The organism is Mycobacterium sp. SMC-14 (genome assembly GCF_046250075.1).
GTDB lineage: Bacteria > Actinomycetota > Actinomycetes > Mycobacteriales > Mycobacteriaceae > Mycobacterium.
The window spans coordinates 3018358-3073845 of record NZ_CP176429.1 but is presented as its reverse complement, the minus strand read 5'-3'; the positions used below and the strand labels follow the sequence as shown (position 1 = coordinate 3073845).

General features: G+C 66.7%; 59 protein-coding genes and 2 tRNA genes (2 of these 61 cut by a window edge). 28 read left to right on the top strand and 33 right to left on the bottom strand.

What is annotated here, in order from left to right; translation table 11 throughout:
* From gatA to ACKY0W_RS14510, 3 genes are all read left to right on the top strand, one after another.
* Window positions 1-262, top strand: the 3' portion of a protein-coding gene (gene gatA, locus ACKY0W_RS14520) for an Asp-tRNA(Asn)/Glu-tRNA(Gln) amidotransferase subunit GatA (RefSeq protein WP_409434633.1). Its footprint begins 1220 nt before the window's first position; 262 of the gene's 1482 nt are visible here — the last part of the coding sequence; its start codon lies off the left edge, out of view; it ends in the stop codon at window positions 260-262.
* Window positions 263-374: 112 nt separating this feature from the next.
* Complete coding sequence (locus ACKY0W_RS14515) at window positions 375-1406, top strand: ATP-dependent 6-phosphofructokinase (protein WP_406757435.1); 1032 nt, start codon at window positions 375-377, stop codon at window positions 1404-1406.
* Between the two features lie 92 nt (window positions 1407-1498).
* Entirely contained in the window at window positions 1499-1846 is a 348-nt protein-coding gene (locus tag ACKY0W_RS14510) for a hypothetical protein (protein WP_409434632.1), read from the top strand.
* Between the two features lie 31 nt (window positions 1847-1877).
* Here ACKY0W_RS14510 and ACKY0W_RS14505 read toward each other — a convergent pair whose 3' ends face one another.
* Entirely contained in the window at window positions 1878-2264 is a 387-nt protein-coding gene (locus ACKY0W_RS14505) for a DUF2237 family protein (RefSeq protein ID WP_409434631.1), read from the bottom strand.
* Window positions 2265-2301: 37 nt separating this feature from the next.
* Between ACKY0W_RS14505 and tenA the strand changes: the two genes are divergently transcribed.
* A complete protein-coding gene (gene tenA, locus ACKY0W_RS14500) occupies window positions 2302-2970 on the top strand; it encodes a thiaminase II (protein WP_409434630.1) in 669 nt (222 codons plus the stop codon).
* Window positions 2971-3008: 38 nt separating this feature from the next.
* Entirely contained in the window at window positions 3009-4514 is a 1506-nt protein-coding gene (gatB, locus tag ACKY0W_RS14495) for an Asp-tRNA(Asn)/Glu-tRNA(Gln) amidotransferase subunit GatB (RefSeq protein WP_409434629.1), read from the top strand.
* 368 nt (window positions 4515-4882) lie between these two features.
* Here the strand turns inward: gatB and gjpA are convergent, their stop codons facing one another.
* A complete protein-coding gene (gene gjpA / locus ACKY0W_RS14490) occupies window positions 4883-5917 on the bottom strand; it encodes an outer membrane porin GjpA (RefSeq protein ID WP_409434628.1) in 1035 nt (344 codons plus the stop codon).
* A gap of 334 nt (window positions 5918-6251) precedes the next feature.
* A complete protein-coding gene (locus ACKY0W_RS14485) occupies window positions 6252-7373 on the bottom strand; it encodes a PQQ-dependent sugar dehydrogenase (RefSeq protein WP_024443383.1) in 1122 nt (373 codons plus the stop codon).
* Window positions 7374-7506: 133 nt separating this feature from the next.
* On the opposite strand from ACKY0W_RS14485, the gene ACKY0W_RS14480 reads away from it, so the two are divergent.
* Window positions 7507-8325, top strand: a complete 819-nt coding sequence (locus ACKY0W_RS14480; RefSeq protein WP_406782124.1) for a DoxX family membrane protein — start codon at window positions 7507-7509, stop codon at window positions 8323-8325.
* A gap of 4 nt (window positions 8326-8329) precedes the next feature.
* Here the strand turns inward: ACKY0W_RS14480 and ACKY0W_RS14475 are convergent, their stop codons facing one another.
* Window positions 8330-8668 (bottom strand): PH domain-containing protein, encoded by a 339-nt coding sequence (locus ACKY0W_RS14475; protein WP_409437792.1) that lies wholly within the window; start codon window positions 8666-8668, stop codon window positions 8330-8332.
* A 158-nt stretch (window positions 8669-8826) separates the two neighbouring features.
* On the opposite strand from ACKY0W_RS14475, the gene ACKY0W_RS14470 reads away from it, so the two are divergent.
* The 5 genes from ACKY0W_RS14470 (at window position 8827) to ilvC (ending at window position 13966) form a co-directional block, all read left to right on the top strand.
* Window positions 8827-9477: a TetR/AcrR family transcriptional regulator gene (locus ACKY0W_RS14470; protein WP_409434627.1), complete on the top strand. Its 651-nt coding sequence runs from the start codon at window positions 8827-8829 to the stop codon at window positions 9475-9477.
* Window positions 9474-10328, top strand: coding sequence for a metal-dependent hydrolase (locus tag ACKY0W_RS14465; RefSeq protein WP_409434626.1), 855 nt, complete (start codon window positions 9474-9476; stop codon window positions 10326-10328). Before ACKY0W_RS14470 ends, ACKY0W_RS14465 begins: the two co-directional genes overlap by 4 nt.
* A gap of 201 nt (window positions 10329-10529) precedes the next feature.
* Window positions 10530-12398, top strand: coding sequence for an acetolactate synthase large subunit (locus ACKY0W_RS14460; RefSeq protein WP_406757425.1), 1869 nt, complete (start codon window positions 10530-10532; stop codon window positions 12396-12398).
* On the top strand, window positions 12398-12910 hold the full coding sequence (gene ilvN, locus ACKY0W_RS14455; protein WP_406757424.1) for an acetolactate synthase small subunit: 513 nt from the start codon (window positions 12398-12400) through the stop codon (window positions 12908-12910). The genes ACKY0W_RS14460 and ilvN overlap by 1 nt, the downstream gene beginning before the upstream one ends.
* 54 nt (window positions 12911-12964) lie before the next feature.
* Window positions 12965-13966, top strand: coding sequence for a ketol-acid reductoisomerase (gene ilvC, locus ACKY0W_RS14450; RefSeq protein WP_409437791.1), 1002 nt, complete (start codon window positions 12965-12967; stop codon window positions 13964-13966).
* A gap of 117 nt (window positions 13967-14083) precedes the next feature.
* Here ilvC and ACKY0W_RS14445 read toward each other — a convergent pair whose 3' ends face one another.
* Both ACKY0W_RS14445 and ACKY0W_RS14440 read right to left on the bottom strand, forming a co-directional pair.
* On the bottom strand, window positions 14084-14707 hold the full coding sequence (locus tag ACKY0W_RS14445) for a hypothetical protein (protein WP_409434625.1): 624 nt from the start codon (window positions 14705-14707) through the stop codon (window positions 14084-14086).
* A gap of 185 nt (window positions 14708-14892) precedes the next feature.
* Window positions 14893-16326: a phytoene desaturase family protein gene (locus ACKY0W_RS14440; protein WP_409434624.1), complete on the bottom strand. Its 1434-nt coding sequence runs from the start codon at window positions 16324-16326 to the stop codon at window positions 14893-14895.
* A gap of 300 nt (window positions 16327-16626) precedes the next feature.
* Here ACKY0W_RS14440 and serA point away from each other — a divergent pair, with 300 nt between their 5' ends.
* Both serA and ACKY0W_RS14430 read left to right on the top strand, forming a co-directional pair.
* Window positions 16627-18213, top strand: a complete 1587-nt coding sequence (serA, locus tag ACKY0W_RS14435; RefSeq protein WP_409434623.1) for a phosphoglycerate dehydrogenase — start codon at window positions 16627-16629, stop codon at window positions 18211-18213.
* 2 nt (window positions 18214-18215) lie between these two features.
* Window positions 18216-19226 carry a 3-isopropylmalate dehydrogenase gene (locus ACKY0W_RS14430; protein WP_409437790.1) on the top strand — a complete coding sequence of 337 codons (1011 nt, stop codon included), beginning with the start codon at window positions 18216-18218 and terminating at the stop codon, window positions 19224-19226.
* A 39-nt stretch (window positions 19227-19265) separates the two neighbouring features.
* Here the strand turns inward: ACKY0W_RS14430 and ACKY0W_RS14425 are convergent, their stop codons facing one another.
* Genes ACKY0W_RS14425 through ACKY0W_RS14375 form a run of 11 tightly spaced genes read right to left on the bottom strand, consistent with a single transcriptional unit; the run spans window position 19266 to window position 28104 of the window.
* A complete protein-coding gene (locus ACKY0W_RS14425; protein WP_409434622.1) occupies window positions 19266-19961 on the bottom strand; it encodes a 3-oxoacid CoA-transferase subunit B in 696 nt (231 codons plus the stop codon).
* Window positions 19958-20626: a 3-oxoacid CoA-transferase subunit A gene (locus ACKY0W_RS14420; protein WP_409434621.1), complete on the bottom strand. Its 669-nt coding sequence runs from the start codon at window positions 20624-20626 to the stop codon at window positions 19958-19960. Before ACKY0W_RS14420 ends, ACKY0W_RS14425 begins: the two co-directional genes overlap by 4 nt.
* Complete coding sequence (gene pcaC / locus ACKY0W_RS14415; RefSeq protein WP_409434620.1) at window positions 20623-21783, bottom strand: 4-carboxymuconolactone decarboxylase; 1161 nt, start codon at window positions 21781-21783, stop codon at window positions 20623-20625. Before pcaC ends, ACKY0W_RS14420 begins: the two co-directional genes overlap by 4 nt.
* Window positions 21780-22979 (bottom strand): lyase family protein, encoded by a 1200-nt coding sequence (locus tag ACKY0W_RS14410; RefSeq protein WP_409434619.1) that lies wholly within the window; start codon window positions 22977-22979, stop codon window positions 21780-21782. Before ACKY0W_RS14410 ends, pcaC begins: the two co-directional genes overlap by 4 nt.
* On the bottom strand, window positions 22976-23524 hold the full coding sequence (gene pcaG, locus ACKY0W_RS14405) for a protocatechuate 3,4-dioxygenase subunit alpha (protein WP_409434618.1): 549 nt from the start codon (window positions 23522-23524) through the stop codon (window positions 22976-22978). Before pcaG ends, ACKY0W_RS14410 begins: the two co-directional genes overlap by 4 nt.
* Window positions 23517-24266, bottom strand: a complete 750-nt coding sequence (pcaH, locus tag ACKY0W_RS14400) for a protocatechuate 3,4-dioxygenase subunit beta (RefSeq protein WP_409434617.1) — start codon at window positions 24264-24266, stop codon at window positions 23517-23519. Before pcaH ends, pcaG begins: the two co-directional genes overlap by 8 nt.
* The gene (locus tag ACKY0W_RS14395; protein ID WP_409434616.1) at window positions 24266-24991 is read right to left on the bottom strand and encodes a class II aldolase/adducin family protein; all 726 of its coding nucleotides are present in this window, start codon (window positions 24989-24991) and stop codon (window positions 24266-24268) included. Before ACKY0W_RS14395 ends, pcaH begins: the two co-directional genes overlap by 1 nt.
* A complete protein-coding gene (gene hcaB / locus ACKY0W_RS14390; RefSeq protein WP_409434615.1) occupies window positions 24988-25788 on the bottom strand; it encodes a 3-(cis-5,6-dihydroxycyclohexa-1,3-dien-1-yl)propanoate dehydrogenase in 801 nt (266 codons plus the stop codon). The genes ACKY0W_RS14395 and hcaB overlap by 4 nt, the downstream gene beginning before the upstream one ends.
* Window positions 25785-26024 (bottom strand): dihydrodiol dehydrogenase, encoded by a 240-nt coding sequence (locus ACKY0W_RS14385; RefSeq protein WP_406782208.1) that lies wholly within the window; start codon window positions 26022-26024, stop codon window positions 25785-25787. The genes hcaB and ACKY0W_RS14385 overlap by 4 nt, the downstream gene beginning before the upstream one ends.
* 17 nt (window positions 26025-26041) lie before the next feature.
* Window positions 26042-26668 carry a 3-phenylpropionate/cinnamic acid dioxygenase subunit beta gene (locus ACKY0W_RS14380; RefSeq protein WP_409434614.1) on the bottom strand — a complete coding sequence of 209 codons (627 nt, stop codon included), beginning with the start codon at window positions 26666-26668 and terminating at the stop codon, window positions 26042-26044.
* Complete coding sequence (locus ACKY0W_RS14375) at window positions 26665-28104, bottom strand: Rieske 2Fe-2S domain-containing protein (protein ID WP_409437789.1); 1440 nt, start codon at window positions 28102-28104, stop codon at window positions 26665-26667. The genes ACKY0W_RS14380 and ACKY0W_RS14375 overlap by 4 nt, the downstream gene beginning before the upstream one ends.
* Before the next feature lie 122 nt (window positions 28105-28226).
* On the opposite strand from ACKY0W_RS14375, the gene ACKY0W_RS14370 reads away from it, so the two are divergent.
* Window positions 28227-29045: an IclR family transcriptional regulator gene (locus tag ACKY0W_RS14370; protein WP_409434613.1), complete on the top strand. Its 819-nt coding sequence runs from the start codon at window positions 28227-28229 to the stop codon at window positions 29043-29045.
* Between the two features lie 3 nt (window positions 29046-29048).
* On the opposite strand, the gene ACKY0W_RS14365 is transcribed toward ACKY0W_RS14370, so the two are convergent.
* Genes ACKY0W_RS14365 through ACKY0W_RS14355 form a run of 3 tightly spaced genes read right to left on the bottom strand, consistent with a single transcriptional unit; the run spans window position 29049 to window position 31224 of the window.
* Window positions 29049-29741 (bottom strand): GntR family transcriptional regulator, encoded by a 693-nt coding sequence (locus ACKY0W_RS14365; protein WP_409434612.1) that lies wholly within the window; start codon window positions 29739-29741, stop codon window positions 29049-29051.
* Window positions 29738-30460 (bottom strand): maleate cis-trans isomerase, encoded by a 723-nt coding sequence (locus ACKY0W_RS14360; protein WP_409434611.1) that lies wholly within the window; start codon window positions 30458-30460, stop codon window positions 29738-29740. Before ACKY0W_RS14360 ends, ACKY0W_RS14365 begins: the two co-directional genes overlap by 4 nt.
* Entirely contained in the window at window positions 30457-31224 is a 768-nt protein-coding gene (locus ACKY0W_RS14355) for an Asp/Glu/hydantoin racemase (protein ID WP_409434610.1), read from the bottom strand. The genes ACKY0W_RS14360 and ACKY0W_RS14355 overlap by 4 nt, the downstream gene beginning before the upstream one ends.
* Window positions 31225-31305: 81 nt before the next feature.
* On the opposite strand from ACKY0W_RS14355, the gene ACKY0W_RS14350 reads away from it, so the two are divergent.
* Both ACKY0W_RS14350 and ACKY0W_RS14345 read left to right on the top strand, forming a co-directional pair.
* Window positions 31306-32271: a D-2-hydroxyacid dehydrogenase gene (locus ACKY0W_RS14350; protein WP_409434609.1), complete on the top strand. Its 966-nt coding sequence runs from the start codon at window positions 31306-31308 to the stop codon at window positions 32269-32271.
* A gap of 13 nt (window positions 32272-32284) precedes the next feature.
* The gene (locus ACKY0W_RS14345) at window positions 32285-33655 is read left to right on the top strand and encodes an amidase (RefSeq protein WP_409434608.1); all 1371 of its coding nucleotides are present in this window, start codon (window positions 32285-32287) and stop codon (window positions 33653-33655) included.
* An 88-nt stretch (window positions 33656-33743) separates the two neighbouring features.
* Here ACKY0W_RS14345 and ACKY0W_RS14340 read toward each other — a convergent pair whose 3' ends face one another.
* From ACKY0W_RS14340 to ACKY0W_RS14315, 6 genes are all read right to left on the bottom strand, one after another.
* Complete coding sequence (locus ACKY0W_RS14340) at window positions 33744-34235, bottom strand: DUF3830 family protein (protein WP_409434607.1); 492 nt, start codon at window positions 34233-34235, stop codon at window positions 33744-33746.
* A 27-nt stretch (window positions 34236-34262) separates the two neighbouring features.
* Window positions 34263-35171 (bottom strand): ectoine hydroxylase, encoded by a 909-nt coding sequence (gene thpD / locus ACKY0W_RS14335; protein ID WP_409434606.1) that lies wholly within the window; start codon window positions 35169-35171, stop codon window positions 34263-34265.
* Window positions 35168-35575 carry an ectoine synthase gene (locus ACKY0W_RS14330; RefSeq protein WP_406757401.1) on the bottom strand — a complete coding sequence of 136 codons (408 nt, stop codon included), beginning with the start codon at window positions 35573-35575 and terminating at the stop codon, window positions 35168-35170. Before ACKY0W_RS14330 ends, thpD begins: the two co-directional genes overlap by 4 nt.
* Window positions 35572-36849 (bottom strand): diaminobutyrate--2-oxoglutarate transaminase, encoded by a 1278-nt coding sequence (gene ectB, locus ACKY0W_RS14325; protein WP_409434605.1) that lies wholly within the window; start codon window positions 36847-36849, stop codon window positions 35572-35574. The genes ACKY0W_RS14330 and ectB overlap by 4 nt, the downstream gene beginning before the upstream one ends.
* A 188-nt stretch (window positions 36850-37037) precedes the next feature.
* Window positions 37038-37547, bottom strand: a complete 510-nt coding sequence (gene ectA / locus ACKY0W_RS14320; protein WP_409434604.1) for a diaminobutyrate acetyltransferase — start codon at window positions 37545-37547, stop codon at window positions 37038-37040.
* Window positions 37548-37579: 32 nt separating this feature from the next.
* A complete protein-coding gene (locus tag ACKY0W_RS14315; protein ID WP_409434603.1) occupies window positions 37580-38830 on the bottom strand; it encodes an MFS transporter in 1251 nt (416 codons plus the stop codon).
* 110 nt (window positions 38831-38940) lie between these two features.
* Between ACKY0W_RS14315 and ACKY0W_RS14310 the strand changes: the two genes are divergently transcribed.
* The 4 genes from ACKY0W_RS14310 to ACKY0W_RS14295 all read left to right on the top strand — a co-directional run bounded on the left by ACKY0W_RS14310 (window position 38941) and on the right by ACKY0W_RS14295 (window position 41515).
* On the top strand, window positions 38941-39729 hold the full coding sequence (locus tag ACKY0W_RS14310; RefSeq protein WP_409434602.1) for a fumarylacetoacetate hydrolase family protein: 789 nt from the start codon (window positions 38941-38943) through the stop codon (window positions 39727-39729).
* Complete coding sequence (gltX, locus tag ACKY0W_RS14305) at window positions 39726-41198, top strand: glutamate--tRNA ligase (protein ID WP_409434601.1); 1473 nt, start codon at window positions 39726-39728, stop codon at window positions 41196-41198. The genes ACKY0W_RS14310 and gltX overlap by 4 nt, the downstream gene beginning before the upstream one ends.
* A gap of 99 nt (window positions 41199-41297) precedes the next feature.
* Window positions 41298-41369 (top strand) — tRNA-Gln (locus ACKY0W_RS14300).
* Between the two features lie 73 nt (window positions 41370-41442).
* Window positions 41443-41515: transfer RNA gene (locus tag ACKY0W_RS14295), tRNA-Glu, on the top strand.
* Between the two features lie 54 nt (window positions 41516-41569).
* Here ACKY0W_RS14295 and ACKY0W_RS14290 read toward each other — a convergent pair.
* Both ACKY0W_RS14290 and ACKY0W_RS14285 read right to left on the bottom strand, forming a co-directional pair.
* A complete protein-coding gene (locus ACKY0W_RS14290; RefSeq protein ID WP_409434600.1) occupies window positions 41570-42070 on the bottom strand; it encodes a pyridoxamine 5'-phosphate oxidase family protein in 501 nt (166 codons plus the stop codon).
* A 41-nt stretch (window positions 42071-42111) separates the two neighbouring features.
* Complete coding sequence (locus ACKY0W_RS14285) at window positions 42112-42813, bottom strand: IclR family transcriptional regulator (RefSeq protein ID WP_409434599.1); 702 nt, start codon at window positions 42811-42813, stop codon at window positions 42112-42114.
* 54 nt (window positions 42814-42867) lie between these two features.
* Between ACKY0W_RS14285 and leuC the strand changes: the two genes are divergently transcribed.
* The 3 genes from leuC (at window position 42868) to ACKY0W_RS14270 (ending at window position 45809) form a co-directional block, all read left to right on the top strand.
* On the top strand, window positions 42868-44286 hold the full coding sequence (leuC, locus tag ACKY0W_RS14280) for a 3-isopropylmalate dehydratase large subunit (protein WP_409437788.1): 1419 nt from the start codon (window positions 42868-42870) through the stop codon (window positions 44284-44286).
* 30 nt (window positions 44287-44316) lie between these two features.
* A complete protein-coding gene (gene leuD / locus ACKY0W_RS14275; protein WP_409434598.1) occupies window positions 44317-44913 on the top strand; it encodes a 3-isopropylmalate dehydratase small subunit in 597 nt (198 codons plus the stop codon).
* Between the two features lie 188 nt (window positions 44914-45101).
* On the top strand, window positions 45102-45809 hold the full coding sequence (locus ACKY0W_RS14270; RefSeq protein WP_409434597.1) for an HU family DNA-binding protein: 708 nt from the start codon (window positions 45102-45104) through the stop codon (window positions 45807-45809).
* Window positions 45810-45857: 48 nt separating this feature from the next.
* Here the strand turns inward: ACKY0W_RS14270 and ACKY0W_RS14265 are convergent, their stop codons facing one another.
* From ACKY0W_RS14265 to cofC, 3 genes are read right to left on the bottom strand one after another with little or no spacing between them, the layout of a single operon-like run.
* The gene (locus tag ACKY0W_RS14265; RefSeq protein WP_409434596.1) at window positions 45858-46790 is read right to left on the bottom strand and encodes an NUDIX hydrolase; all 933 of its coding nucleotides are present in this window, start codon (window positions 46788-46790) and stop codon (window positions 45858-45860) included.
* Between the two features lie 53 nt (window positions 46791-46843).
* Complete coding sequence (locus tag ACKY0W_RS14260) at window positions 46844-49051, bottom strand: RNA degradosome polyphosphate kinase (RefSeq protein WP_409434595.1); 2208 nt, start codon at window positions 49049-49051, stop codon at window positions 46844-46846.
* Window positions 49041-49721, bottom strand: coding sequence for a 2-phospho-L-lactate guanylyltransferase (gene cofC, locus ACKY0W_RS14255; RefSeq protein WP_409434594.1), 681 nt, complete (start codon window positions 49719-49721; stop codon window positions 49041-49043). The genes ACKY0W_RS14260 and cofC overlap by 11 nt, the downstream gene beginning before the upstream one ends.
* Before the next feature lie 184 nt (window positions 49722-49905).
* Here cofC and ACKY0W_RS14250 point away from each other — a divergent pair, with 184 nt between their 5' ends.
* Both ACKY0W_RS14250 and ACKY0W_RS14245 read left to right on the top strand, forming a co-directional pair.
* Window positions 49906-50934 carry an NAD(P)H-dependent glycerol-3-phosphate dehydrogenase gene (locus tag ACKY0W_RS14250; RefSeq protein ID WP_409434593.1) on the top strand — a complete coding sequence of 343 codons (1029 nt, stop codon included), beginning with the start codon at window positions 49906-49908 and terminating at the stop codon, window positions 50932-50934.
* 23 nt (window positions 50935-50957) lie between these two features.
* Window positions 50958-52070 (top strand): D-alanine--D-alanine ligase family protein, encoded by a 1113-nt coding sequence (locus tag ACKY0W_RS14245; RefSeq protein ID WP_409434592.1) that lies wholly within the window; start codon window positions 50958-50960, stop codon window positions 52068-52070.
* A gap of 105 nt (window positions 52071-52175) precedes the next feature.
* Here the strand turns inward: ACKY0W_RS14245 and ACKY0W_RS14240 are convergent, their stop codons facing one another.
* Window positions 52176-52721 carry a DUF3515 domain-containing protein gene (locus ACKY0W_RS14240; protein WP_409434591.1) on the bottom strand — a complete coding sequence of 182 codons (546 nt, stop codon included), beginning with the start codon at window positions 52719-52721 and terminating at the stop codon, window positions 52176-52178.
* A gap of 39 nt (window positions 52722-52760) precedes the next feature.
* On the opposite strand from ACKY0W_RS14240, the gene ACKY0W_RS14235 reads away from it, so the two are divergent.
* Both ACKY0W_RS14235 and ACKY0W_RS14230 read left to right on the top strand, forming a co-directional pair.
* On the top strand, window positions 52761-53738 hold the full coding sequence (locus ACKY0W_RS14235) for a thiamine-phosphate kinase (RefSeq protein ID WP_409434590.1): 978 nt from the start codon (window positions 52761-52763) through the stop codon (window positions 53736-53738).
* A gap of 6 nt (window positions 53739-53744) precedes the next feature.
* Window positions 53745-54425, top strand: coding sequence for a uracil-DNA glycosylase (locus ACKY0W_RS14230; RefSeq protein WP_409434589.1), 681 nt, complete (start codon window positions 53745-53747; stop codon window positions 54423-54425).
* Between the two features lie 75 nt (window positions 54426-54500).
* Here ACKY0W_RS14230 and rpmB read toward each other — a convergent pair whose 3' ends face one another.
* Window positions 54501-54692: a 50S ribosomal protein L28 gene (gene rpmB / locus ACKY0W_RS14225; protein ID WP_024443272.1), complete on the bottom strand. Its 192-nt coding sequence runs from the start codon at window positions 54690-54692 to the stop codon at window positions 54501-54503.
* Between the two features lie 193 nt (window positions 54693-54885).
* On the opposite strand from rpmB, the gene ACKY0W_RS14220 reads away from it, so the two are divergent.
* Window positions 54886-55488: the 5' end (the start) of a DAK2 domain-containing protein gene (locus tag ACKY0W_RS14220; RefSeq protein WP_409434588.1), read on the top strand. Its footprint extends 1056 nt past the window's final position; 603 of the gene's 1659 nt are visible here — the first part of the coding sequence; the start codon lies at window positions 54886-54888; its stop codon lies beyond the right edge, outside the window.

Sequence of the window (55488 nt, the reverse complement as noted above, 5' to 3'; positions counted from 1 at the left end):
GATCTCGCCGACGACGCCCACCACCGCGTTCCGGTTGGGGGAGAAGGTCGACGACCCGCTGGCGATGTACCTGTTCGACCTGTGCACGCTGCCGCTGAACCTGGCCGGGCACTGCGGCATGTCGGTGCCGTCCGGGCTCTCCGGCGACGACGGGCTGCCGGTGGGTCTGCAGATCATGGCGCCGGCGCTGGCCGATGACCGGCTCTACCGGGTGGGCGCGGCCTACGAAGCCGCCCGCGGGGAGCTGGCGAGCGCGCTGTAACCCGCCGAGCCTGGGGGCACCTCCCGCTTGCGGGGGAGCGTTGGCGCGGAAAGTTCGAGTGGAGCTCGCGCTAACGACAGTCTCGGGGTGAGCGACCCGGCAAGATGGGGTCATGCGGATCGGAGTGCTCACCGGAGGCGGCGACTGTCCCGGATTGAACGCGGTGATCAGGGCGGTGGTGCGCACCTGCGACTCCCGCTATGGTTCCACGGTCGTCGGATTCCAAGACGGCTGGCGCGGCCTGCTGGAGAACCGGCGCGTCCAGTTGGCCAATGACGACCGCAACGACCGGCTGCTGGCCAAGGGCGGCACCATGCTCGGCACCGCCCGGGTGAACCCGGACAAGCTGCGCGCGGGCCTGGATCAGGTGAAGCAGACCCTCGACGACAACGGCATCGACGTGCTCATCCCGATCGGCGGAGAGGGCACGTTGACTGCGGCGCACTGGTTGTCGCAGGAGAACGTCCCGGTGGTCGGTGTGCCCAAGACCATCGACAATGACATCGACTGCACCGATGTCACTTTCGGCCATGACACCGCTCTGCAGGTCGCCACCGACGCCATCGACCGGCTGCACTCCACCGCCGAATCTCACCAGCGGGTCATGCTGGTCGAGGTGATGGGTCGCCACGCCGGCTGGATCGCGCTCAGCGCCGGCCTGGCCAGCGGTGCGCACATGACCCTGATACCCGAGCAGCCCTTCGACGTCGAAGAGGTGTGCCGGCTGGTCAAACAGCGCTTCCAACATGGATCGTCGCACTTCATCTGCGTCGTCGCCGAAGGGGCCAAACCCGCTGCCGGCTCCATGGAGTTACGGGCCGGTGGTGTCGACGAGTTCGGCCATGAGCGGTTCACCGGTGTCGCCGCCCAGCTGGCCGTGGAGATCGAACGGCGCGTCAAGAAGGAAGTCCGCACCACCGTGCTGGGTCACGTCCAGCGGGGTGGCACCCCGACCGCCTACGACCGGGTGCTCGCGACCCGATTCGGGGTCAACGCCGCCGACGCCGCCCACGCCGGCGAATACGGAATGATGGTGTCGCTGCGCGGTCAGGAGATCGGCAGGGTGGCATTGGCCGATGCGGTCCGACAGCTCAAAGTGGTTCCGCAGAGCCGCTACGACGACGCTGCGGCGTTCTTCGGATAGCTCGCGCGTGGCGTGACAACGCCGCGAAATGGCCTCACAATGGTGAGGTTGTGCTTCGTGTTGCCCGATGGACGAAGGCTAGGGGGTGGGGTATGGGAAAGATGGCGTTGTCTGCCGCGGTGCTGTGCGGTCTGCCGATGGGACTGGTGCCGTGTATACCGGCCCACGCCAGCGGCGACCAGATCGGCGACTACGTCACCGATCACGGTGGCGATGTGTGCGCCTTCATCAACGACCAGCCGAATCTGGCGGGAGTCAAGCACGCGGTCAGTCACATCCTGGCGACCAGTGGCATGCCCGCGGACCAGACGGGGCGACTGCTGGCCGGATCAGTCATAGCCGACTGCCCCGAGGACGGCCCGCTGGTCGAGGAATTCGTCTGGTACGAAAGGCATCGGGAGCAGAGCAACTCCGGCGTCGGCGTAACGCTGGGGCCTTGATCGCCGGATTGCCGGCGAACGCCGGTAGCGGTCAGAGGTCGCTCGGGTCGTCGGGCACGTCGACGGCGTAGTCCGCCAGCACCTCCAGGGCGACCACTTCCAGCGTGCGTTCATGGGTGGCAGCCAGCACCACGGGCGCGGCGCAGCCGTCGCGGTGGGCCCGCAGCCAGTTCAGCGCGGTGACGCACCAGCGATCGCCGGGCGTCAGTCCCGGGAACCGGTAGGCCGGCATCGGTGTGGACAGATCGTTGCCGATCGAGCGCTGGTGTTCCAGGAATTCTCCGGTGACGACGGCGCAAATCGTGTGCAGGCCAATGTCCTCGGGCCCTGATGAGCAACAGCCGTCGCGGTAGAAGCCGGTCATGGGGTCGCTGCCGCACGGCTCCAGTGGGCCGCCCAGTACGTTGCGGTCGGGCATGGAGGTCAGTCTAGGGCGGTGTCACCTACGGTGAGGTATGACCGAGCGGAACCGTGAACGACTGTGGGCTCACATCGATGGCATCTATCGGCAGATCTGCGAGCACCCGTTCGTCACCGGGTTGACCAAGGGCTCTTTGGGACGCAACCAGTTTCGCTACTACCTTGTGCAGGACGCGCACTACCTGCGCGGCTATGCCCGGGCACTGGCCGGCTGCGCGGCCAAGGCGCCGATCGAGTCGGAGTTGACGATGTTCGCCGAACACGCCGGCGCGGCGATCACCGCCGAAGCCGAATTGCATGCCGGGCTGCTGGGGGATCTGGGGCTCGATGTCGAAGCTGCCGCGGCAGTGCCGGTCGCCCCGACGACCCAGGCCTACGTCAGCTATCTGCTGGCGGTCACCGCATCCGGCTCCTACGCCGAAGCCGTCGCCGCCGTGCTGCCCTGCTATTGGATCTACGCCAGGGTGGGGGAGCACCTGCAGCGCCACGGCTCACCGGAGCCACTGTTCCAGCGCTGGATCGACACCTATGCGGGCCACGAATACCAGGCGGTGGTCGAGGCGGTGCTTGCCGTCGCCGACCGCATCGGTGCACATCTGCCGGCGGCGGAGTGGGAGCTGATGCGCCGGCATTTCCACACCGCCGCGCGCTATGAGTGGATGTTCTTCGACGCCGCCTATCGGATGCAGGACTGGCCGGTGTGACCAAGCCGGACTGAGAGGGTCACCTAGACTTTGCTCCTATGACCGCTGCTGTCGCTGAACTGCTCGACTACGACGACGTCATCGCCCGCTTCGACCCGGTGCTGGGCCTGGAAGTGCACGTCGAGCTGTCCACGGCCACCAAGATGTTCTGCGGATGCTCGACTGAGTTCGGTGCCGAACCCAACTCCCAGGTGTGCCCGGTGTGTCTTGGCCTGCCTGGTTCGCTGCCGGTGCTCAACGCGACCGCGGTCGAATCGGCGATCCGGATCGGGCTGGCGCTGAACTGTGAGATCGCCTCCTGGTGCCGGTTCGCGCGCAAGAACTACTTCTATCCCGACCAGCCGAAGAACTACCAGATCTCCCAGTACGACGAGCCGATCGCATTCAACGGCTACCTGGATGTGCCGCTGGAGGACGGGTCGGTGTGGCGAGTGGATATCGAACGTGCCCACATGGAGGAAGACACCGGCAAGCTCACTCACATCGGTGGTGAGAGCGGTCGGATCGGGGACGCCACCGAATCCCTGGTCGACTACAACCGAGCCGGCGTGCCGCTGATCGAGATCGTCACCAAACCGATCACCGGCGCCGGTGACCGGGCACCGCAGATCGCCCGGGCGTATGTGACCGCGCTGCGGGATCTGCTGCGGGCGTTGGACGTTTCCGACGTGCGGATGGACCAGGGGTCGATGCGCTGCGATGCCAACGTGTCGCTGAAGCCCGCCGGTGCAGCCGAATTCGGCACCCGAACCGAGACCAAGAACGTCAACTCGCTCAAGAGTGTCGAGGTGGCGGTGAGCTACGAGATGCGACGCCAGGGCGCGGTGTTGGCCGGTGGCGGCACCGTCGTCCAGGAGACTCGACACTTCCACGAGGCCGGCTACACCAGCCCGGGCCGGGCCAAGGAGACCGCGGAGGACTACCGCTACTTCCCTGAACCCGATCTGGAGCCGGTGGCTCCGTCGGCGGAGCTGGTCGCAGAACTGCGGGAGACCATCCCCGAGCTGCCGTGGCTGGCCCGCAAGAAGATCCAGGATCAGTGGGGCGTCTCCGACGAGGTGATGCGCGACCTGGTCAATGCGGGCGCCGTTGAATTGGTCGCCGCCACCGTGACGGCCGGAGCTTCCAGCGAGGCGGCCCGGGCCTGGTGGGGAAACTTCCTGGTGCAGAAGGCCAACGAGGCCGGTGTCGAACTCGATGCCCTGGCGATCACGCCGAAGCAGGTGGCGGCGGTGGTGGCGTTGGTGGAATCGGGCGAGCTGTCCAACAAGCTGGCTCGCCAGGTGGTCGAAGGGGTGCTCGCCGGCGAGGGCGAGCCCGCCCAGGTGATGGCCGACCGGGGCCTGGTCGTGGTGCGTGACGACTCAGTGATCCAGGCGGCGATCGACGAAGCCTTGGCCGCCAATCCCGATGTGGCCGAGAAGATTCGGGGCGGGAAGGTGCAGGCCGCGGGTGCCATCGTGGGAGCGGTGATGAAGGCGACGAAGGGGCAGGCCGACGCCGCCCGGGTGCGTGAGCTGGTGCTGGCCGCCTGCGGCGGTTAGTCCTGGGCTGCCTCAGCCGACGGTGGCGCCGCGGGTCTGCGGTAGCTGGCGGAAACCCTGGTGGTCGCGGTGGTCGAAGATGAACTGCAGCCACCGGAAGTCGATCAACATTGTGTGGTCATCCTTTTCGCTCGTCGGGCTAGCGTGCGGCGACGGTGACGTTCTGCGGTGAGTCACTGCTATCAACCCGTTGAAACCCAAGGTAAGCCCGATATTTAAGGCGTCCGGGCGGAGTCAGTAATACTTCTGTGAGAACCGATCGGTGTTGGTTGGCGCTGGTGCGCTGCCTGGCCTATCCGCTGTACTGACCGGCCAACGCAAAAGTGGCCCCCTTCGCGGTGAAGGGGGCCACTTCTGTGTTGACGGATCTACACGCTGATGCCGAAGATGTCGGTCACCAGCGAGGCGATGGTGTCGGCCTCGTCGCCCAAGGGGCTGCCCACGCCGTCCCAGCCGAGCGTCATGGCGATGATCTCCTGCAGGCTTTGGAATGCGCCTAGCAGTCCGACGCCTTGACCCTCAATCTCCAGCGGGAAGCCCATGAGACCGGTGGTCAGTCCGAGGCCGTTGATGATCGAGCCGCCGATCCCGGGGGAGCTGCCGTCGGAGATCTCGTTGACGAAGCCCTCGACGTCGGTGCCGGTGACGCCGGGCGACAGCAGCCCGCCGAAGGTGTAGCTGAGCGCGGTGACGTCCAGGTCCGCGGGCAACAAGCCGGCCTCGGTCAGGCTGGGTAGCAGCGCATCCAGGTTGAGGGTGGCCCCGTTGAGGAGCCCGCCGACCATGTTGGCAGGGATGTTGGCCACGTCCTGCAGTGCCGCGGTCCAGTCCGGGTCGTCGCCGGACAGCGCGGTGCTGATCTCGCCGACGCTGTTGCCCAGCGCCACCAGCGGCGCGATAGACGGGCCGATCGCGCCGATCAACACCCCGCTGAGCGGTGACGCCAGGAAGGAGAGGATCGGCGTGAGCTGGTCGGTGGTGAGCGGGAAATCGTCGGGCATGTACTGCGGCATCACCAGCGTGACCAGTGCCTGCAGCGCGTCGTTGCTCAGCAGCAGCGGTGACATCGTCAGGTCGGTCGCCATGTTGGGCTGCACGATCGCCTCGAAGACCGCCTGCGGGTCGATCGACGTGCCATTCATGAGGTCAGCGATCAGCTGCTGGAAGGCGACGCCCGGCACCGCGGACATGCTGTCCCACAGGGTGGTGGCGTTGTCCTTGGCGGTGGCGAAGACGTCCTGCCATGCGCCGAACGGGTCGAAGTCCGCGGTCAGCGCCACAGCGGCCGAGTGCGACGCGGTCAGGCCGGGCAGCGGAACGGTGACCGGGGTGACGGCGACGGCGCCGGCGCCGATGAGCGCGATGCCTGCTGCGACCCACGGAGCGGGGGCAATGTGTTGCATTGGTCTCCTAGTTACGTACGCGTGACGACTGCCACGGCAACGAAAGGCTACTTGAAAGTAGCTTAGGTGCAAATGAACTGACTGCTAACAAAAGCCAAGGTCAGCCCAAGTTCGCCCTAGATGACCTGGGGATATGCGGATCACGAAAAATTGATTGACAGAGAATTCTCAGAAACTTGGTGTCCGGGAGGCGGAAGCGCGGCCGCTGCGAGTGGACCAAAGTTGCGTCCGGGAGTCTGCGGTCGCCCGTGAACTGAGCCTCAGGCGGCGCCACCTGAGACGGATCAGGGTTGTGGACCGGGTGAGTGGTGATGGTGCGCGAGCCGGCGCGCGGTTAGTCCTTGTCGTCGTTGGCGCGCGGGAATCCGCCGCCGGACGGGAAGAGTGGGAACACCACGTCGTCGAGTTTCTCGGCATCTCCGGCGGTCTTGTTGACCGTCGCGCCCCAGACGTTGCCGTCCGGCGACATCTTGACGGCCCAGACGTGGCCGTGGGTGTCTTGGCGCATGACCTCGGGTTCGCTGGTGACCGATCCGGTACCGGCAGCCAGTCGCACGGCCACCGTCTGCTTGGTGTTGACCAGGTTGACCAGCACGATGCCATCCATGGCGGCGCAACCGGCGACGCCGGGCTTGTCCGGCCACGTCCACACGGTCGAAACCCGGGAATCCTTGGTGATGCGCTGCAACCGGTCGCCGCTCGGCGTTCGGTCGGTGACGTAGAGCGAGCCGTCGACGTGGTCGATGCACAGTCCACCGCCGGCGCCCATGCCGCTCAGCGCCGTGGTGGGTGCTGCCTGACCGATGGTCGTGGGTTGCTCGATGCGCAATACCTTCCCGGCGGTCGAGCCGGGATCGGCGGCAGCGGCCGGATTGCCCGCGTCTCCGGTCAGCACCACCAGGGTGGTCGGGCTGGTGAAGATCAGCGCGCCGGTATTGCCGGTCGCGCCTTTGGGGATTCCGGTCAGGATGTCCTTCGGGACGTCGCCGTCGGCGATCCGGATCACCCGGTTGTCGGTCGGCGTGCTGATGTAGGCGTACATCAACCGGTCCTGCGTGTAGGTGGGTGACAGCACGATGTCCATCAGGCCGCCGTCCCCGGCCGGATCGACGCCGATGACCGTTTTCACCTTGGGTTCGGCGGACAGTGAGACCTCTTTGACCGCACCGGTGGTCCGCTCTGCGACCAGTGCCGATTTGCTGTCGCCGTGCATGATCAGGCCACTGGTGCTCTCGAGGCAGCCCTGCATGACCCCGGGTGCGGGGCACTGCTTCGGGAACGGGTTGGCGGGCAGCGGTGGCGGCGGCGGGGGAGTCGTGGGGGGCGCCATCCCGCGCCGCGGCACGGTGGTGAACGGTTGAGACTGAGCGTCATCGAAGTGCGCGCAGCCGGTCAGAACCAGCAAAGCTGCGCACAGCACGACAGGCACCCGGTGAACCACCCCGCGCATCCGCATGCCCGTCAGGTTACGGACACCGGGTCGGGTTTCGCCACGACGCCCACCGCAGTGCCGCACCGGACCGGATTCGATTCGCTAACGAAGGCGTTCAAATCCCCAATCCCGCCGGGGTTGCCCTTACCCTGGCAGGGTGACCAGTCATGGTGAGGGCTCACACTGGCGTCGGCCGGGTGAGACTGCCGACGCAGGCAAAGGACGTCCCAAGTCGGCACGTCTGGTAGATCCGGAGGACGACATGCCATCACCGACCTACACCGGTGATTTCGAGACCGCAGCCATTCCGGCTTACGACCCCACCGGCTCTCGTGCCGCGGTGGGGACGGGCTACCACCCGCTGCCCTACGCCGAGCCTCAGGTCAACCCCGGCCGTGTCGGAGTCGCTGTCGGCGGAGACGCCGACGCAGACGAGCCGTTCCGGGCGCTGGACCGGCGCGGCACCCAGGATCTCGGTCTGCTGGTGCTGCGGCTTGGTCTCGGAGTGTTGTTGGTGGCCCACGGACTGCGTCAGCTGTTCGGGTGGTGGGGCGGTCAGGGGCTGTCCGACTTCAAGAGTTCGATTGCTGCGGCCGGCTACCAGCACGCCGACATCCTGACCTACGCGGCTGGGGGCGGCCAGATCGCCGCGGGCCTGCTGCTGGTGCTCGGCCTGTTCACGCCGGTGGCCGCCGCCGGCGCGTTGGCGTATTTCATCAACGGCGTGCTCACCGGTGTCTCGTCGCACAACCAGGGCCGGTTCGATCTCTTCCTGCCCGACGGCCACGAGTACCACGTCATTCTGATCGTGGTGGCGGTGGCGATCGTGCTGGTCGGCCCGGGTCGGTACGGCCTCGATGGCGACCGTGGCTGGGCCCGGCGGCCCTTTATCGGATCCATCGTCGCGCTGGTGCTCGGGATTGCCGGTGGCATTGCGATGTGGGTGTTCCTCAACGGGGCCAACCCGCTGGGCTAGAGATTCAGCGATAGGGGTTCGGCACCCGCCCGCCGCTGGCTTCGGTCAACAGCGGCAGCGTGGCGAAGCTGACCGCGGGCAACCGCACAATCTCTCCGTCGCGCAGATGCGCCCGCGCCCACGATCCCCGGGTGAATCCCAGTCCGACGATGGCATCCCAGTCCACTGCGCGACTGCCGAGCAAGGTGCGCACCCTGATCTGCTGGGCGTCGGCCACGGTTCGCCACCGGGCGATCAATACCGACAGCAATACCGGCAGTGCCAACAGTGGCGCGGTCAATGGCCACGTCAGCACGGGGATCAGCAGCCCGAGGGCCAGGAAGCCGACCGCGAAGTGGGCCATCGGCGAGATGCGTATCACCAAAGGTGAGGGATCGGGTGATGGAGAGGCCACCCCCGCATGATGTCACCGCCGGCGGCGATGGAGCCGGTGGGTAGCGGGGAGTACCTGCGTTAAAAATAAATATTGACTACTTATTTTATGTGTTGAATGATGGACGCGTGTCGCCGACCAAACCCCGCCGAACCCAGGCGGAGCGCACTGCCGAGACCCGGCATGCGCTGCTCAACGCGACGCTCGACGCGCTGGTAGAGGTTGGTTTCAAGGGAACTACCACGACCGAGGTAGCCCGCCGTGCGGGCGTCTCGGTGGGGGCGCTGCAGGGGCATTTCCCGACCAAGGTCGGCCTGCTGACCGCCGCCATCGAGTTCTCGCTGAACCGCCGCATCGAAGAGTTCGAGGTGTTGATGGCGGGGCTGGACCCGTCCGCCGACAAGATCGATGAGGCCTTCGACCTGCTGTGGTCGATGTTTTCCGGTCCGACCTTCACTGCAACGCACGAGCTGTGGGTGGCGGCGCGCACCGACCGGGAGCTGGCGCCGGCGGTCATCGAAACCGATCGGCAGTTCGCGGAAGCCTGCGAGCGGGTCTACGACCAACTGCTCGGCCCGGCCGACCCCGCCGATGTCGGTGCCCCACGGTCGCGCATCGGCTTGCAGATGGCTTTCGTGCTGATGAACGGCCTGGCGATGTCGCGGTCGATAGAGGGCCACGAACCGGTGGCCACCAACGACATTCTCGAGACTTTCAAGATGCTGGTTCGGCCACTGGCGACCGGCTTTGCAGACCCCCAACCCGAGAGAGAGTCATGACCGCCAACGAGAACCGCCACCCGGCGGTACAGCCGCGTCGCATCCGGTTCAACTACCCGGTGGCGGCCTTCGATCGCCACTTCGTTCAGGGCGACCTGGTGATGAGCCACATGATCGCGCACCTGTCGGCGGTGTTCCCGGAGGGTGAGGACTTCTTTATTCGTTCGGTGCGTCGCTACGCCGACCAGATCACCGACCCCGACCTCAAAGATCAGGTGAAGGGATTCATCGGCCAAGAGGTGACCCACGGGCGCGAGCACCGTGCACTCAACGAGCGCCTGCATGAGATGGGTTACCCGACCCGCAGGATTGACCGGCTGGTGGCGCGCCGCCAGGCGGTCATCGAACGACGGTTCTCCCCGCTGACCTGCCTGGCCATCACCGCCGCACTCGAACATTTCACCGCCGTTTTCGCCGAGACCCTGCTCGGTGACGAGCGGGCCCAGGCCCTGCTCGGCACGACCGAAGTGCGGTCCATGCTGCTGTGGCACGCCATCGAGGAGTCCGAGCACCGCTCGGTGGCATTCGACGTCTATCGCGCGGTCGGGGGTGATGAGACCCGGCGCATCCGGACGATGCGGATCATCCGCTTCAGTTTCCCCCTCGCCGTCGTGACGAACACCATCTTCTCGCTCTTCGGCGACCGGGCCGCCTATCACCCGGTGCGACTCGTCCGCAGTTTTGCCGCCCTGCGCCATTCACCGTTCTTGACCCGCGCGGTCTTCCGCCGGCTGGGGGAGTACATGCGGCCGGGGTTCCATCCCGATGACCAGGACAACGCCGCGCTGCTTGAGTACTGGGAGGCGGAACTGTTCGGCGAGCAGGGATCGCTGGTCGACCACCTGAACTGAGCGCTCGCTCATTTGACGCTGGGTCGGTCCAGCGGCTACCGTCGTGTGCTATGGACAACGGCATGCTCGTAGTAGCCCACTGCGCGTTGGTTGTTGCCTGAACTTCCAACACCGACGCGCAACCCTCGTGCAGCAGCTGAGCTGGCGGGGGTTTTTTGTTGCCACCAGTTCTATAGCACCAGAGGAATTGAAGAGGAAACCGTGAGCGCACCTACCACGCGACCGCCGGAGCGGTCGGCACCGTCTCAAGCCGCCAACGGGGCTTCGGCCTCGGACGCAGCTTCAGACAAGGCCAAATCACCCGCCAAGCGGGTCCCGCCGGAGCAGATGACCGGTGCCCAATCGGTGATCCGTTCGCTGGAAGAGCTCGACGTTGACGTGATCTTCGGCATCCCCGGCGGCGCGGTTCTGCCGGTCTACGACCCGCTGTTCGACTCGAAGAAGCTGCGCCACGTGCTGGTCCGCCACGAGCAGGGCGCCGGGCACGCGGCCAGCGGCTACGCGCACGCCACCGGACGGGTCGGGGTGTGCATGGCCACCTCGGGGCCCGGTGCCACCAACCTCGTGACCCCACTGGCCGACGCGCAGATGGACTCCATCCCGGTGGTCGCGATCACCGGTCAGGTCGGCCGTCAGCTGATCGGCACGGACGCCTTCCAAGAGGCCGACATCTCCGGCATCACCATGCCGATCACCAAGCACAACTTCCTGGTTCGCAACGGCGACGACATCCCGCGTGCGCTGGCCGAGGCATTCCACATCGCGGCAAGTGGACGGCCCGGAGCAGTTCTCGTCGACATCCCCAAGGATGTGCTGCAGGGCCAGTGCACCTTCGCGTGGCCGCCGCGGCTGGATCTGCCCGGTTACAAGCCCACCACCAAGCCGCACAGCCGGCAGGTCCGTGAGGCCGCCAAGCTGATCGCGGCCGCGAGCCGGCCGGTGCTCTATGTCGGTGGCGGTGTGATCCGCGGTGACGCCTGCGAGGAACTGGCCGAGCTGGCCGAGCTCACCGGCATCCCGGTGGTTACCACCTTGATGGCCCGCGGCGCGTTCCCGGACAGTCACCGTCAGCACCTGGGCATGCCCGGTATGCACGGCACGGTCGCGGCGGTGGCCGGGCTGCAGCGCTCGGATCTGCTGATCACCCTGGGCGCCCGATTCGACGACCGGGTCACCGGCCAACTGGATTCGTTCGCCCCGGATGCCAAGGTGATTCACGCGGACATCGACCCCGCCGAGATCGGCAAGAACCGGCACGCCGACGTCCCGATCGTCGGTGACGTCAAGGCCGTCATCGCCGAGCTGCTCGAGGTGCTTCGCCACGAGAAGCTGTCGCTGGACCAGACCGAGTGGTGGACCTACCTCGACGGCCTGCGTTCCACCTACCCGCTGAGCTACGGGCCGCAGAGCGACGGCAGCCTGTCGCCGGAGTTCGTCATCGAGACGCTGGGCCGCATCGCCGGACCCGATGCGCTCTATGTTGCCGGTGTCGGCCAGCACCAGATGTGGGCGGCGCAGTTCGTGAAGTACGAGAAACCCCGCACCTGGCTGAACTCCGGGGGCCTGGGCACCATGGGCTTCTCGATCCCGGCGGCCATGGGCGCCAAGATGGGTCGCCCGGACGCCGAGGTGTGGGCGATCGACGGCGACGGCTGCTTCCAGATGACCAACCAGGAGTTGGCCACCTGCGCGATCGAGGGCATCCCGATCAAGGTTGCCTTGATCAACAACGGCAACCTGGGCATGGTGCGGCAGTGGCAGACCCTGTTCTACGGGGAGCGCTACAGCCAGACCGACCTGGCCACCCACTCCCACCGCATCCCCGATTTCGTGATGCTGGCCGAAGCGCTGGGCTGTGTCGGATTGCGTTGCGAGCGTGAGGAAGACGTCGAAGACGTGATCAATCAGGCGCGGGCGGTCACCGACCGGCCGGTGGTGATCGACTTCATCGTCGGCGCGGACGCGCAGGTGTGGCCGATGGTGGCCGCCGGCACCAGCAACGACGAGATCCAGGCTGCACGCGGCATCCGGCCGCTGTTCGACGACGAGAACAACGAGGGGCACGCGTGATGGCGACAGGTTGGAAGACCCACACGCTCTCGGTGCTGGTCGAAGACAAGCCCGGTGTGCTCGCGCGGGTGGCGGCACTGTTCTCCCGGCGCGGCTTCAACATCGAGTCGCTGGCCGTCGGCGCCACCGAGACCAAGAACATGTCGCGCATGACGATCGTGGTCTCGGTGGAGGACACCCCGCTCGAGCAGATCACCAAGCAGCTCAACAAGCTGATCAACGTCATCAAGATCGTCGAGCAGGAGGAGGACAACTCCGTCTCCCGCGAGATCGCGCTGATCAAAGTCCGTGCCGATGCCAGTACGCGCGGACAGATCGTCGAGGCGGTGAACCTGTTCCGCGCCAGGGTGATCGATGTCTCTCCGGAGTCGTTGATCATCGAGGCCACCGGCACGCCGGCCAAGTTCGAAGCGCTACTGCGGGTGCTGGAGCCCTACGGTATCCGCGAAATCGTCCAATCGGGTCTCGTATCGTTGTCTCGCGGTCCGCGCGGCATCGGCACGACCAAATAGTCCCCCAGAAAAAGCCAGTAGAGATAGTAAGGAAACAACACAGTGGCAGTTGAGATGTTCTACGACGACGACGCCGACCTGTCGATCATCCAGGGCCGCAAGGTCGGCGTGATCGGCTACGGCAGCCAGGGACACGCGCATTCGCTGAGCCTGCGCGACTCCGGTGTGCAGGTGAAGGTGGGCCTCAAGGAAGGGTCGAAGTCGCGCGCCAAGGTCGCCGAGCAGGGCCTCGAGGTCGACACTCCCGCCGAGGTCGCCAAGTGGGCGGACGTGATCATGGTGCTCGCCCCCGACACCGCCCAGGCTGAGATCTTCACAGGCGACATCGAGCCGAACCTGGTGGCGGGCAACGCACTGTTCTTCGGTCACGGCCTGAACATCCACTTCGGCCTGATCAAGCCGGCCGCCGACATCACCGTCGGGATGGTCGCGCCCAAGGGCCCGGGGCACCTGGTGCGCCGGCAGTTCGTCGACGGCAAGGGCGTGCCCTCGCTGATCGCGGTCGCGCAGGACCCCAACGGCGACGGCGAGGCGCTGGCGCTGTCCTACGCCAAGGGCATCGGCGGCACCCGGGCCGGCGTCATCAAGACCACCTTCAAGGAGGAGACCGAGACCGACCTGTTCGGTGAGCAGGCCGTGTTGTGCGGTGGCACCGAAGAACTGGTGAAGACCGGCTTCGAGGTCATGGTCGAGGCGGGCTACGCCCCGGAGATGGCCTACTTCGAGGTGCTGCACGAACTCAAGCTGATCGTCGACCTGATGTACGAGGGCGGCATCGCGCGGATGAACTACTCGGTGAGCGACACCGCGGAGTTCGGCGGGTACCTGTCTGGGCCGCGGGTGATCGACGCCGGCACCAAGCAGCGGATGCGTGAAATCCTCTCCGACATCCAGGACGGCACCTTCGTCAAGCGCCTGGTGGCGAACGTCGAGGGCGGCAACAAGGAGCTCGAAGGACTGCGCAAGGAGAACGCCGAGCACCCCATCGAGGTCACCGGCAAGAAGCTGCGCGACCTGATGAGCTGGGTGGACCGGCCCATCACCGAAACCGCCTAAGCGGCGGTGCTGATTTCGCCTCTATAGCCGTTGGCGGACAACGGCTATCGAGGCGAAGAAGATCCCCAAAGACGAGTGGCCCCTTCCGAGGAAGGGGCCACTCGCCGTTTGTCGTACTTACAGGCTGCCGAGCAAGCCGTCGAGCCAGCCGGACAGGTCCAGTCCCGAGAACAGGTTCGACAGGTCCAAGTCGTCGAACAGGGCCGACAGGTCGAAGTTGTCGAACAGGCTCGACAGGTCGAAGTTACCGAACAGGCTCGACAGGTCGAAGTTGGTCAGCAGGTCAGTGAGCCCGCTGAAGATCCCCGACAGGTCGAAGTTGGCGAAGAAGTCGCCGAGGCCGCCGAAGATGGCCGACAAGTCGAAGTTGTCGAAGAAGCCGCTGAGGATGCCGGAGAGGTCGAAGTTAGCCAGGAAGTCGGTCAGTCCGCTGAAGATCCCCGACAGGTCGAAGTTGGTGAACAGATCGTCGAAGATGCCGGACAGGTCGAGATTGGCGAACAGATCGCCGAAGATCGCGGAGAAGTCGATGTTGTTCAGCCAGTCGCCGAGGCCGCTGAAGATACCGGAGAAGTCGATGTTGCCCAGGGCGCCATCGAACACACCGCTGCCGTCAGCGGTGAGTTCGATGGCCGGCATGTGCGGGTTCGCCGGGGCGACGATCACAGGAGTTGCGGCGATGGCGCTGGCGCCGATGAGCGCAGCGCCCGCCAAGGCGAATGGACGAAGGATGGTTGGCACGGTTTCTCCTCAAATCAAGTGTGGCTTGTGTCACTACTAGGAGTTTTTGTAACGCCCAACACAAGTTAGCTGAGGCTACACCGAAGCTGGCAGTATGTCTCTAATTAACTGGGAAAAATCTGTGCAGACTGTAGGTGCTCGCAAAGCCAACGTTTTCGCTGGCGTCGAACGTGGACGCGGTCCGGTCAGGGTGCCAGGCTCGGTAGCCGGCTGATCCCGAACTCGCGGCGCAGCAGGGTGCGGGCGGCGTAGTAGCCGGCCATGCCGTGCACCCCGGCGCCGGGGGGAGTGGCCGCCGAACATAGATAAACCCCGGGAATCGCGGTAGCCCAAGGATTTACCCGTGGGGTCGGGCCGGCGAGAGCCCGCCATGCGCTGTTGCCTCCGGCGGCGATATCGCCGCCGACGTAGTTGGCATTGTGGTGTGCCAGCTGGGCCGCTGGAACGGATCGGACAGCGACCACGATGTCGCGGAAACCGGGGGCGAATCGCTCGATTCCCGCGGTGACGGCGTCGGCCTGGTCGACCGTTGAACCGGCCGGAACGTGCGCGTAAGCCCACATCGGTCGCCGTCCGGCGGCGTCGATACGGGACGGGTCGACCAGATGCGGTAAGGCCGCCAGGATCATCGGTCGCTGAGCGTGCCGCCCGGAAGCGACCTCGGCTTCGGCCTGTGCCATCTGGTTGCGGTCACCACCGAGATGCAGCGTGGGTGCCTGCGCCAACCGCGGATCGCTCCACGGCACCTCGCCGGAGAGTACGAAGTCCACCTTGGCGGCGGCGGAACCGAACCGGTAGCGGCGCAGCGCGTTCGCATACCGCGACGGCAACGCGTCGCCGTAGATCGACAGCAGCGCGGTTGGTGCGGTGTCGTACAGCACCACGCCGCCGGGTGGCCGGCGCACCGGGGTATTGGCGGCGAGTTGACCGCCGTGCGCGGTCAGGTCGGCGATGAGAGCATCGGCGATGGCCTGGCTGCCCCCGACCGGAATCGGCCAACCGACCGTATGACCGAGCGTCGCCAGCATCATGCCCGCGCCGGCCGAGGTCACCGACGGCAGTCGTGAAATCGTATGCGCGGCCACCCCGGTATAGAGGGCGCGGGCGTCGTCACCGGACAGCGTCGCGTTCCAGGCCGGTCCGGCCTGTCCGGCCATTCGCAACCCCAGTCGAGCGACCGTGGCGATCCCGGACGGAACGGACCGCTTGTCGCCGAGGAGAAACCCCACCACGGCTGGACTGTCGGCGACCAACGGCCCCAGCAGCCGTCGCCAGGACGAGCCGCGCTCCAACTCCGCGCAAGTGCGGTCCAGGTCGCGGTAGGCGATCGCCGCGGGTCGGTCATCGAGTGGATTGCCGTAGGAAATCTCGGGCGCCGTCAGCTGCACACCCCGAGCGGCCAGATCGAACTCGGTGAAGAACGGCGATGCCAGCCCGAGTGGATGCACCGCCGAACAGATGTCATGGGCGACGTCACCGAATTCCGGATCGGCGGCGGTGCGCGCGCCGCCGCCGAACGTGGGCTGGGCCTCGAGAACCTGAACCGTCAGGCCGGCGCGGGCGCAGATGACGGCGGCGGCCAGGCCATTGGGTCCACTACCGACGACGGTGACATCCATCCGTCGATAGTAGGGAGCGGCCCGCGCTACGCGGCCAGATCGGGGTGTACCCCAGTGGCGCCTCGCCGCGAGATTGAACTCAGGCGGGTGAAATCGGCGTGGCATCCGCCTCAGTGCAATCTCGGGGTGGGCGGTGGCCCACTGCGCCCGGCTCCGCCGGGCTTGCGACCGGCGCTGTGCTGATGGTGGCCGGCCCACAGCGCCCGGCTCCGCCGGGCTTGCGACCGGCGCTGTGCTTATGGTGACCGGCCCACTGCGCCCGGCTCCGCCGGGCTTGCGACCGGCCACTAGGCTGTCCGAGTGACTCTGCCCGTGGTTTTGATCGCTGACAAACTCGCCCAATCCACCGTCGCCGCCCTCGGCGACCAGGTCGAGGTTCGCTGGGTGGACGGCCCGGACCGGGAGAAGCTGCTGGCCGCGGTTCCGGAAGCGGACGCGCTGCTGGTGCGCTCGGCCACCACCGTCGACGCCGAGGTCCTCGCGGCCGGCACCAAGCTCAAGATCGTGGCTCGCGCCGGGGTCGGCCTGGACAACGTCGACGTCGAGGCCGCGACCGCCCGTGGGGTGCTGGTGGTCAACGCCCCGACCTCGAACATTCACAGCGCCGCCGAGCACGCGATCGCGCTGATGCTCGCCGCCGCCCGCGAGATCCCGGCCGCCGACGCCTCGCTGCACGGCAAGCAGTGGAAGCGGTCGTCGTTCTCCGGCACGGAGATCTACGACCACACCGTCGGCGTGGTCGGCCTGGGGCGCATCGGACAGCTGGTCGCGGCGCGGCTGGCCGCGTTCGGCGCCCACATCGTCGCCTACGACCCGTATGTGTCGGCGGCCCGCGCCGCCCAGCTCGGTATCGAACTGCTGCCCCTCGACGAACTGCTCGGCCGCGCCGACTTCATCTCGGTGCACCTGCCGAAGACCCCCGAAACGGCGGGCCTGATCGGCGCGGAAAACCTGGCAAAGACCAAGCCAGGGGTGATCATCGTGAACGCCGCCCGCGGCGGGCTGATCGACGAGGCCGCCCTGGCGGCGGCGATCACCAGCGGCCACGTCCGGGCCGCCGGCCTGGACGTGTTCGCCACCGAGCCGTGCACCGACTCGCCGTTGTTCGACCTGCCGCAGGTGGTGGTGACCCCCCACCTGGGCGCATCGACCGCGGAGGCTCAGGACCGGGCCGGCACCGACGTCGCCAAGAGCGTGAAGCTGGCGCTGGCCGGTGAGTTCGTTCCCGACGCGGTCAACGTCGGCGGTGGCGCGGTCAGTGAGGAAGTCGCACCCTGGCTGGACCTGGTGCGCAAGCTCGGGCTGCTGGCGGGCGCGCTCTCCGATGGGCTGCCGGTGTCGCTGTCGGTGCAGGTGCGCGGCGAACTGGCCTCCGAAGACGTTGGGGTGCTGCGGTTGTCGGCGTTGCGCGGGCTGTTCTCTGCGGTCATCGAAGACCCGGTGACGTTCGTCAACGCGCCGGCCCTGGCCGCCGAACGTGGTGTCGACGCCGAGATCGGCACCGCCACCGAAAGTCCCAACCACCGCAGCGTCGTCGAGCTCAAGGCGGTCACCGCCGACGGCTCGACCGTCACCGTTGCCGGCACGCTGTCCGGCACCCAGCAGGTGGAGAAGATCGTTGAGATCAACGGCCGGCACTTCGACCTGCGTGCCGAAGGCGTCAACCTGATCATCAACTACTCCGACCAGCCTGGCGCGCTGGGCAAGATCGGCACTCTGCTGGGGTCGGCGGGCATCAACATCCACGCCGCACAGCTGTCCGAGGACGCAGAAGGCCCTGGGGCGACCGTCCTGCTGCGGGTCGATCGCCAGGTGCCCGCCGATGTGGAGTCGGCGATCAGTGCTGCGGTCGGCGCCAACAAGATTGAAGAGGTAGACCTGACATGAGCCTGAAACTTGCCGTCATCCCCGGCGACGGGATCGGCCCGGAGGTTATCGCCGAGGCCGTCAAGGTGCTCGACGCCGTGCTCCCGGGCACCGAGAAGACCGAATACGACCTGGGTGCCAAGCGCTATCACGCCACCGGCGAGGTCCTGCCAGATTCGGTGTTGGAAGAGATCCGCGGCCACGACGTGATCCTGCTCGGCGCGATCGGTGACCCGTCGGTGCCCTCGGGTGTGCTGGAGCGCGGCCTGCTGCTGCACGCCCGTTTCGCCCTGGACCACCACGTCAATCTGCGGCCCAGCCGGTTGTACCCCGGGGTGACGAGCCCGCTGGCCGATCCGCCGGAGATCGACTTCCTGGTGGTGCGCGAAGGGACCGAGGGTCCCTACACCGGCAACGGCGGGGCGCTGCGGGTCGGCACCCCCCACGAGGTCGCCACCGAGGTCAGCGTCAACACCGCGTTCGGGGTGTCCCGAGTGGTCCGGTTCGCCTTCGAGAAGGCCCGCGCTCGCCGTAAGCACTTGACCCTGGTGCACAAGAACAACGTGCTGGCCTACGCGGGATCGCTGTGGACCCGGACGGTGGCCGAAGTCGCCAAGGATTACCCGGACGTCGAGACCGCCTACACCCACGTCGACGCCGCCACGATCTACATGGTCACCGACCCGGGCCGGTTCGACGTGATCGTCAGCGACAACCTGTTCGGTGACATCATCACGGACCTCGCGGGTGCCGTCTGCGGCGGGATCGGTCTGGCGGCCAGCGGCAATATCGACGCCACCGGTGCCAATCCGTCGATGTTCGAGCCGGTGCACGGCAGTGCCCCCGACATTGCCGGGCAGGGCATCGCCGACCCGACCGCGGCGGTGACCTCAGTGGCCATGCTGCTGGGCCACATCGGCGAGCACGAGGCCGCCGCCCGGGTCGACGCGGCCGTCGAGCAGCACCTGGCTACCCGCGGTGGGCAGAAACTGTCCACCGTGGCCACCGGAGAGCGGATTCTGAGCCTGCTCTGACACGGCTATGGTGATGCGGCCCCATGGCTTTGGGCCGCATCATCGTGGCTGCGCGCTGGGCTGGCCGAAGCGGACGGGCAATCTCTCCGCCAGGGCGGCGGCGGTGATCCCGAAGGTCTCACGGGCCCGAATCGTTCCGGTAGTCGTGTCGATGTCGATGATGGCGTACTCGGTATAGACCCTGCTGACGCACCGCAGACCGGTCAGCGGGTAGGTGCACGACGGAACCAGTTTGGCGGCACCGTCCCTGGTGAACAGGTCCATCATCACGAACACGGCCTTGGCGCCGATCGCCAAGTCCATGGCGCCACCGACGGCCGGAATTGCACCCGGTTCCCCGGTGTGCCAGTTGGCCAGGTCGCCGCACTGACTGACCTGTAGTGCTCCCAGCACGCACACATCGAGGTGCCCGCCGCGCATCATCGCGAAGGAGTCGGCGTGGTGGAAGTAGGAGGCCCCGGGCATCTCGGTGACCGGAATCTTGCCGGCATTGGTGAGGTCGGGATCGATGTTCTCGCCGTGGGCTGCGGGGCCCATGCCGAGCATGCCGTTCTCGGTGTGCAGTATCACCGCGTCGTCGGGCGACAGGTGATCCGCGACCAGCGTGGGCTGTCCGATGCCGAGATTCACGTATGAACCCGCAGGGATGTCACGGGCGATCACGGCGGCACGTTCGTCGCGGGTCAGCGGGCCGCGATCGACGTGCTCGATCGTGTGCGCAGAGGCCGACGTCACAAGCTCGTCTCCAGGATCCGATCGACGTAGATTCCCGGCGTGACGATCGCTTCGGCGTCCAGCTGTCCGGTGTCGACGACACGGGACACCTCGGCGATCGTCAGGGTGGCGGCGGAGGCCATCACCGGGCCGAAGTTGCGGGCGGTCTTGCGATACACCAGGTTTCCCATCCGGTCCCCGATATGGGCGCGGATCAGCGCGACATCCCCGTGAATCGGATACTCCAGCGCGTAGTCCCGGCCGTTGATGGTCCGAATCTCTTTGCCCTCGGTGAGCAGCGTGCCAACGCCAGTGGGGCAGTAGAACGCCCCGATGCCTGCACCGGCGGCGCGAATGCGTTCGGCGAGGTTACCCTGCGGTACCAGCTCCAGCTCGATCTTGCCGGCGCGATACAGGCCGTCGAACACGTAGGAATCGGACTGGCGGGGAAACGAACAGATCAGCTTGCGGACCCGCCCGGCGGCCAACAGTGCTGCCAGCCCGGTATCGGCAGTGCCCGCGTTGTTGCTGACGATGGTCAGGTCGCGAGCTCCCTGGGCGATCATGGCGTCTATCAGCACGGTGGGCAGGCCGGCCAAACCGAATCCGCCGACCAAAACCGTTGCGCCGTCCGCGACTCCGGATACCGCTTCGGCGGCGCTGTCATAGAACACGGCACGGCTCACCGGTCGCCCGCTGAGCTGTCGTGGTCGCCCAGCACCTGCGCGGCAATGCGGAACGCGGTATTGGCATCGGGTACACCGCAATAGATGGCGCTCTGCAACAGCACCTCTTTGATCTCGTCGTTGGACAGGCCGTTGCGGCGCGCCGCGCGCAGATGCATGGCAAGTTCCTCATGGTGGCCCCGGGCCACCAGGGCGGTCAGGGTGACGATCGAGCGACTGCGTCGGTCGAGGCCGTCTCGGGTCCAGATGTTGCCCCACGCGTAACGAGTGATCAGGTCTTGAAAGTCGGCGGTGAACTCGGTGGTGCGTGCGATCGTGCGGTCGACGTGTTCGTCGCCCAGGACCTGTCGGCGCACCGACATACCCGCGGTGTAGACCGGATCCCCCACCATCAGATGGGCGAGAATGAGGTTGACCGTCGCCTTGGGGGCCTCGACGGGCGCAAGGTGGCCAACGTCGTCGAGCACCACCAGGCGGCCGTGTTGGACACCGGAAGCGATACGCCCCAACGACTCTGGGGGAGTGGCGTCATCACGGGAACCGGCAATGGCCAACACCGGTGCGGCGATCTGACCGAGTCGTGCGGTGACATCGAAGTCGGCCAGTGCCTCACATGCCTGGGCGTACGATTCGTCGTCGGTGCCGCGCAGTGCATCCACCAGCGCCGCGACCAGACCCGGCGCCCGATCGATGAAACCGGGTGCGAACCAGCGTTGCAGGCAGGCCTCGACGACCGCGCCGGTGCCCGATGTGCGCACGGTGACGGCACGCGTCGCCCAATCCTCGGCCCGACCGATGGTGGCGCCAGTGCATAGCAGTGTGGCGCTCGACAACCGCTCGGGGCCATCGAGCAGCAGCTGCAGACCGACCGCACCACCGATCGAATTGCCGGCGTAATGGAACGCCGCGCCCGGCGCGATCTCGTCCGCCAAGGCCAGCACGCCTGCCGCCAGGTCCGGCATCCGGAAGGGGGCAGCTGCCGGACTACGACCGTGGCCGGGAAGGTCCCACGCGACAACGCGCAGGCGCTCGGCGAGTTGTTCAGCGGCTAAGCCCCACAGGGCGGTTGCCGATGTCCCGAGCGATGGCCCGAGCAGGAGCAGGTCCGCGTTCGGCGGTCCGCCGAAGTCGGTGCCGACCAGCCGCGGCACGCTCATGTGGCCTCCATCCAGTGGTGTGCGCGCTGCAGCACGGAATCGATGAGATGGCTCGTCGCCCCGGTGTAGTCGCGACGGGCGGTGTGTCCGGTCAGTTCGGTCATCGCCCGCTGTTCGCCGAGCAGGTCACCGGCGGCAGCAAGGTTGGCCGCGGCGCGATCGGTGTCGATGACCAGGCCGGCGAGCAGGTCTGTGGTCTGCGAAGCGGCGGTTACGGCATTGCGGGACAAGGTTCGCAGGGCGGCCCATTCGGCGTGCCAGCCGCCGTCGGAGCGCTCATCGACGCCGGCGGCCGACGCGGCGTGCAAGCCAGCGGCCAGCGACGGTGCCAGCAATCCGGTACGGCGGATCAGTAAGGACAACACCGGATTGTTCTTGTGCGGCATCGTCGACGAACCGCCGCCGCTGCCCTCGGCCAGTTCGCCGACCTCGGACCTATTGCTTGCGGCAACGTCATTGGCGATGTGGGCCCAGGCGTCGCAACATGTCACCAACGCGTCAGCCACGCGAGTAATGACTGATCGAGTCGTGTGCCACGGTGGACTGTCGGCAAGACCAAGTGCACTGGCCAGGCGCCCGGACAGGGCAAGGGCATCGGTGGGTGAGCCGGTCAGCTCGGTGGCAGCGGCCATGGTTCCCGCGGCGCCGCCGGCCTGCACCGAAAGCTCCGGCAGTGCAGTGACACAGTCGGCGCCATCCAGAAGCCCGGTCAGCCAGTGGGCAAACTTCATGCCGAGAGTTGTCGGCAAGGCGGGCTGGGTCAACGTGCGGCCCAGCATGGAGCTGTCACGGTAGGTTTCGGCCAGCGCGGCCCCGGTGTGTACCTGTCTGCTGAGTTCGCTGCGAACGCGGTCCAGCGTGTCGCGTATGCAGAGCATCAGTGCCGTGTCGACAACGTCTTGGCTGGTCAGGCCGCGGTGCAGCCAGCGGGCCGGCTCGCCGCCGGTGCGATCCCGGAGTAATGCGAGCAGACCGGGCACCGGGTTTCCGGTCGTCTCGGCAGCTACGGCCACCGGTTCCACGTCGGCTGCGGTGATCGCCGCAGACAGGTTGGACCGCGCCGTCGCCGGTGCGATACCGGAGTCGACAAGCACACCGAGCCAGGCGCTTTCGACCCGCACCAGCGCATCCAGGTACGCGACGTCGCTGAAGATCTGTCCGGCTCGGTGGTCGCCGGGCCACAACAAATCGGTCATGGTTGCCCCCGGTAGCGCAGGAAAATCGTCTCGTCGGCGCCCTGCAGTCTGATGTCGAAGCGAAAGCCCTGCTCGTCGGCTGCCGCGATGAGCGTATGGCGCCGGTCAGCAGGAACGGAACTCAACAGTCGGTCTGCGTCGAGTTGATCGCCCGGCAGATAGGCGCGGGTGAACAATCGGTTCAGCAGGCCCCGTGCAAACACGGCGAGGGTGATGAATGGTGTCGACTGCTGGGAGGCTCCGGGTTTCACCGTCGTGAAGCAGTAATGGCCATCGACGTCTGTTGCGGCGCGCCCCCACCCGGTGAAGGTGTCGCCGTCGCGGCGAAGTGAACTCGAGGATGGCACGGCGCCGTCCGAATCGGCTTGCCAGATCTCCAACAGCGCATCGGGAACAGGCGCCCCGGCGCCGTCGGTGACGGTGCCGTGCAGGCCGATGGCACCGACTGAGCCGGGGGGAACGAGTTCGTTGCTGCGGTCGAACGGCAACGCGTAGCCGAAGAACGGGCCGATGGTCTGCCCGGGCGTGGCAGGCAGCTTATTCATCGTGATCCTCGAAAGGCGTTGCGGCTGAACCGGTGAGCACGATGTCCCACCGGTAGCCGGTAGCCCATTCGTGGCTGGTGATGTCGTGGTCGTAGAGCGCGACGAGCCGATCACGGGCCTTCCGGTCGGTGATCGACTGGTAGATCGGGTCCAACGCGCACAGCGGGTCTGCGGGGAAATACATCTGGGTGATCATCCGCTGCGTGAAATCACTGCCGAACAGGGAGAAGTGGATATGCGCGGGACGCCACGCGTTGTGGTGGTTGCGCCAGGGGTACGGGCCGGGCTTGATCGTGGTGAACCGGTAACGCCCGTCGTCGTCGGTGAGGCAACGCCCTGCTCCGGTGAAGTTGGGGTCCAACGGTGCGGGGTGCTGATCGCCCTGGTGGATGTAGCGCCCGCTGGCGTTGGCCTGCCAGATCTCGACGAGTTGCCGGCGCACGGGCCTGCCGTCACCGTCGAGGACTCGCCCGGTCACCACCATCCGCTCACCGATGGGCGAGCCGGTGTGCTGCGCGGTCAGATCGGCGTCGCTCGGGCCGAGGTCGCCGTCAGCGAAGCAGGGCGCCTGTAGCTCGATGCCCTCTGGATCCGTGAGGTGGAGCCCACGTTTGGGATGGCGCAGCACGCTGCTGCGGTACGGCGGATAGTCCAGCGTCGGCTGGCTCTCTTCGATGCCCGCGCGCGAGTACTCGACCTGGATCGCCGCGATCTCGGCGCTGATCTCCGCCTGGCCCGTCATCACCGCTCCAGCCGGCCCAGTTCGTGGCGCCACGCGGCATCCGCGGTGAATGAGGGACCAAGGTCGGGCAGATCCGCCCAATCCGATTCGTCGATCGGCCTCAATGTGCCGCCCGCGGAGCGGACCCGCAGTGACATCGAAGCCAATTGGTCCAGGCTGATCGCCTGCAGGACAGCCTGGGCAGCGGTGGCGGCGGCACTGGTGATGCCGTGGCCGCGGCAGATCACCACCGGCTTGCCCGCCATGGCGGCGACCATCTCCTTGCCGAGTTCTGCGGTGCGGATCAGCACGGCCCTCGGGTACACCGGGACACCCTGGCGCGCGAGCCATGCGCCAGGGATGTCGAAGGCCCCGTAGATGGGTTCCATCGTGATGCCCGCAAGGTCGGCGGCCACGACGGCCGCCGGATGCAGGTGGGCCACTGCCCGATGTTCGGGATGGGCCAGCAGGGTTTCGACGTGAATCGGCAGCTCGTTGGGTACCCGATACCCGTCCAATTCGCCTGGCATGCCCGGCGACCCGTCAAAGCGGATGAGCCGAATGTCGTCGGGACCAGTGAATGCGACGCCGTCGTCAGAGTCGCTGCGGCACCGCACGAGTAGGTGTTCCTCGTCGACCCGAGCACTGATGTGTCCGAGAATGCCGTCCACTAGGCCCCGGGCGGCAGCGACTCGGCATGCCTGCGCAACCTCCAGGCGCAGCGGCGCCAGATCGTCGGCGGTCACGCGGTACCCCCGGTAGTCATTCCGAATCCACCGTCGGGATGTGTGCTCCCTGCGGTGATGCCGCGGGACCGGTCCGATGCCAGGAAGACATAGCTCCAAGCGTGGTCCTGTGGAGTGAGTGCAACATTGAGCGGGGTGCGTGCGGCGAGATCGCGTGCTCGGTTGGGGGTGTCGTCAAGGCGGACCTGGTCGAGCGACAAGTTCTGCAAACCGCGCAGATCGGTGTTCAACGTGCCACCCGGTGCAACGCCGTTGACCCGGATGTTCGGGGCGAGTTCGTAGGCGAGAGTGGTGACGAGGCCGCGCACGGCGAACTTCGACGCGACGTAGAGTACGCCGCCGCGACCGGGATAGAACGACGACGCAGACTCAGTGAGGACGATCGACGACCGCTCCTGGGCTTGAAGCGCCGGGATGGCGGCCTTCACCGACTGCAGATAACTCAGCACGTTCGTGGTGAACATCTCGTCGAAGGCCGGCGCCAGCTCTTCGGCCGCGATGTCGGTGATTCCCTTGTAGAAGTCGAAGATCCCGACACAGGTGACCAGCGTGTCCAGGCCGCCGAATGCCGCGACTGCTGCTGCGACAGCGCGTTCGTTTGCCTCGGCAGTGGTCGCATCGCCCTGTGTCACCGGCACTTCGGGCAGTTGACGTGCCAAGGCATCGCACTTCGACCGATCGCGTTCCAGTACCGCGACCTGGGCTCCCTGGTCGAGATATGCGTCAACGACTGCTCGGCCGATGCCGGAGCCGGCGCCGACGACCAGCGCACGCTTACCGTCCAACCATCGGGTCATGGCAGGTCACTGTCGTCTGCGAGGAGCGGTTGATGCATCTTGCCGACCATCGCGGCCAATGTGTAGGTGTTCTGCCAGGTCAATGCTTCAAGTTCTAGGGCATCGAGACTGATCCACTGTCCCGACTTCGGTGAAGCGATCAGCAGCCGCGAACCGTTGCGGGTATCGACCCGGCGCAGCGTGACTTCGGTGAACTCGTTGGCGATGGTTATGGCGTCACCCACCGCATTGGCCATCAGGTCGTCGAGTGCGCTCACAGGAAGACCGCCAGGTTCTGCATGCGAATGACCGACTCATCGACATAGATGGTGCGGCGCGCCAACTTCCATCCGTGATCGGTCAGACGCAACAGATCTTCGCGGCCGCAGGAGACCAACGCAGCCTCGTTGACGTCGCCGCGGCTGCGGAAGAGCAGTTCGGCCGACTCGACGATCAGGTGCTGGTCATCGTCGCAGGCAAAGGTGCGGACGTTGGTGATGTGATGGCGCAGCCGTGACGGCGGGTCTTCGGTCCAGGCGTGTTCGGTGGCAAAGCGCGCGACGCGTCTGTTCAGGGAGTACTTGTTCTCGTCGAAGTGAGCCATGCCGGGCGACGTGTCGAACCCAGCGCCGGAGGCGGTGGTCACTCGCACGGGCATGAAGTAGTGGATGTCCTCGGTGAGGGTGTCGAGCCATTCGGTGTACTGCTGCGCGTCGAGCAGATAAGCCTCATCGACCAAGAACTGATGTGCCTGCAGGTGTCGGGTGTCGTTGAACGGTAAGGGCTTACCGGTACGGACCTTCTTTGGTGCATGACCACCCAGAACTGCCAGCTCCCAGGGGCCGCCGGCATCGCTCGGTCGTGGAAACCCCGCTCGCGTGCTTTTCTCGGCGGATGTCATACCCGGGCCTCCTCGCAGGCGTCCTCGCATGCCGACGTGCCGTTGGTCTGCACCAGGGGAGTGATTCCTTCGCGCTGTGTGCCCATCGCTGCGGTGGTGGTCGCCACCGCAGGCATTTCGAGGTGATCGGCCCACATCCGAAGCATCGCCCGCTGATTGTTCTCGTTATAGCCGACTTGAGCGGTACCTGGCCCATGGAATTGCTCAGGCGGCAGGGAATTGACCACCGGAGTGTCGTCGGCGAGCAGGCCCATCCGGCCATTGAGCAACAGTTGGCGGGCCATGGACCCGGCGGCGGTATTGGTCAGCGACACCCAGTTCTCCACGTCGTCCTGTTCGAACATGCCCGTGGAGCCGAAGCACATCAGATAGGCCTTGTAGGAGTCCTTCTTGAACTGCTCGGGTGCGGCCGCGTCGACCGCGAACCAGGAGTACACCTCGGTTTCGTTCTCGCTGATCGGCTGCCAGGTGCGAATCGATATGAACGGCAACACGTCTTCACTGTCTTGAATCTTCGGCCAGTTGTGCACCAGGCTCATGTTGGGAAAGACCGATGCCGCCGAGATCATGAAACCGTCGTCGGCGACCACGCGCTGGTGGTCGGGTGACCACACATCCTTGATTCGCCTCACCATGTCGCCGGGGTAGCCGACATAGCGCATCCGTTCCTCAAAGGTGCCCGGCGGCAATTTATAGGTCGTACCGCCGCCGCAGGTCGCCCAGTACGTCGCACCGTCTTTGCGCTTCTGCGCCTTCGGTTCACGAAACAGCCCGATATCGACGACAGAGGCGTGGGTATGGGGGGTGTGATACATGTCGCCGGCGAAGTTCTCGACGCCGATCTTCCAGTTCGCCTTGATGCGCCACCGTTGCGGGCCGCGCACTTCGAGGCCGCTGCGGCTCTGCTTGGTGTAGAAGTCCAGATAGAACCTGAAATCGCCGAGAAACTCTTCGAGCGGGGGAGCTTGCGGGTCAAGACTGATGAAGATCAGCCCGTTGTAACTGGCGAGGCCCGGCGCCGGCAATAGGGTCTGGCCGCGCTTGGAAAAACCGGCCTCCCCGCCGTAGGCCTCTTGGTGGAAGGGCAGGCCGGTGATGCGCCCGTCATTGCGGTACGACCAGCCGTGGTAAGGGCATCGGAAATTGGAGGCGTTGCCCATCTCGGCGCGGCATACCTGCATCCCACGATGCAGGCACATGTTGAACATGGCCCGCACGTCGCCCTTGGAGTCGCGCGCAATGATGAAGGAGTCGTTGAGCAGGCGCCGCACCACGTAGTCGCCGCCTTGGGGTATCTCCGACTCGTGCGCCACGAACATCCAGGCGCGGCGGAAGAGTCGCTCTTTCTCCAGCTCGAAGATTTCGGCGTCGTTGTAGATGTGCGCTGGGATCATTCCCCGCCTGACCTCATCGAGGACATGCCGGTGATCACTCATCGATGCGTCTCCAGTCTTGAAAGCCCGCAATGTCTGGTATGCAGAGAAATTCTCTGGGGCGTGGAGAAAACTTTGCCAGGATGCCGGTTTAAAGGTCAATAACTCGCAGTACTGTCTCTGGTATGCAGAGCGATGAACTTCTGGAGCCTGCCGGCGAGGCCGCCGGCGCCGCGGCTCCGGACTGGGGCGTGCCGCAGTATCCGATCGGATCGGTGGACCGGGCGCTGAAGCTTCTCCTGCTGCTGGGGGAGCAGCCGCAGATCCGGTTGACGGACGCGGCCAAACACTTGGACGTCGCGTCCTCCACGGCCCATCGTCTGTTGGCCATGCTGCAATATCGGGGCTTCGTGCGCCAGGATCCGGTGTCCAAGGCCTATCACCCCGGGCCCGCGCTGATGAGCGTGGCGTTCTCGGTGTTCAACCGCATCGATGTCGAGGGTGCGGCAAAGCCGGTCTTGCTGCGCCTCAGCGAACGCCTCAACGAGTCGGTCCATCTCGGAATCCTTGAGGGCTCAGGCGTTCGCTTCATCGCAGCCGCCGAGGGGCCGGCTGCCGTTCGGGTTGCCTCACGGCTCGGGCGTACGATGCCCGCGCACTGCACCTCAACCGGCAAAGCGCTGCTGGCGCGGTTGTCCGATGCCGACATCGCCCGTCTGTACCCAGAGGAAGCGCTGCCGCGCGTGACGGCACATTCGGTCGGCACCAGGACGCAGCTGCAACGCGAGCTCAGTCGGATACGACAACAGGGGTACGCGGTGAACCGGGAGGGAAGTGAGGATGGAGTCGCCTCGGTCGCGGTGCCCATTCCCACGCGTGCGCCGGGAGTTCTGCTGGCGCTCAATGCCGCAGCGCCCGTTCACCGACTAAACAGTTCGCAGTACCGAGGGGTGGCGGCTGTGCTGGTCGAGGCGGCCAAAGAGATCGGCGACCAGATCGGCTAGCAGCTACGACGGGGCCAAGAGCAGCTGCGCCCGCCGCGCCAACAGGCGACGTACGGCGTCGTCCATGTGTTCGTCGATCAGCCGGATCGCCAGAGCCTCGTCACCGGCACCGATCGCCTTGCGCAGCACGACATGTTCGGTGACCTGATCGCGCAGGTCGGGGTAGGCCTCTTCGAGTTCGCCCAGCAGGATTCGGGTTTCTGAAAGCAGGGTCCGCATCGCGCGGTGCAGTCGTGGACTGCCGGCGCACTCGACGAGCACCTCGTGGAACGCCTGGTCGGCATCGGCTGCCGCCGCGCCGTCGCCCTGGGACGCGGCCACGCGCAAGGCCTCTACCGGGCCACGCAGTCGGGCGGCCGCGGTGCGGGGGTCACCGTGCAGCACTTCGATGACGGCGGCGCGTTCGATGGCCTTGCGTGCCTGGTACACGTCGCGGACGTCGTCATCGGTGAGTTCGACGACGAAAATGCCCCGATTGCGTTCGCTGCGCAGCAACCCTTCGGCCACCAGCCGCTGCATCGCCTCGCGTAGCGGGCCGCGCGACACCGCGAACTGCGCGGCCAGGGTCGCTTCGCCGAGTTGTTGACCCGGTGCCAGCCGGCCGCGGGTGATCGCCTCCCGGAGCCGCTCGGCGATCAGCTCCGCTGTCGAGGGCCGGCTCAACGGCTCGAACCCGGCATCATGTGAGATTGTCATCGCCCATCCTCGAACAATGCGCCCAGCCCGGTTGTCCGCCGGCTTATCCCGGCGATGCGCAAACCTTCCCACACCGTCACCACATTGGCGGTCAGTACCGGCTTGCCGAGCAGTTGATCGAGTTCGTCGACCTGGTCGACGGTGTGCATGGCGGTGTCGGGGATCAGCAGCGCGTCGGCCCGGGGGGAGTCATTGCGCAGTGCCAGTTCTCGGACTTGGCCAGGCGTCAGCCGGCCCACCTCCGCTGCGGTGGGGATGCCGGCATCTCCCATAGCTTCGACGGTGACACCGTGGGCAGCAACGAAATCCACAAAAAGCTGGGCGATGTCGCGCGGATAGCTGGCGGCGACCGCAACGTGGCGGCAGCCGAGCGCGGCCAGGGCGTGCACGAACGCGAACGACGTACTCGAGGCGGGCACGCCGGCTTCCGCTGCCAATCGATCAACCTGCTCGGCGGCGCCGGAGGGGCCGAACACGAAGCTTCCCGATGTGCACGCCCAGACCACCGCGGCGGGCCGCTGCGGCGCCAGCAAGGCCGCGCCGTGGGCGAGTTTGGCTGGACTGCCGAGATCCATCAGCTCCGGCACGGCATGCAGGTCGGTGCCGTAGATGTGTGCGACGGGCAGGTGCACGCCCAGCAGGCGGGCGGCATGCGGGTAGTCCGACTCGGCGGCGTGGTCGGGATAGATGAACCCGACGGTCGGCGGTGTACCTGTCATTGGGGGGCTCCGGTGAAGACATCGCGGAGCCATCGGCCGGGTCCCATCATCGGCAGGTCCATCCGCCCCAGGCACGCCCACATCGTCAGTTGATTGGCTGTGAGGATCGGCTTACCCAGCATCTGCTCCAGGGGAGCGATGATGTCGTAGGTCCGCAGGTTGGTACAGCTGACGAAGATGGCCTGCGCCTCCGGGCGATCCGCGGCCAGGATCCGTTCGGCCACGGTGCGGTAGTTGACCTTCCAGATCCCGCCACCCAGTCCCAGATGGTCGGAGTGCAGCACGGACACCCCGAGCTGGTTCAAGAACACCCGCAGCAGGTCGGTCAACTCCTCGTCGTAGGGGGTCAGGACGCTGATCCGCGAGATATCCAGCGCGATAATCGCTTCAGCCAGCGCGCCCGACGTGGTGACCGCTGCCTTGGCTCCGGCGGATTCGATGGCAGCGACCAGCGTCTTCTCGTACTCGACGCCGTGGATGAAGCTGCCCGACGCGCACAGATAGGCAACCACCTCCGGCTCGACGTGCAGTACGTCGCGGGTCGCCGCCTGTAGATGATTGGTGTCAGAAACCAATTCGGCCATGGCTCGGCTGACCGGGACCGGTTCGTAGTGCGTACGTGCCAGGTGCAGCGTCACCTCGGCGGGGATCCAGCGCCACAGTTCGCGTTCGATCGCCAGATCGAACGGCGCGATGATGCCGACACCGCGCTGATCGACCGGCCCGTCGAAGTCAGGTAACTCCGGAAACTGGGACAGATCCATGGGTTTCCCCATACCGACGTTCCACCCCCAGGCCAGCCCTGGATTGTTGACAATCATACGATCTGTTTTTACGGTGTCAATGTGGACGCGCGGCCGGTGGTGACCGTCCAGCACGGCGAGTCGGTCCCCGCACAACTCGATTCGATCAGCGCAGACGCGGAGCTACGCCTGGTTCCGTCATCGAGGCTGGCCGACGGCATTGTCGGCGCCGACGTGCTCTTCTTGTACGACTTCTCTTCTCCCGCACTGGCATCGGTGTGGTCTTCCGCCGAGGCATTGCGCTGGGTTCACGTTGCCGCCATCGGGGTGGACGCCGTGCTCTTCGACGAGTTGATCGACAGTGATGTCGTCATCACCAATTCTCGCGGAATCTTCGAGGAACCGATTGCCGAGTATGTGCTCGGCCAGATCCTGGCCTTCGCCAAGGACTTCCGGCGGTCCTGGGACGCTCAGCGCGTCCAACGGTGGGAGCACTTCGACAGCGAGCCGATTGCCGGCGCATCGGTCACGATCGTCGGTCCGGGGCCGGTCGGGCGGGCCATCGCCCGGTTGCTGCGTGCGGTCGGAATGTCGGTACGCGGCGTCGGACGCAGCGCCCGCGAGGATCCTGACATCGGCGCGATTACCACCGATGTGTTGGCCGCGGTCGCCGACGCCGACTATGTGGTGCTGGCCGCGCCGCTGACGTCGCAGACCCGGGGCATGGTCGATTCCGGCGTGCTCCACGCGATGCGGCCGACGGCGCGACTGATCAACGTGGGCCGCGGCGAGCTGGTAGACACCGACGCACTGGTGGCGGCGCTGCAGGCCGGTGTCATTGCCGGAGCGGCCCTCGATGTCGTCGACCCAGAGCCGCTCCCGGCCGATCATCCGCTGTGGAGAGTCCCCTACGTACGCCTGACACCGCACAACAGCGGTGACATCAAGGGTTGGCGAAACGCATTGCAGCAACAGTTCATCGCCAACTTCCGCCGGTACCTGTCCGGCCAGCCGCTGCACAACGTCGTCGACAAGCGCCGTGCGTCGGCGACGAGCGAAACCGGTTGAGGAGGCACGTCGCATGACTCACCCCACCGAACTGAGTGCCCTGCAACTGGTCGCCGCCTACACCTCCGGCGAGCTGTCACCGGTGGAAGCCACCGCCGCAGCGCTCGCGGCCATCAGCGAACGCGACGGCGAGGTCAACGCCTTCTGCCTGGTCGACGAGGAGGCGGCGCTGTCGGAGGCCCGCAAGTCCGAGGTCCGCTGGGGTGGCAACTACACCAAGGGCCTGCTCGACGGGGTGCCGATCGCGATCAAAGACGTCTTCCACACTGCCGGTTGGCCGACCCTGCGCGGATCACTGCTCGCCGACGCGGCGGGGCCGTGGCCCGACGACAGTCCGGCGGTGGACAAGATCCGCAACGACGGCATGGTGCTGCTTGGTAAGACGACCACCCCGGAACTGGCCTGGAAGGGCGTCACCGACAGCCCGCGCACCGGCATCACCCGCAACCCCGCCGACACCACGCGCACCGCGGGCGGCTCCTCGGGCGGCAGCGCCGCCGCGGTCGCCGCCGGGATGGCGCCCTTGGCTATCGGCACCGACGGCGGCGGCAGTATCCGGATTCCCGCGAGTTTCTGTGGGGTGGTGGGCTTCAAACCCACTCATGGCCGCGTGCCGATGTATCCGATCAGCCCCTTCGGGCCACTGGCGCACGCCGGTCCGATCACCCGGACCGTCGAAGACGCCGCCATGCTGATGGACATCATCGCGCTGCCGGACTTCCGTGATCCCACGTCGTTGCCGGCGACATTGACGACTTACCGCGGCGAAGTCCGGCGCGACGTGGTCGGTCTCGACGTGGCGTATTCGCCGACGCTGGGATATGTCGACGTCGACCCGCAGATCGCCTCCGCGGTGGCCGAGGCGGTTCAGGCGCTGGCCGATGCCGGATTGAACGTTCTAGTGGCCGATCCTGGCTTCGCCGATCCGATCGACGCGTTCGAGGTGCTGTGGGCAACCGGGGCGGCGGGCAGCCTGCGTGGTCGGGAACGCGACCGCGGGCTCGTCGACCCCGGGCTGGCCGACATGTGGGATCGGGGGACGGCGGTCTCGGGCGTCGACTATCTGGCCGCCCGCCAGGTCAGTGTGGATCTGGGTGTGGCCATGGGGCGCTTCCATGAACGGCACAACTTACTGATCACTCCGACCACCCCGATTGCGGCCTTCACCGCCGGGCACGACGTGCCGGTCGATTCCGATCTGCGATGGTGGGCGCAGTGGACGCCTTTCACCTATCCGTTCAACATGACTCAACAGCCGGCGCTGAGCATCCCGATCGGTGCCACGGCGGACGGTCTGCCGATCGGCATGCAGATCATCGGCCCCCGGCACAGCGACGATCTGGTGCTGGCGGCCGGCTTGTTCGCCGAGCGGGTCTTGGGCTAGATACAGTCCCGCTCCGCCAACGAGTGTGCGCAGAATGCCGTCGTCAACGGCGTGTCGCGGGGCAGACACGCACTCTCGCCGGAAAGTGTCAGGCCCGGGCGAAGGCCAACTGTTCGCCGACCGCACCGGCCATCCACAAGTCGTTGCAGGCGGCGGCCATCTCGGTCAGGCCGTCCTCGATCGTGGCGAAGACATTGCCGGGCACCCACCCGACGTCGCCATTGATCAACAGATTGTTGCGGCCGTAGAAGATCGCCAGGTCGGTCGCGCCCAGCGGTGAATTCGCCTGCCCGTCCTTGTCATAGCCGTAGGCGGGGTTGCCGATGTCACCGGCGTCGAAGTCGAAGAAGCAGACATCGCCGGGGATTGGTGTGACCGTGGTGTTCTCGCGTCCGGGGGAGCCCAGCGGTGGCAACAGCGTGTAGACCTCGTTGCGGGCGTACTTGCCGTGATAGGCCTGGCCTGCGACGGGTAGCGCTTCCCAGACCACGGCGCAGGTCAGGGGTGCCTGCTCGTCGAGCAGTCGCGCCCGGCAGGACACCCCGCGTCCGGTCAGTGTGATGGACAGGAAGCGTGCCACAGCAGCCCCTTTCCTCTCCCGCCGGGTCTACACCGGGTCGAAGACGCGGCTGGCGATGAATGTCGGTCGCGGAACGGCAGCGCCGAACGGCTCCACCAGGGCGTTGTCCACGCTGTTGTAGACGATGAACACGTTCGAGCGTGCATACGGGGTGATGTTGCTGCTCGATCCGTGCATGCAGTTGCTGTCGAAGAACACCGCGGACCCGGCCGGGCCGGTGATCTGACGAATCCCGTGCTGATCGGCCAACCAGGTCAGGCTCGCATCGTCCGGAGTGCCGATCTCCTGCTGCTTGAGCGACGACCGGTAGTGATCCGGCGGGGTCTGGCCCGGGCACGACACGAACCAACGGTGCGACCCGGGCATGATCATCAGTGAGCCGTTGCTGTCCAGGTTCTCGGTGAGGGCCACCGAGACGCTGACCGCGCGCGGGGTGGGCATGCCGTCTTCGGCATGCCAGGTCTCAAAATCGGAGTGCCAGTAGAACTCTCGGCCGTTGAACCCCGGTTTGAAGTTGACCCGGCTCTGGTGCACATAGACATCGGAGCCGAGCAGTTGACGGGCCGGTCCCACCAGGCGCGGGTCTGCGACCAGCGCGGCGAACGCCGGACTGATCCGGTGCACCTCGAAGATCGACCGGATCTGGCCGCTGTCGCGCTCGCAGATCGAGCGCTCGTCGGCGGCCAGCGCGGCATCGGCGCGCAGGCGGTCCAGCTCGTTACGCAGGTCCGCCACGACGTCGGCGTCCAAAACGGTGTCGACGGCCAGAAATCCGTCGGTGTCGAACTGCGCGACACGTTCCGGGCTTAACGGGCCGCCGCCGTTGGCTTGTGCGGCCCAGACCACCGGGTCGTGCCGCGGTTCGATACCGATCGTGACGTTGTTGCGCGTGGGGTAGCGGTCGACGAGGCCTTGCTCGGTCAGGGGAGGGGTCACGACGCCGTCTCCTGTGGTTGTTCCGTGAGCAGGGGGTACGCGCCGGTGTCGTCGTGCACCTCCTGCCCGGTGACCGGCGGGTCGAACACGCACACCATGCGCAGGTCGGTGTGGGCGACAACGCGGTGGTGCTCGTGACCGTCAAGCAGGTACAGCGTGCCGTCGTGCAGCGGGTGCACCTCGCCGGTCTCGTCGTTGATCAGCTCACCTTCGCCGCCGACGCAGTACACCGCCTCAACGTGATTGGCGTACCACATTGAGGTCTCGGTACCGGCGTAGAGGCAGGTCTCGTGCATCGAGAACCTCTGGCCGTCGCGGGCCAGCAGCAGCCGCTGGCTGTTCCAGGTCTTGGACTGCACGTCGCGGTCGGTGCCCTTGATCTCGGCGAGGGTACGGACGATCATCGGCTGGCTCCTGACGTGGTTGCGGTGAGTTGACGGGCGGCGACGGCTTCGATCGATTGGGCGGCGATCGTCAGGCCTTCGGCCAGGTCGTCGTCGTCAATGACCAACGGCGGCATCAGTTTTACAACCTCGCTTTCAGGGCCAGAGGTCTCCAGCAGCAGCCCGCGCTCGAACGCCTCACGGCATACTTCTCCAGCCAGCTCCGGTCGTTCGAAGGCCACGCCGCGGATCAGGCCGCGGCCCCGGGTGCTGACGCCGGGGATCGGGTCCACCACTTCGGTCAGCGCCTGTTCGATCAGTTCGCCCTTGCGCAGTACCGACTTCTCCAACCGATTGTCGGACCAGAAGTTCAGCGCCGCAGCGGCGGTCACGAACGACGGGTTCTGGCCGCGGAATGTGCCGTTGTGCTCGCCCGGCTCCCACACGTCCAGTTCCGGCTTCAGCAGCGTCAATGCCATCGGGAGCCCGTACCCGCTGATCGACTTGGACAGACAGACGATGTCGGGAACGATGCCGGCCGCCTCGAAGCTGAAGAACGGTCCGGTGCGCCCACAGCCCATCTGGACGTCGTCCACGATCAGCAGCAGGTTGTGGCGCTTACACAGGTCGGCCAGGCCGCGCAGCCATTCCAAGCGGGCCACGTTGATTCCGCCCTCACCCTGCACGGTCTCGACGATCACCCCTGCCGGGTCGTTCAGGCCGCTGCCGCTGTCCTGCAGCAGTCGCTCGAACCAGATGAAGTCGGGGGTAGCGCCGTGGAGGTAGTTGTCGTAGGGCATCGGGGTGGCGTGCACCAGCGGAATCCCGGCACCGCCGCGCTTCATCGAGTTGCCGGTCACGCTCAGCGCGCCCAGCGTCATTCCGTGAAAAGCGTTGGTAAAGCTGATGATGCTCTCTCGGCCGGTGATCTTGCGGACCAGCTTCAGCGCCGACTCCACCGCGTTGGTCCCGGTGGGTCCGGGAAATTGCACCTTGTAGTTGAGCTCGCGGGGCTTGAGGATCACCTCGTTGAAGCGCTCCAGGAACTCAGCCTTGGCGACGGTGTTCATATCGAGGCTGTGCACCACTCGATCCGAGCTCAGGTATTCCAGTAATGGCGCCCGCAGGTCGGGGTGATTGTGGCCGTAATTGAGCGCTCCGGCGCCGGCAAAAAAGTCCAGATATTCCTTGCCGTTGACATCCCACATCCGAGAGCCACTGGCGCGGTCGAACATCACCGGCCAGGACCGGCAATAACTTCGTACTTCGGATTCAAGGGTTTCGAAAATCGTCATAGTTCCTCCGTCCGTCGGTCACATACAACGGAACGGAACGACAGGTCGACATCAAACTCGTGCCGCGGGTGATCTCGGCTCGACCCACCACCCCGCTCGTATGCCCCCGCACTAGGTCTGTCGGGGCTCACGTTTGCGCGTCCGTGACCTTACCGAGACCATTTTGTGATCTCAACCTTGCCACGCCCTCACCGGCGACGTGGGTGTACCCGAAGCGGTCCGATGCGAAACAGTTCTTCTGCCAAATGAGATTCGGGGAACAAATCCGCTCCGAACAGCTCGGAACACGCCAGTGGCGCGTCCCATCGGCGGGCGAAAGCGCCAAAGAGTCGTCGGCTGGCTTCGTTGTCCGGTGTGATCGAGGTCTCAAGATGTGTCACGCCCTGGGCGACCTGCGCGCTCGCCAGGTGGTCGAGCATCCGCCCGGCCAGGCCGGCGCCGCGGTGAGCAGCGTTGACAGCTACCTGCCAGACCATCAGGGTCTCCGGCTGATCTGGGCGCCGGTAGCCGCTGACGAAGCCGCCCGGTTCTCCTCCTACCTCGGCAACCACCGAGGTAGCGGCGAAATCGCGGCACCACAGCAGGTATGCGTAGGGCGAATTGACGTCGAGAGTGGCGCTGTCGACGGCCATCTGCCATAGGGCCGGGCCGTCCGCCACAGTTGGTGTCCGAAGCCGGACAAGATCCGTATCCGTCATCGTTTCGACGGTACTTGGCCGCAGGCTCGGGGTTACGTGGACGGGTCGGGCGGCGGCCCGGGCGGCACGCGCAGGGTACGCAGCGCCTCCAGTGCCGAGCGGCCTTCGGGCTCAGCGCTCACCGGTACCAAACGCAGCGCGGCCAGCGGGAACAGTCCGCATAGCGCAAAGGCCACTGGGTAACCGGCGGCACCGATCAGCGCACCGAAGAGCGGGGGAGCGATCCCGGCGGTGAGCCGCTGAGTGGTGTTCTGGATGCCCAGTGCGCGACCGCTCCAGTACGGGCCGGCGATCTCGGCGACTGCGGTCGAGGCCAATCCGTTGTCCAGCACGGTGATAACCGCCGCGACGACCATGGCCGCTTCGGCGAGGCGGGAGTGCAGATGGTCGGCGGCGCCCAGAGCCAGCATTGCCAGCGCTCCGGCGACGGCGAGGCTGCGGATCGGGCGCAGCCGCGACCGGACGCGGTCGGACCACCGGCCGGCCGCCACCCGCCCGGCGGCGCCGAGCAGCTGCGACACCGTCACCAGACCGCCTGCGGCGGCGATGGACCAATTGGTGTCCACGATCAGCCACACCAGCATGAAAGTGGCGAGCACACACTGCGGAACCATCAGCAGAGCCGAGGACAGATGGATGCGCCACAGCACCTTCGAACTGTTGTAGGGGCTGGCGAGTTCGGTGCCGGAGGCAGCCGACCGTGGCATGCGCGGCGGATCCACCACGCCGATCGCACACGCCACCGCCGCCACGGCGCACAGCGTTGCGGGAAACATCAACGCCCGCGCCAGCCCGTGCTCGGCTAGCTCGGGGATCACTTCGGCTCCCAACGCGATGCCCAACGGCTGCGCCGTCTGGCGGATACCCATCACCAATCCGCGCTGGTGCGGCGGGAACCAGCCCGTCACCAGCCGCCCGCTGGCGCTGTTGGCGCTGGCGGCGGCCATGCCGCCGAGAAACAGGAATGCGCCGACCCCGACCAGCGACTCCATCGAGGCGGCCGCGAACGTGGCCAGCGCGGTCAACGCGGAGCCAACACTCAATACGATTCGCTCGCCGATGCGGTCCAATAGCGCGCCCCATGCGAACAGGGTCAGCACCATTCCGAAGCTGGGCATCGAGGCCAGCAGGCCGGCCATCGCCAGGTTGGTTTCCCGTTTGGTCTCCAGCATCGGGATGACGAAGGCAATGCCGTTGATGAAGACGAATGAACACAGCGTGGCCATCAGGGCGACGACCACGACCGACCAGCGAGCGGCTTTGCCGATCGGCTCGGTGGACATCCGACCATGCTTCCACAGGCTGGCCTACCAGGGACGCGAGCTGCGCCGATTGACGGCGACCCCCTGCGCCCGGCTCCGCCGCGCTTGTGATCGCCATTAGGCTTGTGCAAATGCGCCTAGGCCGAATTGCCAGCCCGGACGGTGTCGCCTTCGTCAGTATTGAAGGGGATCCGGACCGGCCACACGAGATGACTGCCCGCGAGATCGCCGAGCACCCCTTCGGCACACCGGAGTTCACCGGCCGGTACTGGCCGCTGGCCGACGTGCGCCTGCTGGCGCCCATCCTGGCCAGCAAGGTGGTCTGCATCGGGAAGAACTACGCGGCCCACATCGCCGAAATGGGTGGCGCCCCACCGGCCAACCCGACAATGTTCCTCAAACCGAACACCGCGATCATCGGGCCCAACGTGCCGATTCAGCTGCCCGCCAACGCTTCCCCAGTCCACTTCGAAGGTGAGTTGGCCGTCGTCATCTCGCGTCCGTGCAAGGACGTGCCGGCCGCGCGGGCCAAGGACAACATCTTGGGCTACACGATCGGCAACGACGTGTCGGCGCGAGACCAGCAGCAGTCCGACGGGCAGTGGACCCGGGCCAAGGGCCACGACACCTTCTGCCCGATCGGGCCGTGGATCGTCACCGACCTCGACCCAGCTGACCTGGCGATTCGCACCGAAGTCAACGGGGTGGTCAAGCAGGACAGTCGGACTTCGCTGATGATGCACGACATCGGCGCCATCGTGGAGTGGATCTCCGCGGTGATGACGCTGCTGCCCGGCGACATCCTGCTGACCGGAACCCCCGAAGGTGTCGGTCCCATCGAACACGGTGACACCGTGTCCGTCTCCGTCGAAGGCATTGGCACGCTGTCCAACCCCGTTATCCGCAAAGGAAACTCGTGACCACATCTGGTGTTCGCGTCCGGTTCTGCCCGTCACCGACCGGCACGCCGCACGTCGGGCTGATCCGCACCGCCCTGTTCAACTGGGCTTACGCTCGCCACACCGGCGGAACCATGGTCTTCCGGGTGGAGGACACCGACGCCGAACGCGACAGCGAGGAAAGCTACTTGGCGCTGCTGGATGCGCTGCGCTGGCTGCATCTGGACTGGGACGAGGGGCCCGAGGTGGGCGGGCCCTACGGCCCCTACCGGCAGTCGCAGCGCGCCGACATCCACCGTGACGTGGTGGCGCAGCTGTTGGCAGCGGGCGAGGCCTACGAGGCGTTCTCGACGCCCGAGGAGGTCGAGGCCCGCCACTTGGCCGCCGGCCGCAACCCCAAGCTGGGTTACGACAACTTCGACCGCGAGCTGACCGCCGAGCAGCGCGCCGGTTTTCTGGCCGAGGGCCGCAAGCCGGTCGTGCGGCTGCGGATGCCCGACACCGAGCTCGGCTGGGCGGACCTGGTGCGGGGGCAGACGTCCTTTCCGGCGGGCACCGTTCCCGATTTCGCGCTGACCCGCGCCAACGGCGACCCGCTGTACACCTTGGTCAACCCGGTCGACGACGCCATGATGAAGATCACCCACGTGTTGCGCGGCGAGGACCTGTTGCCGTCCACGCCACGCCAGATCGCGCTGTACCAGGCGTTGATGCGCATCGGCGTTGCTGATCGCATCCCGGAATTCGGCCACCTACCAACCGTTTTGGGTGAGGGCACCAAGAAGCTGTCCAAGCGTGACCCGCAGTCCAACCTCTTCGCACACCGCGACCGAGGCTTCATCCCCGAGGGACTGTTGAACTATCTGGCATTGCTGGGCTGGTCCATCGCCGACGACCGCGACGTGTTCAGTATCGACGAGATGGTTGCCGCGTTCGACGTGGTCAACGTCAACTCCAACCCAGCCCGGTTCGACCAGAAGAAGGCCGATGCGCTCAACGCCGAGCACATCCGGCTGCTCGACCTGGACGACTTCACCGCACGATTGCGCAGCTATCTCGACACCCATGGACAGGACACCGGCCTGGACGACGCAGGCTTCGCGGTGGCTGCTGCATTGGTGCAGACCCGCATCGTGGTGCTCGGCGACGCATGGCCACTGCTGAAGTTCTTCAACGACGAGCACTACGAGCTGGACCCGCGCGCCGAGGCCAAGGAACTGGGCCCCGACGCGGCTCCGGTGTTGGACGCCGCCATCGCGGCACTGGAGGGCGTGGGGGAGTGGACCACCGCCAACATCGAGGCCGCGCTGAAAGCCGCGCTGCTGGACGAGCTGGGGCTCAAACCGCGCAAGGCGTTCGGCCCGATCCGGGTCGGCGTCTCCGGCGGGCTGGTCAGCCCGCCGCTGTTCGAGTCGCTGGAACTGCTGGGCTCGAACCGCAGTTTGGACCGGCTGCGGAGCGCCCGAGACGGCGTTGGGGAAGCGCGATGACAACTTCGCGCTAGAAGTTTGGTAGTCTGCTCGTCGGCCCAAGAACGGCTGGCCAGTAGTGCCCCACCGGCACTCTGACCAGCGGTAATGGCCGGCCAATGGGGTATGGTGTAATTGGCAACACAGCTGATTCTGGTTCAGCCATTCTAGGTTCGAGTCCTGGTACCCCAGCAAAAGCGGTCCGCTGCAAGCGATTAGGCGGGCCGTACGGGTTGAGCTATGCTGGCAACCCGGAAATGTTCTAGCCCCCGTCGTCTAGCGGCCTAGGACGCCGCCCTCTCACGGCGGTAGCGTGGGTTCGAATCCCATCGGGGGTACATCGCAAAAAGGCCCGCACCGTCACGGTGCGGGCCTTTTTGTATGCAGCGGGCTCAATCGCCCTTCGGAGCGGTGGAGCCAGCGAGCGGCATGGCCGGCAGGCCCAGCTTGCGGTGGTCCCAGGAGCGGGTGCGCCGTGTGACGATGCGCACAGCCACCCGGTTGTTCATCATCGCGTCGACGCCGGGCTTCATCTCGTCGGTGTAGGGACCGGTGTAGCGCTCCCAGACGCTGACGCCCACCCGGAAGATGGTGTCTGGGTCATCGACGATCTCCGCGACGCCCTCGAAGGCGGCCCCGCGCAGCGTGTCGTACGTCTGGCCGGCTTCCAGAAGGAAGGTGACCCGCGGATCACGGCGCAGGTTGACCGCCTTCTGAGACTTGGCCTTGGTCTCGAGCCAGATCTCGCCGTCGAGCACCGCGTACCACATCGCGGTCAGGTGCGGCTGGCCGTCGGGCCCGATGGTGGCCAGTGTTCCGGTGCGGTGAGTGTTGACGAAGTCAGCCACCTCGGCATCGGTCATGACGATCTGTGCGCGCTGTTTGGTTCCCATCTCTGCAGTCTGACAGGCGGACCGGGACCCCCGCGCCCGGGTTACAGCCGGGCCGTCAGGTCGCCGGCCGCCGCAAGCAGGTCGGCGGCCCAGCGTGCCCCCGGGCGCCGCCCCAACCGGTCGATCGGACCCGACACCGAGATCGCTGCCACCACCGCCCCGCGGTGATCGCGCACCGGTGCCGACACGCTGGCCACCCCGGGCTCGCGTTCGGCAACGCTTTGCGCCCAGCCCCGCCGACGCATCTCCGCGAGGGTGCGGCTGGTGAACTTGGCCGCCGCCAGCACTTCCTGTTGCACGCCTGCATCGGCGTAGGCCAGCAAGACCTTGGCGCCCGAGCCGGCCGTCATCGGCAGCCGGGCGCCGACCGGAACCGTGTCTCGTAGCCCCGCAGGCGGTTCGAGCGCCGCAACGCAGACTCGTTCGGAACCCTCGCGGCGATACAGCTGCACGCTCTCCCCGGTGATCTCTCGCAGCCGTGGCAGCACCGCCGCACCGGCGGCGCGAAGCGGATCGTCGGCACGGGACGCCAGTTCGCTGACCGCGGGGCCGATCTGCCAACGGCCCTCATCGTCGCGGCCGAGCAGGCGGTGGGTCTCCAGGCCTGCGGCCAACCGGTGTGCGGTGGCGCGGGGCAGGCCGGTGCGCCCGCACAGTTCAGCCAGCCCACACGGCGATTCGGCGACCGAGTGGAGCACCGCCAGTGCTTTGTCCAGAACGCCGATGCCGCTATGCTGTCCCATATACAGATACTAGCGTCTCAAAATGTAAGACGGTACAGATTGGGGATGGCAGCAATGTCCAAGACCGAGCAGCCTCGCACCTTGGCAGAAAAGGTCTGGGCAGACCACGTCGTGGTATCCGGCGGTGGGACCGAACCTGACCTCATCTACATCGATCTGCACCTGGTGCATGAAGTCACCAGCCCGCAGGCTTTCGAGGGGCTGCGGTTGGCCGGTCGTCCGGTGCGGCGCCCGGATCTGACCATCGCCACCGAGGACCACAACGTGCCGACGGTCGACATCGACAAACCGATTGCGGACCCGGTGTCGCGTACGCAGGTCGAGACGTTGCGGCACAACTGCGCCGAGTTCGGCATCCGGCTGCACCCGATGGGCGACATCGATCAGGGGATCGTGCACATCATCGGGCCGCAGCTGGGGCTCACCCAGCCGGGCACGACGGTGGTCTGCGGCGACAGCCACACCTCCACCCACGGCGCGTTTGGTGCGCTGGCGATGGGTATCGGCACCTCCGAGGTGGAACACGTGCTGGCCACCCAGACGCTGCCGCTGAAGCCTTTCAAGACAATGGCGGTCAATGTCGACGGGCGGCTCGCCGACGGTGTCACGGCCAAGGACATCATCTTGGCGGTGATCGCCCAGATCGGCACCGGCGGCGGCCAGGGCTATGTCATCGAATACCGGGGCAGCGCCATCGAGGCGCTGTCGATGGAGGCCCGGATGACGATCTGCAACATGAGCATTGAGGCCGGCGCTCGGGCCGGCATGGTCGCCCCCGATGAGACCACCTACGAGTACCTGCGTGGCCGGCCGCACGCGCCGACCGGTGCTGACTGGGACGCCGCCGTGGACTATTGGAGCAGCCTGCGCACCGACCCGGGTGCGGTGTTCGACGTCGAGGTCTACCTCGACGCGGACACACTGACGCCGTTCGTGACCTGGGGCACCAACCCGGGCCAGGGTGTCCCGCTGGGCGCCCAGGTGCCCGACCCGGAGGCGATCCACGACGAGGCCGAGCGACGGGCCGCGGAGAAGGCGTTGGCGTACATGGACCTTCAGCCGGGGACACCGATGCGCGAAATCGCGGTCGACACGGTGTTCGTCGGGTCGTGCACCAACGGTCGCATCGAGGATCTGCGCGCGGTGGCCGACGTGTTGCGTGGGCATCAGGTGGCCGACGGGGTGCGGATGCTCGTGGTGCCGGGTTCGATGCGGGTGCGCAATCAGGCCGAAGCCGAGGGTCTTGCGGAGGTTTTCGCCGCCGCAGGTGCGGAATGGCGGCAGCCCGGCTGCTCAATGTGCCTGGGGATGAACCCCGATCAGCTGGAGCCGGGGCAGCGGTCTGCGTCGACGTCCAACCGTAATTTCGAGGGCCGGCAGGGCAAGGGCGGGCGCACCCACCTGGTGTCTCCGGTCGTCGCCGCTGCCACCGCTGTCCGTGGGACGCTGTCGGCCCCCTCCGACTTGAACTGACCGCCGCCGGTACGAAAAAGGAGCCTTGTCATGGACGCTTTCCACACCCACACCGGAATCGGAGTCCCGCTGCGGCGGTCCAATGTCGACACCGACCAGATCATTCCCGCGGTCTATTTGAAGCGCATCACCCGGACGGGATTTGAGGACGGCCTGTTCGCCACGTGGCGCACCGACCCGTCCTTTGTGCTGAATCTCAGCCCTTTCGACCAAGGTTCGGTGCTGGTGGCCGGACCGGACTTCGGCACCGGATCGTCGCGCGAACATGCGGTCTGGGCGCTGCTCGACTACGGGTTCCGGGTGGTGATCTCCTCCCGATTCGCCGACATCTTCCGCGGCAATGCCGGCAAGGCCGGCCTGCTGGCGGCCCAGGTGGCCCAAGATGATGTGGAACTGCTGTGGAAAGTCATCGAGCAGAGCCCGGGGCTGGAAATCACTGTCAATCTTCAAGATCGGAATATCACCGCCGGAACGGTGGTGGTGGCGTTCACGATTGACGACTACACCGCCTGGCGGCTGTCCGAAGGACTCGACGATATAGGCCTTACGCTGCGGAAACTCGACGATATCGATTCTTTCGAGGCGGCTCGCCCGGGCTGGAAACCGCGCACTTTGCCTGCTTCTTGAGGCCCCGCGCCGGAGCTTAATTCCGGCCTAAACGACGCTCTCGTCAGCGTCCAAGGGCGGTAACCGGATTGCCGAATTCGCCCATAATCTCGTCTGAAATTGCGCGTGGCTCTTGGATATCAGTGGTATCAGGGTTTACCGTGTGCTCTAGTCGGCTCAAGTAGGGCCACTGGTTTCGGAGGGATTGGATGAACAAAGCAGAGCTCATCGAGGTGCTCACAAAGGAATTGGACACCGACCGTCGGTCGGCGACCGAGGCCGTCGAGCATTTCGTCAATGCCATTGTGCGCGCCGTCCACAAGGGTGAGAGCGTCACCATCACCGGGTTCGGCGTTTTTGAGCGTCGTCGTCGCGCCGCGCGCGTGGCCCGCAATCCCCGCACCGGTGAAACGGTCAAGGTGAAGCCGACGTCCGTTCCCGCCTTCCGCCCCGGGGCGCAGTTCAAGGCGATTGTTTCTGGCGCGCAGCGTGTCCCGTCCGAGGGGCTCGCCGTCAAGCGTGGTGCTGGTGCCAGCGCCGCGCCCGCCAAGGCTGCGAAGAAGTCGCCGGCGAAGAAGGCCACCAAGGCCGCCGCGAAGAAGACTGCCGCCAAGGCTCCGGCCAAGAAGGTTGTCGCGAAGAAGGCAGCGACTAAGGCTCCGGCCAAGAAGGTTGTCGCGAAGAAGGCAGCGACTAAGGCTCCGGCCAAGAAGGTTGTCGCGAAGAAGGCAGCCACCAAGGCTCCGGCCAAGAAGGCCGTGACCAAGGCTCCGGCCAAGAAGGTTGTCGCGAAGAAGGCAGCGACTAAGGCTCCGGCCAAGAAGGTTGTCGCCAAGAAGGCAGCCACCAAGGCCGTGGCGAAGAAGGCTCCGGCCAAGAAGGCCACCAAGGCACCGGCCCGTAAGGGTCGCAAGTAGCAACGAATAGCCGAGCGCCGCGGGGTTATCCCCGCGGCGCTCGGTCGTTCACACCAGTGCTTGGGTAGCCAGCGGACTACCGAGGTGGTCGGCGGCGATCAACCGGCCGCCCGACAGCGACAACACCCAGGTGCTGCCCTTGCGATTGCGCGACTTGTCCGGGCTTACACCGTCGCGGTCACACCACCAGGCGATCAAATCCGGAATCACCTTGCCCTGGGTGCAGATAACCGGTGTGCCGCCCGATTGCGCGATCTCCACCACCCGGCGCCGGGCTTTTTTCGGGTTGTCGGCGTACGACTCCTCGCTCAGCGTCGGTTCGCTGTGCACCGCCACCCCGAGTTCGGCGGCCAATGGCTCCACGGTCTGCTCACAGCGCACCCGGTCGGCTGCGTACACCGTGGTCGCGCCGAAGGCCAGCAGCTGATCGGTGAGCGCTTCGGCCTGCGCACGACCCTTCTTGTCCAGTGGCCGTTGGCGGTCGTCGCCGGAGAACCGCGACCGACGGCCAGCGGTGCCGTGCCGCACGATCAACACCGTTTCGGTGTCTGCGGGCTGCTTAGCGAACCGCCGCAATATCTTCCGGTCATAGGCGTACTGCAGTTCCCGCATTGCGGCATCGACCGGTAGCCAGACCATGTCGTCGACCTCGTGGTTGGGCACGAAATCTCCGCCCACCGCTTGCGCGGCCCAGTACCGCACTTTCTTGACGCCCTGGGAGACCGGATAGCGGACCGCCCCCAGCCGGCGGCCCAGGTGCGCGTGCTGGCCGGTCTCCTCGAGGATCTCCCGCACGGCGGTCACCGGTTCGGTCTCACCGGGATCGACTTTGCCTTTGGGCAGTGACCAGTCGTCGTAGCGCGGACGATGGATGAGGGCCACTTCGACGGCGTTGCGCCGCGTCCGCCACAGCACCGCACCGGCGGCGTGGACGACCTTGTCTACCGTCCCGGAGCCATTCGACACTGTCGTTTCGAGCACCTTGCACTCCTGCAGGTCAATTCGGGCTTCGTGGGCGGTGGTGGGCGGAGATGTCAGGAATTGCGATGCCGGTCCATCAACGACACCTGGTGATCGCGGACCGTGGCCCCGGCCTGCGGTTCGGCCGTCCACTGACCGTCTGGCCCGAGCTCCCAACAGCGGGTGGCCGGATCCATGGCGGAGTCGAACACATCGCCCAGTTGCGCGGTCAGCCGCGAGTTCTTCACTTGCACCATCACCTCGACCCGGCGGTCCAGATTGCGGTGCATCATGTCGGCGCTGCCGATCCAGAATTCGTCGATAGCGCGGAAGTGGATGATGCGGGAGTGTTCCAGAAATCGGCCGAGAATCGATCGGACGAGGATGTTTTCGGAGAAACCCTCGACTCCGGGCCGCAGTGCGCAGATCCCGCGGACGAACAGCTCGACTCGAACTCCGGCGCGGGAGGCGCGGTAGAGCGCATCGATAACCTGCTCGTCGACCAGCGAATTGAGCTTGAGCCGGATCCGGCCCTCGCCGGAATGGCGGTGTGCCGCGACCTCACGTTCGATGCGTTCGATGATCCCGGTCCGTACGCCGTGTGGGGCCACCAACAGGTTGCGGTAGGCGACTTTCCGCGAATAGCCGGTCAACGAATTGAACAGGTCGGTCAGGTCGGCGCCGATGTCCGGGTCGGCGGTCAGCAGTCCCACATCTTCGTAGAGGCGCGCGGTCTTGGAGTTGTAGTTGCCGGTGCCGATATGGCAGTACCGCCGGATCGTCGATCCCTCGCGACGCACGACGAGGCAGACCTTGCAGTGGGTCTTAAGGCCGATCAGTCCGTACACCACATGCACGCCGGCCTGCTCCAGCTTGCGGGCCCACTTGATGTTCGCCTGTTCGTCGAACCGGGCCTTGATCTCGACGAGTGCTACCACCTGCTTGCCGGCCTCGGCGGCGTCGATCAGCGCGGTGACGATCGGTGAATCACCGGAGGTTCGGTAGAGCGTCTGCTTGATCGCCAGCACACCAGGGTCGGCGGCCGCCTGTTCGATGAACCGCTGCACGCTGGTGGCGAACGAGTCGTAGGGGTGATGTACCAGCACATCGCCTTCACGCAGGGTGGCGAAAATGCTTTTGGGGGTTTCCCGTTCGGCGAACGCCGGGTGGGTGGCCGGGACGAAGGTGCGGTCCTTGAGATCGGGCCGGTCCTGGCCGTAGACCTGCCACAGCGATGACAGATCCAACAGGCCGGGCACCTCGATCACGTCACCGGGGTCCACGTCGAGTTCGCGCAGCAACAGCTCCAGCATGTGCTCGGTCATGTCGTCGGCGACCTCGAGTCGCACCGGTGACCCGAACCGGCGTCGCGCCAGCTCCCGCTCCAAGGCCTGCAACAGATCTTCGTCGCGGTCCTCTTCGACTTCGAAGTCGGCGTTGCGGGTAATGCGGAACGCGTGATGCTCGACGATCTCCATGCCGGGGAACAACACCGGCAAGAATGCTGCGATCAGCTCCTCCATCGGCAGGAATCGGACCTCGCCCCGGCCGTCGCTGCTGCTGGCGCCGACATCGAGTTCGACGAAACGGTCGACGTTGTCGGGGACCTTGACCCGCGCAAAGTGACTTCCACCATCCTCGGGACGTTTGACTGTCACCGCCAGGTTCAAACTGAGTCCGCTGACGAACGGGAACGGGTGCGCTGGGTCGACCGCCAGCGGTGTCAGCACCGGGAACACCTGCTCGTGGAAGTACCCCGATAGCTGGTCGCGTTCGGTCGGCTCAAGGTCGGCCCACGTCACGATGTGGATGCCTTCGGCGGCCAGCCCCGGGCGGACCGAGTCGAGGAACACCCGCGCATGGCTGGTGGCGATCTGCTGGGTCCGTTCGCCGATGCGGCGCAGTTGCTCACGCGGGGTCAGGCCGTCGGCCGAGCGCACGGACAGGCCCATCTCGTCGCGGCGTTTGAGACCGGCGACCCGGACCATGTAGAACTCGTCCAGATTAGAGGCGAAGATCGCCAGAAACTTGGCCCGTTCCAACAGTGGCAATGAGGTATCGGCGGCCAGCGCCAGCACTCGGGCGTTGAAGTCCAGCCAGCTCAGTTCGCGGTTGAGGTAGCGGTCGGCGGGCAGTTCGTCGTCGTCGCCGGCCGAAAGCGTCTCGGTGGCAGCGGGAGGGGCGGTCGGAGCGGCGTCGTGCGGACGCCAATCGGTCGTGTCGCTACGCGTCTCGGTGAGTTCGCTGCCCTCGATTTCGTCCACCCCGAAATCATTGCTCATCGCGCGTGGTGCTGCCACCGGACTTGGCATGTGCGAGTGCACGGGCCGTTGCGGTGCCGACTCCGAGCCTGCGCGCCACCGCCAGATCTTCCGGAGTGTCGATGTCACAGCGCAGGCCGGGCCAGGCGCCGGTCAGTTCCAGCGCCCCGGATTCCCGGTGTCGCGTAGATGAATTTCTGCCGAACCTCGGGTCGAGCGCGGTGCCGAACGCGAAGAGCGCCGCGGTGCCCATCCCATGCCGGTCAGCGACGAAGCTGCGTTGGTGCGTCCGCGCTGCGGCGATCGCCTCGTCTAGCTCGTAAGATTGCAAAGCCGGCAAATCACCCTGCAGCACAACGATATTGGGCACCGATTCGGTCACTGCGGCTTCGGCAGCGGCGAGCGCGTTGTTCAGCGGGTCGCCATGACCTTCTGGAGTCGGGTCCTCCAGCACCTCGGCTCCCAGCTCGGCGGCGGCTGCCGCGGCGGCCTCATCGGGAGTCACCACGGTGATGTGTTCCAGTCCGCGGGCGGCCACGGCCGCGCTGATGGTGTCCACCAGCATGGCCAGCACCACAGCCTCCCGCAGTGGTGCGGGAAAAGCCGGCGCCAGCCTGGTCTTGGCCACGCTGAGCCGCTTGACGGCAATGATCAGGCCGATGCCGGATACCTCGGCCTGTGCGGAGTTCACACCTCACATCCTGCCAGCGTCGGGCTGAACGTTCCGCGCGCTGGGTTGATGGCGGTGACCCGCTTCGCCCGGCTCCGCCGCGCTTGCGATCCCCGCTGGGTTGATGGCGGTGACCCGCTTCGCCCGGCTCCGCCGCGCTTGCGATCCCCGCTAGGGTGATGCGCTTATAGGGAGGTGGTGTGCGATGGCAGGCACCGAGGGCACGGTCGCGGTGATGGGCGCGGGCGCGTGGGGCACGGCGCTGGCCAAGGTGCTCGCCGACGCCGGCAGCGACGTCAGGCTCTGGGCACGCCGGCCCGATATCGCCGCGCAGATCAACGAGACCCGGCGCAACCCCGACTACCTGCCGGGCTTCGAGGTACCCGCCGCGGTGCGCGCCACCAGTGATCCTGCCGAGGCGCTGGATGGCTTGACCACCGTCGTGCTGGCTGTGCCGGCGCAGACGATGCGGGCGAATCTGCAGGCATGGACGCCGCACCTGACCGACAGTGCCACGCTGGTCAGCGTCGCCAAGGGCATCGAGCTGGGCACGCTGATGCGGATGAGCCAAGTGGTCGCGGCGGTGACGGGGTTCGACCCGGGTCAGGTCGCGGTGGTGTCCGGTCCCAACCTGGCGGCAGAAATCGCCGCCGAACAGCCCGCGGCCACCGTCGTCGCCTGCACGGACTCCGGTCGGGCGGTGGCGCTGCAGCGGATGCTCAACACGGGCTACTTCCGCCCCTACACCAACTCCGACGTCGTCGGCACCGAGATCGGCGGAGCCTGCAAGAACGTCATCGCCCTGGCCTGCGGAATGGCGGCCGGGGTGGGGCTGGGTGAGAACACCGCGGCCGCCATCATCACCCGGGGCCTGGCCGAGATCATCCGTCTGGGAGTCGCGCTGGGCGCCAAGGGCGCCACCCTGGCCGGGCTGGCCGGAGTGGGCGATCTGGTGGCCACCTGCACATCGCCGCATTCGCGCAACCGCTCGTTCGGCGAGCGCCTCGGCCGCGGCGAGGCGATGCCGCCGGTGCCCGGCTCGGCGGGGTTGTTGAGCACCTCCGACGGTCACGTCGTCGAGGGCGTGACGTCGTGCCAGTCGGTGCTGGCCCTGGCCTCGAGCTACGACGTGGAGATGCCGCTGACCGACGCCGTGCACCGGGTCTGCCACAAGGGCTCGTCGGTCAACGAGGCGGTGGCACTGCTGCTGGGACGTCGCACCAAGCCGGAGTGAGCTGTCCCGGTAGCCTCTGGCGTGTGAATTCCCACGAACGCACCCGGGTGGCCGTCGTCTTCGGCGGCCGCAGCAGCGAGCACGCCATCTCCTGCGTCTCGGCGGGTAGCGTCCTGCGCAACCTGGACCCGCAACGCTTCGAGGTCGTCGCGGTCGGCATCACCCCGGAGGGGGCGTGGGTGCTCACCGACGGCAACCCCGACACGCTGGCGATCACCGGCCGCCAGCTGCCGGCGGTCAGCTCGGCCTCCGGTGCGGAACTGGCGCTGGCGGCCGACCCACAGCGTGCCGGTCAGCTGGTCGCATTGTCGTCCGCGGGTTCCGCGGAAGTGCTGGCGTCGGTCGACGTGGTGTTTCCCGTGCTGCACGGACCCTACGGCGAGGACGGCACCGTGCAGGGACTGCTGGAGCTGGCCGGGGTGCCCTATGTGGGCGCCGGGGTGCTGGCCAGCGCGGCGGGTATGGACAAGGAATTCACCAAGAAGCTACTGGCCGCCGAGGGCCTGCCGACCGGACCTTATGCAGTGTTGCGACCGACCCAGGAGACGCTGTCGATCGAGGATCGGGAGCGCTTGGGGCTGCCGTTGTTCGTCAAGCCGGCGCGCGGCGGGTCCTCGATCGGGGTCAGCCGGGTGATGTCCTACGACGAGCTTCCCGCGGCGATCGCCGAGGCGCGCCGGCACGACCCCAAGGTCATTGTCGAGGCCGCGATGATCGGCCGGGAAATCGAATGCGGCGTGCTGGAGTTCCCCGACGGCACGGTGGCCGCGAGCACCGTGGCGGAGATCCGGGTGGCCGGAGTGCGGGGCCGCGACGACTCCTTCTATGACTTCGCCACCAAGTACCTCGACGACGCAGCCGAACTCGACGTGCCCGCCAAGATCGACGACGAGGTCGCCGAGGCCGTGCAGCAATTGGCGATTCGGGCGTTCGCCGCGCTGGACTGCCAGGGACTGGCCCGGGTGGACTTCTTCCTGACCGACAGCGGACCGGTGATCAACGAGATCAACACCATGCCCGGATTCACCACCATCTCGATGTACCCGCGGATGTGGTCGGCCAGCGGCGTCGACTACCCGACGCTGCTGGCGACTATGGTCGACACCGCCCTGGCCCGCGGCGTGGGGCTCCGCTGACGCCAGCGTGCTGCTGGCGCGCCGAGCGTGCACTCAGCGCGAAAAAACAGCCAAATATTCAGCCTGATTACACGCTCGGCGCGGATCGTCGGGGCAAGGCGATCGCTAGCGCGGCGGGCCCGGCCTGATCGGTACGGCGTCGACGGTGTCGGCGATCAGATCTGACACCTCTTGAATCGGCGTGGGCCCTGAGCCGGGCGGCAATGTCAGCGCCAGATAGATCTTCCGGTCGACCACATACCAGGTGGCGCGGTCGCCTTCGCGGACCTCGAACCACTGCACGTGATCGACCACCTGGAGGGGTGAACCCACCACGAAATCGGCCGGCCGGTCCAGCCCACAGCGCAGCACCACGGCCTCGCCGTCGTCGGCGGTCCAGGCCGCCGCGCCCTGCGGTGCCGGTGCGGCGAGCTCGGCGCGCCGATAATCGCCCAGCTGAGCCGGTAGGGCGCCGAGCAGGGCACGGCAGTCTTCGCTGTCGGCGTGCGGGGCAGGCACCGTCGCGACCGGCACCGGACCGGCCGGCCGCTTGCCCGGGTGCTGTAGCGCGGCGACGGTCAGCGCCGCGCCTACTGCGGCGACGGCGACCACCAGCGCGACGATCAACGCGAGTCGCGGGGGTCCGTCCACGTCGTTCTCCGGATTGGTCACGCCACGCCTACCGTTCTGATCACACCTACACTCCAGGCTGTGCGCGGTAACGAGCCCACGCTGGGTCAGCTTGGAGAGTTTCCCATGATCGACCGGCTGGTGGCCGGGCGACGTCAGCCCACCACCACCCAGCTGGGGCCAGGGGACGATGCGGCGGTGGTCCAGTGCGCCGACGGCCGGGCCGTGGTATCCACCGACATGCTGGTGGAACGTCGGCATTTCCGGCTGGACTGGTCAACCCCACAGCAGGTCGGGCGCAAGGCGATCGCCCAGAACGCTGCCGATATCGAGGCGATGGGTGCACGCCCCACCGCGTTCGTCGTCGGCTTCGGCGCCCCGACCCACACTCCTGCCGCCGATGCCGCGGCCCTGGCCGACGGGATGTGGGCTGAGGCGGAGCGACTGGGGGCGGGCGTGGTCGGCGGCGACCTGGTCCAGGCCGACTGCTGGGTGGTATCGGTGACGGTACTGGGGGACCTGGGCGGTCGGGCAGCGGTGCTGCGGTCTGGGGCGCGGGCCGGTGCGACGCTGGCGGTGGCCGGGGACCTGGGCCGCTCGGCGGCGGGTCTGCGGCTGTGGCGTGACGGTGTGGGCTCAGCAGAATTCGCGGAGCTCAGGCGTCGGCACCTGGTGCCCGAACCGCCGTACGGGCAGGGCGCGGCGGCCGCCGATGCCGGGGCACAGGCGATGACGGACGTCTCCGACGGCCTGATCGCCGATCTGGGGCACCTGGCCGCGGCGTCGCAGGTGACGTTGGAGGTGTCCACAGCGGCGCTGGCGCCCGACTATCGAGCCGTGGCGCCCGCGGCCGCTGCGGTCGGTGCCGACGCCTGGTCGTGGGTGCTGGGCGGGGGAGAAGACCACGCCTTCGTCGCCGCGTTTCCCGGTGCGGTGCCGGCCGGTTGGCGGGCCATCGGACAGGTGCTGGCGGGGCCGGCACGGGTGCTGGTCGACGGGGCGGTGTGGGGCGGGGAGGCGGGCTGGCAGTCGTTTGATCCCGGCGCCCCATTACGTTGAGACACCATGACTGCGCGTCCACTTCCTGAACTTGTCGAAAGCGGTTGGGCCAGTGCGCTGGCGCCGGTGACCGATCATGTCGCTGCCCTGGGGCAGTTTCTGCGCGAGGAGACGACGTCCGGCCACGGCTATCTGCCCGAAGGGCAGAACATCTTGCGTGCCTTCACGTTTCCGTTCGACAACGTCAGGGTGCTGATCGTCGGACAGGATCCGTACCCGACGCCCGGCCACGCGGTGGGCCTGAGCTTCTCGGTCGCCCCGGAGGTTCGGCCGCTGCCGCGCAGTCTGGAGAACATCTTCACCGAGTACACCGCGGATCTGGGCTATCCCAGGCCGTCCAACGGCGATCTGTCCGCATGGGCACAACGGGGTGTGCTGCTGCTCAACCGGGTGCTCACCGTGCGGCCGGGTACGCCGGCCTCACATCGCGGCAAGGGCTGGGAGGCCGTCACCGAATGTGCGATCCGCGCGTTGATGGCCCGCAGTCAGCCGATGGTGGCGATCCTGTGGGGACGTGACGCGGGGACGCTCAAGCCGATGCTGTCCGACCACTGCGTCGCGATCGAATCACCGCACCCGTCGCCACTGTCTGCGTCGCGCGGGTTCTTCGGATCTCGGCCGTTCAGCCGCGCCAACGAGCTGCTGACGCAGATGGGTGCCGAGCCGATCGACTGGCGACTGGAGTAGCGCGGTTCAGACGGTCGCGCACACTCGCCGAGGAGGCAGGGGTGTCCCTGCGCTCTCGGCGAGAAAAGAGCGGACTTAGCCGCGAACGACCTTGCCGGCCTTGATGCACGACGTGCAGGCGTTCAGGCGCTGCTTGTTACCGCCGGGACGCGCGGCGTGCACGACCTGGATGTTCGGGTCCCACCGACGGCTGGTCCGACGGTGCGAGTGGGACACCGACTTACCGAAGCCGGGGCCCTTTCCGCAGATATCGCACACGGCAGCCATATGTGACACTCCTCAAAACGTCTGCTTGAGGGCCAACGACCTCAGCGGGTGGCCCGACAACCTGATCAGGATACCCGCCCGGCGGGGCAACCACCAAAACGCCCCATCGCGGCCGGACGGACGTGACCTGTGCTGTCGCCCGGAGTGATTAGGCTTGCAGCCACCGGAGGTGGCGGCAGGAAGGTGGGTGCAGGTGGGCAACCCCGATCGTCGGCTGGATGCGGCGACCTTGCGGGACTGGGCGCACACCGCCGTCGGTGACCTGATCACCCATACCGATGAGATCAACCGGCTCAATGTCTTCCCGGTCGCCGATTCCGACACCGGAACAAACATGCTGTTCACCATGCGTTCGGCGCTGGCCGAGGCCAACACCGAGGCCGCCTCGGGTGAGGTGGGCCGGGTCGCGGCCGCACTGTCGTCCGGGGCGCTGCACGGCGCACGCGGAAACTCCGGGGTGATCCTGTCGCAGATCCTGCGCGGACTGGCCGATGTGACGGCCCCAAGCAACCCTGATACCGCAGTCAGCGCCATCGACTCCACCTTGCTCGGCGCCGGTCTGCGGCACGGGGTCGAGCTGGTGGTCACCTCAATGGGCGGCCGCGAGGTCCCCGGAACCATCGTGTCGGTGCTGCAGGCCGCCGCTGCGGCCGTCGAAGAGTGCGCGGAGCAGGGAGCCGAGTTGGGTCCGGCGCTGGTGGCCGGCACCGATGCAGCCGCGGCGGCACTGGAGGCGACCACCGCGCAGCTCGACGTGCTCGCCGAGGCCGGGGTGGTGGACGCGGGCGGCCGCGGC

Coding starts and splice junctions, on each gene's coding strand:
- rpmB (WP_024443272.1), bottom strand. CDS start 54,692: ATGGCTGCCGTGTGCGATATCTGCGGAAAGGGCCCCGGCTTCGGTAAG.
- hcaB (WP_409434615.1), bottom strand. CDS start 25,788: ATGACCCGATGGTTGGACGGTAAGCGTGCGCTGGTCGTCGGCGCCGGC.
- ACKY0W_RS14290 (WP_409434600.1), bottom strand. CDS start 42,070: ATGGGAACCAAACAGCGCGCACAGATCGTCATGACCGATGCCGAGGTG.
- ACKY0W_RS14505 (WP_409434631.1), bottom strand. CDS start 2,264: ATGCCCGACCGCAACGTACTGGGCGGCCCACTGGAGCCGTGCGGCAGC.
- ACKY0W_RS14315 (WP_409434603.1), bottom strand. CDS start 38,830: ATGTCCACCGAGCCGATCGGCAAAGCCGCTCGCTGGTCGGTCGTGGTC.
- ACKY0W_RS14385 (WP_406782208.1), bottom strand. CDS start 26,024: ATGGCCAATGCGGTGGGTGACGCCATAACCATCGCCAACGAGTTCACC.
- ACKY0W_RS14365 (WP_409434612.1), bottom strand. CDS start 29,741: ATGACAATCTCACATGATGCCGGGTTCGAGCCGTTGAGCCGGCCCTCG.
- ilvN (WP_406757424.1), top strand. CDS start 12,398: ATGGCGACAGGTTGGAAGACCCACACGCTCTCGGTGCTGGTCGAAGAC.
- ACKY0W_RS14475 (WP_409437792.1), bottom strand. CDS start 8,668: ATGGCCCACTTCGCGGTCGGCTTCCTGGCCCTCGGGCTGCTGATCCCC.
- ACKY0W_RS14230 (WP_409434589.1), top strand. CDS start 53,745: ATGACTGCGCGTCCACTTCCTGAACTTGTCGAAAGCGGTTGGGCCAGT.
- leuD (WP_409434598.1), top strand. CDS start 44,317: ATGGACGCTTTCCACACCCACACCGGAATCGGAGTCCCGCTGCGGCGG.
- ACKY0W_RS14380 (WP_409434614.1), bottom strand. CDS start 26,668: ATGACATCCGCCGAGAAAAGCACGCGAGCGGGGTTTCCACGACCGAGC.
- ACKY0W_RS14310 (WP_409434602.1), top strand. CDS start 38,941: ATGCGCCTAGGCCGAATTGCCAGCCCGGACGGTGTCGCCTTCGTCAGT.
- ACKY0W_RS14515 (WP_406757435.1), top strand. CDS start 375: ATGCGGATCGGAGTGCTCACCGGAGGCGGCGACTGTCCCGGATTGAAC.
- pcaH (WP_409434617.1), bottom strand. CDS start 24,266: ATGACGGGCCAGGCGGAGATCAGCGCCGAGATCGCGGCGATCCAGGTC.
- ACKY0W_RS14465 (WP_409434626.1), top strand. CDS start 9,474: ATGACCGCCAACGAGAACCGCCACCCGGCGGTACAGCCGCGTCGCATC.
- ACKY0W_RS14285 (WP_409434599.1), bottom strand. CDS start 42,813: ATGGGACAGCATAGCGGCATCGGCGTTCTGGACAAAGCACTGGCGGTG.
- ectB (WP_409434605.1), bottom strand. CDS start 36,849: ATGACGATTTTCGAAACCCTTGAATCCGAAGTACGAAGTTATTGCCGG.
- ACKY0W_RS14485 (WP_024443383.1), bottom strand. CDS start 7,373: ATGCGGATGCGCGGGGTGGTTCACCGGGTGCCTGTCGTGCTGTGCGCA.
- ACKY0W_RS14355 (WP_409434610.1), bottom strand. CDS start 31,224: ATGGATCTGTCCCAGTTTCCGGAGTTACCTGACTTCGACGGGCCGGTC.
- ectA (WP_409434604.1), bottom strand. CDS start 37,547: ATGACGGATACGGATCTTGTCCGGCTTCGGACACCAACTGTGGCGGAC.
- leuC (WP_409437788.1), top strand. CDS start 42,868: ATGTCCAAGACCGAGCAGCCTCGCACCTTGGCAGAAAAGGTCTGGGCA.
- ACKY0W_RS14510 (WP_409434632.1), top strand. CDS start 1,499: ATGGGAAAGATGGCGTTGTCTGCCGCGGTGCTGTGCGGTCTGCCGATG.
- tenA (WP_409434630.1), top strand. CDS start 2,302: ATGACCGAGCGGAACCGTGAACGACTGTGGGCTCACATCGATGGCATC.
- ACKY0W_RS14330 (WP_406757401.1), bottom strand. CDS start 35,575: ATGATCGTCCGTACCCTCGCCGAGATCAAGGGCACCGACCGCGACGTG.
- ACKY0W_RS14345 (WP_409434608.1), top strand. CDS start 32,285: ATGACTCACCCCACCGAACTGAGTGCCCTGCAACTGGTCGCCGCCTAC.
- ACKY0W_RS14270 (WP_409434597.1), top strand. CDS start 45,102: ATGAACAAAGCAGAGCTCATCGAGGTGCTCACAAAGGAATTGGACACC.
- ACKY0W_RS14260 (WP_409434595.1), bottom strand. CDS start 49,051: ATGAGCAATGATTTCGGGGTGGACGAAATCGAGGGCAGCGAACTCACC.
- ilvC (WP_409437791.1), top strand. CDS start 12,965: ATGTTCTACGACGACGACGCCGACCTGTCGATCATCCAGGGCCGCAAG.
- ACKY0W_RS14250 (WP_409434593.1), top strand. CDS start 49,906: ATGGCAGGCACCGAGGGCACGGTCGCGGTGATGGGCGCGGGCGCGTGG.
- pcaC (WP_409434620.1), bottom strand. CDS start 21,783: ATGAGCGTGCCGCGGCTGGTCGGCACCGACTTCGGCGGACCGCCGAAC.
- ACKY0W_RS14370 (WP_409434613.1), top strand. CDS start 28,227: ATGCAGAGCGATGAACTTCTGGAGCCTGCCGGCGAGGCCGCCGGCGCC.
- ACKY0W_RS14375 (WP_409437789.1), bottom strand. CDS start 28,104: ATGAGTGATCACCGGCATGTCCTCGATGAGGTCAGGCGGGGAATGATC.
- pcaG (WP_409434618.1), bottom strand. CDS start 23,524: ATGAATAAGCTGCCTGCCACGCCCGGGCAGACCATCGGCCCGTTCTTC.
- ACKY0W_RS14440 (WP_409434624.1), bottom strand. CDS start 16,326: ATGGATGTCACCGTCGTCGGTAGTGGACCCAATGGCCTGGCCGCCGCC.
- ACKY0W_RS14410 (WP_409434619.1), bottom strand. CDS start 22,979: ATGACCGATTTGTTGTGGCCCGGCGACCACCGAGCCGGACAGATCTTC.
- gjpA (WP_409434628.1), bottom strand. CDS start 5,917: ATGCAACACATTGCCCCCGCTCCGTGGGTCGCAGCAGGCATCGCGCTC.
- gatB (WP_409434629.1), top strand. CDS start 3,009: ATGACCGCTGCTGTCGCTGAACTGCTCGACTACGACGACGTCATCGCC.
- ACKY0W_RS14360 (WP_409434611.1), bottom strand. CDS start 30,460: ATGACAGGTACACCGCCGACCGTCGGGTTCATCTATCCCGACCACGCC.